Source organism: Alistipes sp., assembly GCF_048465635.1.
In the GTDB taxonomy this organism is placed as follows: domain Bacteria; phylum Bacteroidota; class Bacteroidia; order Bacteroidales; family Rikenellaceae; genus Alistipes.
The window spans coordinates 173015-225565 of record NZ_DBFWLF010000013.1 but is presented as its reverse complement, the minus strand read 5'-3'; the positions used below and the strand labels follow the sequence as shown (position 1 = coordinate 225565).

30 protein-coding genes are annotated in these 52551 nt (G+C 64.2%); 14 read left to right on the top strand and 16 right to left on the bottom strand.

Features of this window, described 5'->3' with window-relative positions; genetic code table 11:
* On the bottom strand, positions 1-737 hold a 737-nt coding region (locus ACMO9O_RS05740; RefSeq protein ID WP_418982765.1), incomplete at its 3' end, for a nucleotidyltransferase domain-containing protein.
* Between the two features lie 1219 nt (positions 738-1956).
* On the opposite strand from ACMO9O_RS05740, the gene ACMO9O_RS05735 reads away from it, so the two are divergent.
* On the top strand, positions 1957-2295 hold the full coding sequence (locus tag ACMO9O_RS05735) for a hypothetical protein (protein ID WP_418982763.1): 339 nt from the start codon (positions 1957-1959) through the stop codon (positions 2293-2295).
* 1146 nt (positions 2296-3441) lie between these two features.
* Positions 3442-4332 carry an SDR family oxidoreductase gene (locus ACMO9O_RS05730; RefSeq protein ID WP_418982762.1) on the top strand — a complete coding sequence of 297 codons (891 nt, stop codon included), beginning with the start codon at positions 3442-3444 and terminating at the stop codon, positions 4330-4332.
* 72 nt (positions 4333-4404) lie between these two features.
* On the opposite strand, the gene ACMO9O_RS05725 is transcribed toward ACMO9O_RS05730, so the two are convergent.
* From ACMO9O_RS05725 to ACMO9O_RS05655, 15 genes are all read right to left on the bottom strand, one after another.
* Positions 4405-5532 (bottom strand): glycoside hydrolase family 88 protein, encoded by a 1128-nt coding sequence (locus tag ACMO9O_RS05725; RefSeq protein ID WP_418982760.1) that lies wholly within the window; start codon positions 5530-5532, stop codon positions 4405-4407.
* Positions 5533-5536: 4 nt separating this feature from the next.
* Positions 5537-8341 (bottom strand): glycosyl hydrolase, encoded by a 2805-nt coding sequence (locus tag ACMO9O_RS05720; RefSeq protein ID WP_418982759.1) that lies wholly within the window; start codon positions 8339-8341, stop codon positions 5537-5539.
* A gap of 2 nt (positions 8342-8343) precedes the next feature.
* Positions 8344-11517 (bottom strand): DUF4450 domain-containing protein, encoded by a 3174-nt coding sequence (locus tag ACMO9O_RS05715; RefSeq protein WP_418982758.1) that lies wholly within the window; start codon positions 11515-11517, stop codon positions 8344-8346.
* 1 nt (position 11518) lies between these two features.
* Complete coding sequence (locus ACMO9O_RS05710) at positions 11519-13609, bottom strand: hypothetical protein (protein WP_418982757.1); 2091 nt, start codon at positions 13607-13609, stop codon at positions 11519-11521.
* Between the two features lie 104 nt (positions 13610-13713).
* Positions 13714-15645, bottom strand: a complete 1932-nt coding sequence (locus ACMO9O_RS05705; RefSeq protein ID WP_418982755.1) for a RagB/SusD family nutrient uptake outer membrane protein — start codon at positions 15643-15645, stop codon at positions 13714-13716.
* Between the two features lie 30 nt (positions 15646-15675).
* The gene (locus ACMO9O_RS05700; protein ID WP_418982753.1) at positions 15676-18936 is read right to left on the bottom strand and encodes a SusC/RagA family TonB-linked outer membrane protein; all 3261 of its coding nucleotides are present in this window, start codon (positions 18934-18936) and stop codon (positions 15676-15678) included.
* Between the two features lie 159 nt (positions 18937-19095).
* On the bottom strand, positions 19096-20010 hold the full coding sequence (locus ACMO9O_RS05695) for an AraC family transcriptional regulator (RefSeq protein WP_418982752.1): 915 nt from the start codon (positions 20008-20010) through the stop codon (positions 19096-19098).
* Between the two features lie 70 nt (positions 20011-20080).
* The gene (gene rhaD / locus ACMO9O_RS05690; protein ID WP_418982751.1) at positions 20081-20884 is read right to left on the bottom strand and encodes a rhamnulose-1-phosphate aldolase; all 804 of its coding nucleotides are present in this window, start codon (positions 20882-20884) and stop codon (positions 20081-20083) included.
* Between the two features lie 5 nt (positions 20885-20889).
* On the bottom strand, positions 20890-21909 hold the full coding sequence (rhaT, locus tag ACMO9O_RS05685; RefSeq protein WP_418982750.1) for an L-rhamnose/proton symporter RhaT: 1020 nt from the start codon (positions 21907-21909) through the stop codon (positions 20890-20892).
* A gap of 26 nt (positions 21910-21935) precedes the next feature.
* A complete protein-coding gene (locus ACMO9O_RS05680) occupies positions 21936-23192 on the bottom strand; it encodes an L-rhamnose isomerase (protein ID WP_418982748.1) in 1257 nt (418 codons plus the stop codon).
* 21 nt (positions 23193-23213) lie between these two features.
* Positions 23214-24692 (bottom strand): rhamnulokinase, encoded by a 1479-nt coding sequence (locus tag ACMO9O_RS05675; protein ID WP_418982747.1) that lies wholly within the window; start codon positions 24690-24692, stop codon positions 23214-23216.
* A gap of 10 nt (positions 24693-24702) precedes the next feature.
* Positions 24703-26142 carry a glycoside hydrolase family 28 protein gene (locus ACMO9O_RS05670; protein WP_418982745.1) on the bottom strand — a complete coding sequence of 480 codons (1440 nt, stop codon included), beginning with the start codon at positions 26140-26142 and terminating at the stop codon, positions 24703-24705.
* Between the two features lie 240 nt (positions 26143-26382).
* On the bottom strand, positions 26383-27978 hold the full coding sequence (locus ACMO9O_RS05665) for a glycoside hydrolase family 28 protein (protein ID WP_418982743.1): 1596 nt from the start codon (positions 27976-27978) through the stop codon (positions 26383-26385).
* Positions 27979-27980: 2 nt separating this feature from the next.
* Complete coding sequence (locus ACMO9O_RS05660) at positions 27981-29765, bottom strand: silent information regulator protein Sir2 (protein WP_418982742.1); 1785 nt, start codon at positions 29763-29765, stop codon at positions 27981-27983.
* Between the two features lie 16 nt (positions 29766-29781).
* Positions 29782-32301, bottom strand: coding sequence for a glycoside hydrolase family 88 protein (locus ACMO9O_RS05655; RefSeq protein ID WP_418982741.1), 2520 nt, complete (start codon positions 32299-32301; stop codon positions 29782-29784).
* Between the two features lie 330 nt (positions 32302-32631).
* Here ACMO9O_RS05655 and ACMO9O_RS05650 point away from each other — a divergent pair, with 330 nt between their 5' ends.
* From ACMO9O_RS05650 to ACMO9O_RS05595, 12 genes are all read left to right on the top strand, one after another.
* Positions 32632-33504 (top strand): enoyl-ACP reductase FabI, encoded by an 873-nt coding sequence (locus tag ACMO9O_RS05650; RefSeq protein ID WP_418982740.1) that lies wholly within the window; start codon positions 32632-32634, stop codon positions 33502-33504.
* A 527-nt stretch (positions 33505-34031) separates the two neighbouring features.
* On the top strand, positions 34032-37184 hold the full coding sequence (locus ACMO9O_RS05645; RefSeq protein WP_418982739.1) for a SusC/RagA family TonB-linked outer membrane protein: 3153 nt from the start codon (positions 34032-34034) through the stop codon (positions 37182-37184).
* Positions 37185-37195: 11 nt separating this feature from the next.
* Entirely contained in the window at positions 37196-38701 is a 1506-nt protein-coding gene (locus ACMO9O_RS05640) for a RagB/SusD family nutrient uptake outer membrane protein (protein ID WP_418982737.1), read from the top strand.
* 13 nt (positions 38702-38714) lie between these two features.
* Positions 38715-40415, top strand: a complete 1701-nt coding sequence (locus ACMO9O_RS05635) for an IPT/TIG domain-containing protein (protein ID WP_418982735.1) — start codon at positions 38715-38717, stop codon at positions 40413-40415.
* A gap of 14 nt (positions 40416-40429) precedes the next feature.
* Complete coding sequence (locus tag ACMO9O_RS05630; RefSeq protein ID WP_418982733.1) at positions 40430-42421, top strand: IPT/TIG domain-containing protein; 1992 nt, start codon at positions 40430-40432, stop codon at positions 42419-42421.
* Positions 42422-42514: 93 nt separating this feature from the next.
* Complete coding sequence (locus tag ACMO9O_RS05625) at positions 42515-43888, top strand: polysaccharide lyase 6 family protein (protein WP_418982732.1); 1374 nt, start codon at positions 42515-42517, stop codon at positions 43886-43888.
* 10 nt (positions 43889-43898) lie between these two features.
* Positions 43899-46169: a chondroitinase-B domain-containing protein gene (locus tag ACMO9O_RS05620; RefSeq protein WP_418982730.1), complete on the top strand. Its 2271-nt coding sequence runs from the start codon at positions 43899-43901 to the stop codon at positions 46167-46169.
* Positions 46166-48373, top strand: a complete 2208-nt coding sequence (locus ACMO9O_RS05615; protein ID WP_418982729.1) for an alginate lyase family protein — start codon at positions 46166-46168, stop codon at positions 48371-48373. The genes ACMO9O_RS05620 and ACMO9O_RS05615 overlap by 4 nt, the downstream gene beginning before the upstream one ends.
* A 28-nt stretch (positions 48374-48401) precedes the next feature.
* Entirely contained in the window at positions 48402-48746 is a 345-nt protein-coding gene (locus ACMO9O_RS05610; RefSeq protein ID WP_418982728.1) for a cupin domain-containing protein, read from the top strand.
* A 19-nt stretch (positions 48747-48765) separates the two neighbouring features.
* Positions 48766-50217, top strand: coding sequence for an MFS transporter (locus tag ACMO9O_RS05605; RefSeq protein ID WP_418982727.1), 1452 nt, complete (start codon positions 48766-48768; stop codon positions 50215-50217).
* Between the two features lie 203 nt (positions 50218-50420).
* On the top strand, positions 50421-51173 hold the full coding sequence (locus ACMO9O_RS05600) for an SDR family NAD(P)-dependent oxidoreductase (protein ID WP_418982726.1): 753 nt from the start codon (positions 50421-50423) through the stop codon (positions 51171-51173).
* A 72-nt stretch (positions 51174-51245) separates the two neighbouring features.
* A complete protein-coding gene (locus ACMO9O_RS05595) occupies positions 51246-52421 on the top strand; it encodes an alginate lyase family protein (RefSeq protein ID WP_418982725.1) in 1176 nt (391 codons plus the stop codon).
* Positions 52422-52551: the final 130 nt, after the last annotated feature.

Below are 52551 nucleotides of genomic sequence, written 5' to 3'. Positions count from 1 at the left end.
CGCGGCAGCGTGAAGATGTTTTCGATGTGGGTGTCGTCGAAAGCCAGCATCAGCTTCGTCGACAGCGTCCGCATCCGGTCGTGCATGATGACCGGGTCGTGGCTGTCGAACTCCAGCCCATGATAGACGTAATAAAGCGTGTGGTAGAAATAAACCATCGCCTGCGCCGAGAACTGGGCGGCCAGACGCATGTTGCGGTTCACACTGAAGGCTTCCTGCGCCTGTTCCAACAGTTCATTGCCCTGCGTGCGGAACGTGTCGAAATGAAACTTGGCGTCCGCATACGCCTTGGCGAAGTCGATCGGGTATTTCGGCCGTTGAAAATGATAGGTGTCTTTGCAATAAAGCAACTCACCCTCGGCATGGGCGAAGAAGAGGAACGGCGTCGCGTTCGATTCGACGAAGCTCAGCGTCATGATGTAGAGATTGATGTAGGTAATCTGCCGGCGGCTGTACGGGATTTTGTAACGCAGAATGCGTTTGGTCTGTATCCAATCGTATTCCGGGGTTTCCCGAACGACCATCAGCAGGTCATAAGCCATTGCGTCGCTATGCGGCGTCCCGCCGACCAACTTGCCGAAGAGCAGGATGTATTCCGGATCGAAGTAGCCGTCGGTCAGGCAGCGGACGATCCGGTCGGCTTCATCCGGGTCGTAAAGCCGTTCTGCGGGTTGTTCGAGTTCAGAAGCTATGCGCTGTGCAGGGTTTTCCTGCAAGGGGTTTTGATTCGTTTCCATTGGGTTGATTGTTAGAAATTTGACAAAGTGAGGGCTGTCCTTATCGTGCGCAAGGGCACAACAAAGAGAATAACGGTTTGGTTAGCAATTACTTGCTAATCCGGCGGATGAGAGTGGAAACGGATCGGGAGGTTGCAGGACGGGAACCGCCTGCGGCTGGCCTTGCGGCGCGCATCGCCGTAGCGAATGCCTTGTGTAGTGTTTGTCAAAATATAAAAAAAAGGTAGTGCAGGTGACAAACACTACACAGTTTCCCGCATACTATTTACCGTTCGCGGGTCGCTAAACCCCAACGGCGCTGCACTACCAAGCTCTATTATGCTTGTATGCGGAAATAAAATCGTATAGTGTTTGTCAACGGCAAAGATAATAAAATATCCGGCAATGCTGCTTTCGCGTCGCTTATTTTTTGAACGATGGATGGGAAACAGGGTCCTCGGCGCGGCCAGCTAAACGCTCTTTGTGCATTTGTGCCCGTAAAAAAATCTTATCCTACGGATGCCGCGATCGGACGATTAAATAAAATATTCGGTTCCGCCACAAGGGATTCTCGTGCGAGGTAAAACCCGAAATCACTCCATAGCAGTCTGAAACCCCTCAAGGCGCTGAAAAACAGGCATTAAACCGCGGAATGATCGGGCGCAATCATGCGGAAGCGATCTGGGGAAATTAAAAATAAAATATTATCTTTGTGGCCCGGCTTGCGCCGGAACGGTTTGCCGACCGCATTTCGGAGCCAACGGAGCAGACCGCTTTTGTAGAGGCTCTATACATATGCGTCGGGCATTATTTTTCGATCCATCCGACCCGCAGCTTCACACAGAAGCCGGCGCAGGGGCTTTCCCACGACGGATGTCGATGAAAGTTTCTGCGTTCTTTTTTGCCTGTCCGCTTTCGTCATCGGGACCGTTCCCATCTGTACTTATACCCTGCGTTTCGCCCCGTTTTTTTGCGCAGAAACCGATGCGTTGAGGTTTTTTGTGCCCGAGGTCTTGCACGGAAGTAAATTTAGCGCTACTTTTGGATTGCAGGATAGCAGGAAGCTGTTTATCTTCGTAAAAGCCACTACATAATCTAACTGTCTGATAGGCAGCCGAACGCGTTAAAAGCGCGGTCTTCGGCAGGAACAGTTATGTTATAAAGTGGCTTTTACGACCTGACGGCGCCGGAGAACCGCGCATTTTTTGGAACGAAACGGAATTCAAAATAGATGCCGCAAATGAAAAAAACTACTAATCCGGTTCCGGCCGACAACCCCGGTCCCGACCCCTTTTCAGGGGTTCATTTTACGATGGGTGAATTGTACCTCTTCCACCGCACTATTCCTGCCTGTCCGGCGGACAGCTCGCTGTGGGGCGTTTTCGACAAGCGCGCCGATGCAACGCTCTACCTCGAATCGAGTTCCACGGACCTGATCCACTTCACACGGTGGCATCCGCTGCCCGAAGGTTACCGTTACTGCCGCCGGGCCACGCGCTCGGAACTGCGCGATTACACGGGCAACCTGAGCTGGACGGAGTGCAGCCTCACGCTGGCCCGCACGGGCGGCGTCAGGTAGCGCGCCCCACCGGACCCGCTTACCGGACAAGACCCCATCGGGGCGGCAGTGACGCAACATTGCAAGAGGGAGGACCTGCAAAGGGCCTCCCTTTCCTGTTTATAGATTTCGATCTCGTTGAAACCCGATTGCGCGTAAACGCAAAAATATCCGCGGTTTTCGGAGCCGCCACGGGCTGCGATTAGCTCCGTTGGATTCCGACCGTATGGTCGGGCGGGCGCAATATGGTTTTCTTGCGGTTCGAAGAACCGACGGGCAGCAGTCCTTGTTTCGATCGTTAGGTCGGCGGGCCGCAGCCTCCGGCAGCGGAGGCCCAAAAAGATAGTTGCCCCGGATGGCCGTTGGTCGGATTGACATACGCACGCTTTTGAACCCCTAACCTCGCGGCGTGTCGCCGCGTCTGCAATTCTGACCCCACCCCGGCCCTCCCTCAGGGAGGGAGATGGCGTACGATCCGGACGGTTGCGATCCTTGAGCCGCACGGGCTGTCCGGTTTGTCTTGTTTCGACCGTTAGGTCGGCGGGTCGCAGCCTCCGGCAGCGGAGGTCCGCGTATCGCGTTCCTCGGCAGGCTTCTGCCAAATTTATCTCCGCGGCGCGTATGCGCCGCACCTGCACGCGCACTTCTGGAAACGGCGGGAATTGCGGTTGTCCGACGCCGAACGCCCGGAACGGGCGTGCGATATGCTTTAGCTTTCGTGCCCGTTCAGCGAGGAGGAGGACAGACGCCCGCCGTTTTCTGCGTGCGCGGTTCTTTCGCCCTTTCTTTGAAAGAAAGGGCAAGTCTGTCCATCATCGAAGCCGGGCGAGCGACACGCCCGTCAAATCACGCTCGATTGCCGAATCCTTGCGGCGTGCCGCCGCATTTACATATCTGACCCCACCCCGGCCCTCCCTCAGGGAGGGAGATGGCGTACGATCCGTACGGTTGCGATCCTTGAGCTGCACGTGCTGTCCGGTTTGTCTTGTTTCGACCTTTAGATCGGCGGCCCGCAGCCTCTCGGCGCGGAGGCCTGCATGCGCGTTCCTCCGCAGGCTGCGACCCACCTCTTTCCCTCCTTCATCCAGTCTTTCCCGCACTGCATATTCCCTTCCCTTCCTGGCCTGAAAGTTGCATTTTTCGTTCGAAAAATACTGTTTGACCCCCATGAAAAAGAACGATCAGACCACGCTGGAAAATCCGCGTGACATTCATTACAAGGACGATTTCCCCAAGCAGCGGCAGCCGGCTCCGGGCGTCGAGGAGCAGATGAACCCGCGTCCCGACACAGGCGAGGAGAGCTACCGGGGCCTGGGCCGTCTGAAAGGGCGCAAGGCGCTCATCACGGGCGGCGACTCGGGCATCGGGCGCGCCGTGGCCATCGCTTTCTCGCGCGAGGGGGCCGACGTTGCGATCAACTACCTCGCCTCCGAGCAGGAGGACGCCGACACCCTGTGCGCCGACATCGAGCAGCACGGCGGCAAACTCCACCTCTTTCCGGGCGATCTGAGCCACGAGGAGACCGGCCGCGAGGTAGTGCGCCAGGCGGCCCGCGCCCTGGGCGGACTGGACATTCTGGTGCTCAATGCAGGCCGACAGACCGCTGTGCGCGAGATCGCCGACCTGAAGACCGAGCAGTTGCGCAAGACCTTCGAAACCAACCTCTTTGCCATGTACTGGATGGCGCAGGAGGCGATCCCGCTTCTGCCCGAGGGGGCATCGATCATCACCACCTCGTCGATCGAGGCGTTCGAGCCGAATCCCCAGCTGCTCGACTACGCCGCCTCGAAGAGCGCCATCGTGGGCTTCACCCGCGCGCTCTCCAAACAGCTCGCCCCGAAGGGTATCCGGGTCAACTCCGTGGCTCCGGGTCCGGTCTGGACGGTGTTGCAGGTCACGGGCGGCCAACTCCCGGAGAAGATTCCCGAGTTCGGAAAGAGCACGCCTCTCGGCCGCGCCGGACAGCCCGTCGAGGTGGCGCCGGTCTACGTCTTTCTCGCCTCCGAGGAGGCCAGCTTCATCACCGGACAGGTGATCGGCGTCACGGGCGGCAAATAACCGCCCCTCATCGCACGAAAAAAGGCTTGCGGCCGATTCCGCAAGCCCTTTTCGCATCCGTTGCTCCGGACCTTATTGCAGTTTGTAAACTTCCGATCCGGCCAGCAGGAAGCACCCCGTGCCGTAGTCCTCGAAGTCGGGCATCGAATCGCAGGTGACGGGCTGGCCGTCTTTCGGCTCCTTGCCCGTTCCCTGCACGTAACCCAGAAAACCGTTCTCGTGCACCGCCTCGCCGACCAGCGCGTTCCACGCCTTGAGCACGACGGGCAGGTACTCGCGGCGGTCGAGCACGCCGCGGTTGATGCCCCACGCCATGCCGTAGACGAAGAGAGCCGTTCCGGTGGTCTCCTTGCCGCCGAAGTTGCCCGCGTCGTGCAGGCTTACGTTCCAGAAGCCGTCCTCGCGCTGGCACGCCTTGAGCGCCTTGCACATCGCCTGCAGGTCGGCGATATAGGCCGCCCGGTGCGGCTCGCTGGAGGGAAGCTCGTCCAGCACGCGCACCAGCGCGGCCACCACCCAGCCGTTGCCGCGCGACCAGTAGCAGTTCTTTCCGTTCGGCTCCTTGTAGGGCGGCACGAAATTCTTGTCGCGCCACCAAAGCCCCTCTTTGGGGTTGTAAAGCCCTCCGGCGAGCGTGTTGCGGCTCCACGAGTACATCTCCCACGCCTTCTCCCAGTAACGCGCGTCGCCTTTCAACGCGCCCAGCTTCGCCAGCACGGGCATGCCCATCTGGATGGCGTCGATCCACGTCCAGTCGTCGATCTGCGGGGTGTTGACGAGCATGTTCATCGAGGCGATGGTCTTGGTGAGCATCCGCGGCTCGGGTGTCAGGCGGTAGAGGTCGATGTAGGTCTGCGAGGCGCAGTAGTTGTCGGCGTTGCGCGAGGGGGTGTTGTCCTTGCGCATGCCCCACTTGTGCGCCTCGGCCCACGCATAGGCGTAGTCGTAGTAGCGGTTCTCGGGGTAGATGGCGTAGAGGGCCATCAACCCCTCGTAGTAGACGGCGCGCGTCCAGATATTCGCCTCGTAGACCTTCTTGCGGCTGTAATAGGGGATCACGGCCGCCGGGTCGGCGTACTTTTTCATGAAGTAGTCGTTGACCTTCACCATTTCGGCGAGCGTCTTCTTGCGCGCGGGAATCTCCTGCGCCGTGGCCGCAGCCACCGAGAGCATCAGAATTGCGATCAGCAGTTTTTTCATCGGTTTATCGGATTGTTTTGGATTGTACGGGAATCAGTTTCACCTCGCCGTTCAGACCTCCCGGTTCGGTGGGCCAGTCCGAGGTGTCGAGCGGCCGGTTGAGCGCGCTGACGATGTTCGCATCCTTGAAGATGCGCCACTCCAAGCCGCGGCGGTCCATGTCGGCGATGCGGTTGGCCGCAAGGTTCGTCACGTCGATCTCGATGCGGTTGTCGCCCGCATCGAGGTAGCGGCCGACCTCCAGCCGGAACGGCACGGACCACGCGATGCCGGCCTCGCGGCCGTTGACCCTTACGCGCGCCGATTCGTAGACGCGGCCCAGGTCGAGCACCCAGCTCGCGGCTGCCGCGGGGTCGGGAACCGCGAAGGTCGCCGTGTAGCGCCCCGTGCCGCAGAAGACCTGCAGCTCGGGCGAAAGTGTCGTCCACGAACACGGTTCGGCGAGCGATATGGCTGCCGTGTCGGGTTCTTCGGGGAACGAGAGCGTCCAGCCGCGGCCCTCGATCGCTGTCCCCTCCGCTCCGGCGTAGGGCCAGGCGACAAGATTCGCCTGCGCTTCGGCATAGGCTTCCATCAGCATTGATTGCCCCGGTTGCAGCTGGAGATAAACCTCCGTCGTGCCGTGCTGCGTAGGACGAATCGCTGCCGTACCGCTGCGGCCCGTCAGCGGGTCGGTCAGGACGACCTGCCGCGCCGTGGCGCCGATCTCCCGCCAGCCGTCGATGCCCTGGCTGGCGAGCAGCGAAAGGAAGTAGCGCCGTCCCCGCCCGTCCTTGCGCCGGATCAGCTGGCAGCCCGCCGCCTTGAGCGGTTCGCGCCGGCCGCCGGCAGCTGCCAGCAGCTCCCCGAGGTCGCCTCCGGTCAGGATGCACCCTCGGCCGAAACGGTGCTCGCCGAGCTGCCTAAAATCGGCTTCGGGCAGGCGGCGGGTAAGCCGTGCGAGCTGTTTGCGGCGCTCGCCGAGGCGGCCGAAGCCCGGCACGTCGTCGGGGTAGCGCTCCAGGAAGACGACCGTCGCGCCCTGCCGCGCCAGCGCGAGCATGCGTTCGAGCGTTTCGTGCGGAATCAGTCGGCAGGCGGGCACGACGAGCGCCCGGTAGCGCGTGCCCGCTTCGGTGACGAGCTCCCCGTCGCGCACCGTCGTGCCGCACAGGTAGCGGTCCGAGATGTAGTCGGCGTCGTAGCCGCCGCGCACCAGCGCATTCATCGTGCGTTTCAGCTCGGGCATCGTGCGCTCCATTTTGTGAATGTCGAACAGCAGCAGGTTCTTCCCCTGCCGGCGGTGGCTGATGTCCTCCATCGGGATGTAGAGCAGAAAGTCGTTGTCGGGCGCTCCGGCCTGCAGGAACTCCTGGCAGCGGGCCACGTACTCGAACAACCCCTCCGCGTCGCGCCACCAGGGAGCCGTGGGCGAGAGGTTGACCGAGGCGTAGAAGAGCCAGCCGGGGAACGCCGCGCCGCGGGGCGAGTAGGGGGCGCCGTGGAAGTAGACGTGGTTGACCCCCGAGGCGAGAATCTGGTCGATCTCGGGTTTGCACTGGGCCGGCGAGGTGCGGAAATGCTCGGTCAGCCACGTGAGCGTCTCGCACGAAGTGAGCGGCTTGCCCGTGACGTGCGCCGCCGACGAGGCGAATTTCAGCACCGCGGGGTCCGCGTCGCTGCGTTTTGCGTCCGCGTCGCGCCGCAGATCGGGCAGGTCGAACTCCGTGCGGCCGAACGATTCGCATTCGGGGATGTCGACCGCGGCGTAGAAGTCGAAGATGTTGCCCGGCGAGCCGTGCGCCTGGTTGCGGACGCGGCTGCCGCGGGCATGGGCCCAGTCGGCCCACGTCTGCGTGAAGTTGCGCAGCAGCATGCCCGCCAGCGTGCGGCGGTAGTCGCTCACGATGCGCGCCGAGCGGTCGTCCGCCCCCTCGGCTGCAAATTCGGGCAGGTACTCCTCCAGCCGGTAGCCGTTGTCCCGCTCGAACTGCGCGGGGAGCGTCTCGGTCCAGCTTGCGCCGTAGACCTCGAACGAGTCGTTGAAGAAGGTGTCGGGCCACGGCGCACCTGCGGCGTCGAACGCCTCGTCGAAGCGCTGGAGGTAGTGCTCCACGGCCTCGCGGTCGTAGTGGTCGAGCACCAGCCCCTCGCCGCCCGGTGCGGCGCGCTTGACCTTCTGGAACGTGCGGCCCGCCCAAAGCGCGTAGAGGGTCCAGCCGCCCTCGGGAGCCTGCCACGCCAGCTCACCCGCAGGGGTGATGCGGTCCGTCAGGTTGAGCCGCTCGCCGCGCTCGCTGACGGCCTGCACGACCTGCAGGCGCGCCACGGCCTGCTGCTTGGGGTCGGCGGGAAGAAGCGGTCCGTCGATCCGCTCGCCCGCTTTCAGGCAGCGGGTTTCGAGGATGTATTTCTGGGCGCTTTCGGCCGGTGTGATCCACGGACCGCCGAAAGGCCACCCCGTGCAGTTGCTCATGTCGACCTGCAAACCCAGCTCGGCGGCCCGGCGGACCGTATAGGTATAAGCCTCCATCCAGGCGGGCGACAGGTACTCCAGGTCGTTGCGCTCGTTTCCGCGCACGCCGTAGATGGGGGTGATTTCCACGCCGCCGATCCCCTTGCGGGCAAACTCCGATAGGTTGTAGTCCAGCCCCTCGCGGTCGACGGCGCTGCCGAGCCACCACCAGCGCACGTAGGGCTTGTGCTCGGGTCGGGGCCGCTCGGGGCCGCTCGGGACCTCTCCTGCCGCCGCAGGGGCGGCGGTTCCGGGGGCTGCCGCCGCGCTCGTCAGCGTGCAGGCAAGCAAAAGGGTGAGAATCGGTTTAAGCATCGTCATTCGCTTTGCAGGGTAACGGCCATCAGTCCGATCACCACGTCGTTCGAAAGGGTTTCCAGCTCCAGTGCTTCCAGTTCACGGTCGGGGTCGAGGCGCACGTCCAGCAGCATCCCCGCGCCGCCGTCGATCTGCCGGCCGTAGACGCCTCCGATGCCCAGCTCTTCGCCCAGACGGCGGCTGACGCGGCCCGACTGGAAGTGGATGCGGTAGGGCGGCTGCGTGCCCGCGGCGGGCCGGAACGCATAGCGGTCGTAATAGATGTCCTGCTCGATAGGAACCCAGCTCGTCGGGTTGACCAGCTCCGTAGTCGTCACTGTGCCGTCCTTGTAGCGGATGCGGACCACGCCGTTCGGAAGGTCATACTGCATGTGGTTGGTCGATCCGGCCAGCATCAGGTAGGCGTGGGCGGCGCGTCCGGAGAGCGGAACGGTCGCCGCGGCGGGGTAGTTGTCCCAGAGCGAGGTGAAGAGGATGTTCTCGCCTGCCGCCGGGGTGCGGAACGGAATCCCGAGCGGGGTATGGAGCAGTCCGTCGCCGTCGACCAGTGCCCGCAGACCACTGTCGTCGATCTCGGCGGTCTGCTTGGGGTGACACCACTCGCCGATGCCCTGTACGGGGATCTGAAGTGTCGTATACGGCGGTCGCGGCGAGAGGTAACGGTTGCGGAAAATATCCGTCACCGAAGCGTTGAACGCCATCTTTACGGGATGGCACTTCGTGCTGACGACCGCTTCGAAGCCCGGTTCGAACCGCGGCGGTTCCGCGGCGGGAAGCTCCTCGGTCGCCCACCAGCGCAGACCGTCGCCTTCAGCTTCGCGGAAGCGGGTGTGGCCCAGCTCTTTTTCGGCTCCCGTGAAGCGGGGGCGGGGCATCCTGCCCCAGATGATCTCGACCGCGGCGTGCGGGGCCGACCCTGCCTCGATGATGATCGCCGGAGCGCCGATCGCAGTCGCAACGGGCTGCCAGGTCGCTGGGCGGCCGTTGACGGTCACCCGCTCGACGCGGCCGCGGGCCTCGACTTCGAGGCGCAGGGCGAGCGGCCGTGCGAAGCGCTGTTCGATGGTGTAGGTGTCGCGCCGTCCGTCGCGGCGGAAGGTGTAGCAGAGGTCGCGCATCGTAAGATCGGCCTCGTTCCACGCCGCGGGGAAGCCCGGGCGGAGCGTCAGCCGGCCGTGCAGCGCATCGGGCCGGATGCCGTAAAGCCCCTCGACCAGCGCGCGCGACCAGACCCCGATCGGATCGCCGAAATCGCGGTAGCACTCCCCGCGCGCCGCGTCGAAGTGGCTGATCTGCCCGAAGTTGAGCGGCGAGGCGCCCAGGTACATGTTGTCCAGCGCCACGCTCTTCATCAGGCGGAACGCCTCCTCCGGCCGGCGGGCCTGCCAGTAGGCGAGCGCCGTGTGCATCACCTCGGCCACGGCCACGTTATTGATGCTCCACGAGTAGGGCTTCCAGTCGGTGGTCGAAAGGACCGCGTATCCCGGTTCGATGCCCTCGGCCTCGACGGGAATGTGGGGGATGTGCGTGTCGACGTAGCGCGTGGCAGCGTAGGCCTGGAACGGGTCGGCCGCCTCGGAGTCGATGGCGTGGTAGATGGTCCAGAGCGCCGCATCGGGGTGCAGCCGTCTGTGGCCCATCAGGTCCTTGTACTCGGCCCAGTGGCCGCGCTCGTCCATCCACAGTGTGCGGTTCATCGCCGCGAGGATCGCTTCGGCCTCCGCGCGGTAGGGTGCGGGATCGTAGCCCAACAGTTCGGCGATCCGGGCGGCGCAGCGGTTGTGGTAGTAGTTGTAGGCCGAGGAGTGGGTCACCGCGCCTCCCGAATAGTAGAGCGCGTCGCTGGCCCAGATGCAGCAGTAGGCGTCGTAGAGGTGGTCGCCGTCGGGGTCGAAGTTGCGCTTCTCCCACCGCAGATGCCGCTCGATCACGGGCCACATTCGGCGGGCGTAGGCCCGGTCGCCCGTCCAGGCGAGGTGGCGCAGCAGCTCGTCGATGTAGCAGAGGTTCATGTCGTAGTGCGACATCTCCTCCTTCTTGCCGGGCCGCCGGGCGATATAGCCATCGCTGTACATCTGTGTCCCCCACCGTTTTTCCGCCCGCGCCAGGTTGAGCGCCGAATCCTGCCGCGGATGGCCGCAGACGGGCGGCCTGTCGGTGATCTGGTTGGCGGCGTAAGTGTCGAAGTGGCGGCGGGCCCGCTCGTGCCAGCCCAGCGCGTCGCCCGCGTAGGCTCCGCGCCAGCCGCTGTACGGGGCGCGCCAGCCCACGGCGCCGTGCAGCCACACCTCGCCGCTCCAAAGGCCGTCGGCGGCCAGCGCGAGCGCCTCGCCCACGGGGTTGATCCACCGATCGGGCGTGCGGATGCGCAGCGCCCCGGCCAGTTCGGTCCGGCGGGCTTCCGCCTCGGCGAAACGCTCGGCCAGCGCTTCGGCCGAGAGGTCGGCGCGCGTGGTTTCGGGGTAGACCGCCAGGTAGCGCGTCTCGCCCGCACCGAGCGTCAGGCGGGCGCGCAGCGCAGGGGCGGCGGTGATCTCGATCCGGTCGGTAGGCAGCGTCAGACGGAGCGTCGTGCGCGTCTTGCGGCCGTACTCCACCGCGACCTGGCAGCCATCGACCGTGTAGACGTTGCCGGTGCAGTATTCGGGTTTGAAGGCGAAGCAGTCGGGCTTGTCCACGCCGATGTCCCCCTCGCGGTAGAACTTCACGTCGGCCACCCCGCCGAAGGCGATGCCCACCTCCATCGGTTCGCCGCCCGTGTTGGTCAACTGCCACAACGCCGCGTCCTGCGTGCGCATGACCTGCGCCTCGATGCGCAGCCGATCGTCGAGCCGGTAGCTCATCTTCCCGGCCTCATAGCGGGCCGTGCAGTGGTCGTAGGGCACGTCGAAACGCAGGTTGCCGCCCATGCGGGGCAGGTACAGCCCGAACTCGGGCATGTCGCTGCATTCGAGGCGGAAACCCGTGTAGGCTCCGTAGAGCGCGCGGATGAACTTCCGCTGCCCGTCGCGCAGCTCCACGCCGCTGCCCGCGGGGCGGTAGCGCAGCGTGCGGGGACCCTCCGCGGGTTCGTTCCACGAGTAGTCCTCGTTGACGGCCGCCGGTTTGGTGCTCTGCGCCGCAGCCGGGACGCAGAACAGAAGCAGGGCGGGGAGAAGCATTGCATGTTTCATCTTACGGTAGCGGTTTGAGACCCTCCCAGCGAACGTCCCAGTCGCCGTTCTTGGGGAATCCGGGGTTTTCCACCTCGCAGCCGTCCCAACCGGCGCACATCAGCGCCACGGTGGTCAGCAGACCGCCGTTGCCGGGCAGGTAGCAGCGCAGCCGGCCGTCCTGGTAGTTGTGGCCGTTGACCAGATAGGTATTCGTCCGCTTGTCCATCATCAGCGCGTTGACGGCCTTTTCGGGCTCGCCCAGCCGGGTGGCGTTCATCGCCGTCATCGGGTAGTCCCAGCCCCACGTGCGGCCCCAGTTCCAGTTGTCGTAGATCCAGTCGAAGGTGCGGTGCATGATGTCCTCGCGCACGAGCGGCGAGCGGGGCAGGATACCCAGCGCACCCAGTACGGCCATGTGGTCGGAGGTGAAACGCACGTCGAGGTAGGTGTCCTCGGCGGTCTCGGCCGCCAGATAAAGCCCGTCCTTGGCCGCCAGCGGGGAGAGCTTGTCGATAATCTCGTCCCACGCCAGGTTGCGCTTCTCGCCCATCCGCTCGCGCCACTTCTGTGCGGTCGAGAGGGCGAAATGCCAGTAGGAGAGTTCGAACGGCGGGTTGACGGTCTCCGAGGCGCGCAGGGTCTCCTGCGCCGGGATCGCGCCCCGCAAAATGTAGCGGTTGCCCATGCCGTCGTACTCGGCGAACGAGGCCATAAATTCTGCGGTCCGCTGCACCAGCCCGTAGTAGGTGCGCAGGAACTCCTCCGAGGGGTTCGCCCGGTAGACCAGTTCGGCAAGGTAGATCAGGTGGGGCTGCTGCCAGATGAGGAACGAACCCACCTTCGAGGGCGCTTCCGTGCCCGAGGGGTCGGTCATCTTCATCCAGCGCACCCCGTCGAAGCCCTGCCGCTGCGCGATGGCGCCGGCTGCCGGCTCCACCGTGGCGTACCAGCCGAGCGTGCGTTCCAGCAGCCGCTCGCGGCCCCAGAGCGCGAACTGCGCCTCGTGCCACCAGATCATCTCCAGGTGGAACTTGCCGTACCACGAATTATAGGTCAGGCCGGTCTCCTGCGGCGGGTACTCCCCGGCACACTGGATGCCCAGCAGGTATTGCGACAGCACCACGCGGCGCTCCAGCTCGCGGGCCCGCGGGTCCTTGCAGCGGCTGAAATCGACCGCCGCGCCCTCCGTCCAGTAACGGCGCCAGTAGTCGGCCGCGGCGGCGAGGGTCTCCGAGGTGTCGGGCAGCGGTTCTGCGGGCGTTTCGGGCAGGAACTCCGCCTCGACGGAGCAGCTGTCGGCCGTCGGGATGAGCGTGAAGCGGTTACGGCCCGTCTGCGCGAGCGTGGCTCCCGAGAAGCGCAGCGCCACGAAGTAGGTCGTGCCGTCGAGCGTACGGCGGATCAGCGCCCGGCCCTCACCCTGTTCGGTGAGGGTCGATGCGTGGCGGTCGTCCTGCGTCCAGTCGGTAGCGTCGTCGGAGTGGCCTCCCGTGGGGTAGGCGAAGCGGATAGTGAGGGGCAGCCGGGCCGCGGTGCGGATTTCGGCGGCCACCAGATCGCGGTCGGGGTGGCAAACGGTTACCACGTCGACTGCCTGTCCGTCGGCCGCGAAGTGCGATTCGATGCGTCCGCGCCACAGGTCGAGCCGCTGGCGGATGTCGGTCACGCGCTCCGGCGCAAGCCCTTCGAAGCCGATGTAGCCCAGGTGCAGGCGATGGGGATTCGCGCGGAAGTAGTTGGCGGCCCGCTGTTGTCGGCCCGGCTCGTTGAACTGCACGGCGTAGGGTTCGGTGCGTCCGCGGCCGAAGTCGTAGTCGCGCAGCGTCTCGGCGGGAGTGTAGCGCTCCTCGTTGGGGAATGCGTGCCAGCCCCACTCGCTCTGGGTTCCCAGGGGCACGCCCTGACGGTAGCGTTCGGGGAAAGTTTGCAGGCCGGTGGCGTCGACCGTGAAGGCGAAGCGGCCGTTGCCCACCGAGAGCGACGCGAGCGAGTCAAGCGTTTCCACCGTGGGGCTGTTGCGTCCGACGAGCGCTTCGCGGTCGATCTTCTGTTCGGTGGCGCAACTGCCCGCAAGGGCGGCGGCGCACAGGGCGGCGAGGTAGTAGTTCATAGCGGGTAAATTAGGCGTAAGATACGAAAAAATCGCGGGTCCGGGTAAAAACCCGCTGCCGTCGGAGGCCGGCGGCAGCGGGAGTGTATTCGATTGGGCCGCCGTTACAGGTAGCCGGGATGCTGCGAGATGTTGGGATTCTCGTTGGTGATCGAGGTGTTGGAGAAGGGCAGCGCTTCGGCGCGGTTCTCCTGGAAGCCGTAGAAGAGACCCTCCGACGGGCTGTTGATCCACGCGGGCACGGAACCTCCGTTCTCGGCCGCTCCGGTCGGGAAGCCCGGCATCGCCGAGTCGGTCTTGATCGCCGTTTTGGTCGCCAGACCGGCCTTCGTGCGGGCCGCGGTGTTGTAGTCGCTCTTGAAGGCCTGGAACATCGCCACGGGATACCAGACGTCCTTGTCGTTCTCCTTGAGCGCTTCCAGCTCGGCGTCGGTAGGCTCGTGGTCGAAATCCTTGTACTTCACCGCGAGGATGGGGTTCTTCCAGGCACAGGCGTCCTTGGTCACCTGGTAGGCGCGGTAGGTCGGCACGGAGGCGTAGGCGCCGCTCTTCTGCGAGAGGTCCACCATGGCCTGCTTGGTATTGGTCAGTTCGCGGCCCAGCAGGTTCCAGCGCGTCAGGTCGCTCTTAAACCAGAACTCGCCGGCCATCTCCCAGCGGCGCTCCCGGACGATCGCCTCGAAGAACTCCTCCTGCGAGGTCGGGGTGGTCCCGATCTTCGAGCGGTCGCCTCGGAAGGCGCGCAGACGCACCGTTTCGTAGGCGCTCTTGGCCGCGGCGGTCGGGCCGCCGTTGAGGTAGTTCTGCGCCTCGGCATACATCAGCAGCACGTCCGAGTAGCGCAGCAGCGGAATATTCAGGCTCTGACGCTTGCCCTGCTTGTCGGGGGCCTCGTTATACCACGGCGAGCGGAATTTGCCGATGAAGATGCCGTTCCAGGTCGTGCCGACGTTGTGCGACTGGGTCATCGTGTAGTTGGTGCAGGTCACGTCGCGGCGCGAATCCGCGGGGTCGTACGAGAGGTAGAAGGTCGGCAGCAGAAACTGCATAATCTTGGCCGAGCCGTAGGGCGCGGTGTCGGTTCCCGGCTGGTTGTAGGCGCCGAAGCGGCCGTTGGTCGAGGTCCCGGCCTGGGCGAACTCCCAAAGGATCTCCTCCGGGGTGTAGGAGCGCTCGCAGAGCGTGCGGAAGACGATCTCGAAACCGCTCTTGCCGTCCTTGGCCTGCACGAGTCCGTTTTCGCCCTTGCTGACCAGCGCCTCGCAGGCGTTGCTGGCGATCTGGTACAGTTCCCGCACGCGGCCTTCGTCGGCGCGGCGCGCCATGCGCAGCGAACCGGGATCGTTGGTCTCGAGGTTCCAGCGCAGCGAGTAGCCGCCGGCGTAGAGCGCCACGCGGGCCAGCAGACCGTAGACGGCGTTCTTCGAGATGCGCTCGGGGGTCGAAATCGCCCCCTCGGAGTACCAGGGCAGCAGGTTGGTGGCCTCCTGCAGGTCGCTGACGATCCGATCGTAGATCAGATCGCGCGAGGAGCGTTCGGGGTAGAACGTGGGCTGCTTGGCCAGCGGTTCGAAGATGGCCGGCACGTCGCCGTAGATGCGGATCATGTTGAGGTAGTAGTGTGCCCGCAGCGCCAGCGCCTCGCCGCGCAGCTGGTTGCGCTTGGCCGATTCGGGCAGGTTATCCAACCCTTCCAGCGCCATGTTGCAGTACTCGATGCCCATGTACGAGGCGGTGTAGATCGAGGTGAGGGTGACCGGGGCGTTGGGGTCGTAGGCGTAGTTGCTGACAAACATTTTCGAGTTGGCGCGCTCGTAAGACTGCACGGCCGTGTCGCCGCCGCCGAACTGATACCAAAGCTCTTCGCTCCAGGCCTGCTGGTAGCAGCCGAGGACGAACATTTCGGCCGAAAGCTCGTCTTTGAACACCGTTTCGCTGTCGGTGGCGGAGTAGGACGGCATGTCGAGCCAATCTTCGCAGGATGCGCAGCCGAGGCCGAGGACGGCCACTGCCAGATATTTTATAATCGTTTTCATAATCGTTTTCGGTTTGAAGTTTCGGTTCGTTTAGAAGGAGAGGTTCAGACCCACTACATAGCTTCTCGAACGGGGATAGGCGGCCTGATCCACACCCGGCGTGCAGATCGACTCGGTGGCCGAAACCTCGGGGTCGAAGCCCGAATAGCCGGTGAGCGTGGCCACGTTGTTGACCGTGAAGTAGAAGCGGGCGTTGGCGATGCGGACCTTCTGCAGGAGCTTTTTGGGCAGCGTGTAACCCAGCGTGATCTGGCCGATGCGCAGGTAGGAGCCGTCCTCCACGAAGTAGGAGGTGGCGTAGCTTACGGCGGTTTTGTTGTTGGTCTGGTCCAGCGACCACGTGCGGCCCGACTGGTCGGGGTTCAGGCGTGCGAGCGTGGCCAGGTCGGTGGCGCGGCGGCCCGTCGAGGGGTCGATCAGGCGGTAGAAGTTGGTTCCCATCTCGGCGGGGACGTTCTCGTTGGCCACGTAGGGGCTGTAACTCTGCTTGGTGGCGTTGAAGATGTCGTTGCCGTAGGAGAATTTCAGGAAGACCGAGACGTCGAAGCCGAAGAAGGTGACCGTGTTGGTGAAACCTCCGGTGAAGAGCGGCGCTCCGTCGCCGATCTTCACCTGCTTGGAGGAGAAGATGGGGCGTCCGTCGGCGTCCACGTCGTCCGCGGCGTACTTGATGTCGCCGGGCTGGGGCGTGCCGTTCTTGTAGCCGACCACGCCGTCGCGCAGCTGGAACTTGCCGTCGGGGGTCTCGATGAAGTCGTCCGTGGTGTAGATGCCGTCGTAGACGAAGCCGTACATGGCGCCGAGGCTCTCTCCCGGGACGGCACGGTAGTAGACCGTACCGTTGCGGCCCGAGTTGCCCACCGTGAAGGGCTTGTATTCGGTCTCTTCGTTCTCCAGACGGAGCACTTTCGACTTGTTGAACGAGAGGTTCAGGTCAGAGGTCCAGCGGACGTTCTTGGTCTGGATGTTGACCGAGTTGATGCCCAGCTCGAAGCCGCGGTTGCGCAGCTCGCCGACGTTCTGGAACTGGAATTTGTAACCCGTCGAGGTGGGGATGTTGCACTTCATCAGCAGGTCCTTCGACTCGTTGTTGTACCACTCGGCAGTGATGTTGAGGCGGTTGTTGAACATGGCCAGCTCCAGACCGACGTTGGTGGCGATCACCGTCTCCCACTTCAGATCGGGGTTGCCGAGCGTGTCGCCGGGGCTGTACGTGACGTTGGTGCTGCCGCCGATGGGGTAGTCGCCCTGCGAGATGTTGGTCGCGTAGCTGGCGTCCGAGATGTTGCAGTTACCCGTCGTACCGTAGCCGGCGCGCAGTTTGAGACCGTTGATGACGTTCGAGATCTTGCCGTCTTTCCAGAACTTCTCCTCCGAGATGCGCCATGCACCCGATACGGAGGGGAATACGCCCCACTTGTTGCCGGCGGCGAACTTCGACGAACCGTCGGCGCGCAGCGTGGCGGTCAGCAGGTAGCGCTCGTCGAACGAGTAGTTCACGCGGGCGAACGCCGAAACGATGCCGCTGTGCGCGTGCTCCGACTTCCAGGTGTCGGGCTGGGCCTTGGAGATGTCGTCCAGTCCGAAGTTGGGCAGCGGGAAGTTCTTGAGTTTGAGTTCCGACTTTTGCGATTCGGAGTGGGTGACCTCCTGACCCAGCAGTACGCCCAGCCGGTGTTTCCCGAAATCCTGGTTGTAACTGAGCGTATTGGTGATCTGGTAGCGGTAGGTGTCCTTGTTGCTGATGCCGCCGTTGATGTTCTGGTTGTTGATGTACTCCAGCGCACGCTCGTCGGAGAAGCTGCGGTCGTTGATCTGGCCCCAAGTGTAGCTGCCCGCGGTGCGGAAGGTGAAGTGCTTGAGGAAGTCGACCTCGATGCCGGCATTGACGTTGAACAGGCGCGAGCGCTTGGTCGACGTGGTGGCCAGATTCTGGATGTTCGGGTTGGCGATGTCCCAGGAGCCGGAACCGGACATGCCTTTGTATGCGTCGTAAAGCTCCGAGTTGATGAGCTGGTCGTCCGTATAGAGCACGCCGCCCGTGACGGGCTGCAGCAGGGCGTTCTTCATGCCCGAGTAGGCGCCGCCGCCCTGGGTCTTGTTGTTGGTGAAGCTGGCGTTGAAGTCGAGCCGGACGCCCTTGTAAAGCTCCGAATTGATCTTGGCGCGCACCGAGTTCTTGGTCACCGAGTGGTTGGGAACCAGACCGTCCTGATCGTTGAAGTTGTAGCTCAGCATCACTTGGGTCTTCTCCGTACCCGTCGAGATGTTGATGTTGTGGTTCTGCGTCATGGCGTAGCCGCCGAAGATCTCGTCCTGCCAGTCGATGGCGCGGGCGCCGCCGTAGAGCTGGGCGATGCGGGCATAGACCCCTTGGTAGAAGCCGGCGTCCTCGGTGCTGCGTCCGTCGTAGAGCAGCGCGTAGTTGGGGACGTTGTTGTTGAGGTTCTGGAACTCGTATTGATATTTTACGAAATCCTCCGCGTCGTCGATCATGTCGAGCTTCTTGGAGAGAGTGTCGAACGAGAAGTAGGTGTTGTACTGCACCATCGTCTTGCCCTTCTGCGCCCCTTTGGTGGTGATGATGATCACGCCGTTCGAACCCCGCGCACCGTAGATCGCCGACGAGGAGGCGTCCTTGATGACGTCGATGGTCTCGATGTCGTTGATGTTGATGTTGTCCAGCGCGTCCTCCATCTCGAAGCCGTCGACGATGTAGAGCGGCTTGGTCTCCTGCGTGATGGACGTACCGCCGCGGATCACCACGTTGGTCTTGGCGCCCGGAGCGCCGTTCTGGGTGACGATGTTCACGCCGGTGGCCTTACCCTGCAGGGCCTGGGCGGCGGTCATGACGGGAATCTGCGCGAGGTCCTTGCCCGACACGGAGACGGTCGAACCGGTGACGTCCTTGCGCTTGACTTTGGCGTAGCCGATGGCCACGACCTCCTCCATCATCACGGAGGAGTCTTTCAGCGCGAAGTCATAGACGGATTTCCCCCCCCCGAGGGCTACGGACTCGTTCTCGTAGCCGATGAACTGGGCGGTGAGCTGCGCGGCCCCGGCGGGGACGTTCAGGGAGAATTGACCGTTGGCGTCGGTGGTCGTGCCGGCCAGCGGAACGTTGGTCTTCTGGCCGTCCGTGGCGAATACCGTAGCACCCACGACCGGTAGGTTGTCGGGTCCCGTGACCGTGCCGGTGATGGTACGCGTCTGAGCCGACGCGGCTGTTGCCGCCACGCTGAACAATGCGGCCAAAGCCAGCATTGCGACACGTTGGAAAGATGCTCTCATAAAATCAGGTGTTAGATTAGTAATTGGGTTCAGTGTTGATTCTGCTTGTTGAAAAACAAGGGTCGGTTATCTGCCGATAAAATTATAATTAATTGTATGTATGATGGTTGATGAAAATGATAATCCGACTATGCAAAATGATTTATTCGCATTATGACACTACTCGCGGCCGTAATTCCGGTAGGCCGTGGGGGTGTATCCCGTGTGTTTTTTGAAGATGGAGAAGAAGTGTTCGGTGGACTTGTACCCCAGCGAGTAGGCGATCTCCTTAATCGAAAGCGTCGTGTCGGAGAGCAGCCGTTCGGCCCGCCGCAGCTTCAGCTGCTGGAAATACTTGGCCGGGGAGTGGCCCGTGTAGTCCTTGAACGTCTTGCGGAACCACGAGTAGCTCAGGTTCAGCTCCGACGCCAGCGCGTAGAGGTCGATCTCCTCGGTCACCCGCTCGTCCATGATGATCTTGGCCTTTTCGACCGCCTGCTCCAGCAGGTTGGTCGTCGAGTTGTTCTGGTTGCGGATCGTGTAGCAGATCAGCCCGATCATGTGGCAGACGATGCCGGTCAGCAGCGGCTGGGGCGCGATCTTGTTGTCGGAGGCGACCTCGAGGGCGCGCTGGTACAGCTGCGTCAGCTCGTTGTTGAAGCCGATCTCCCAGAGCTGTTCGCCCTTGTGGAGGCCCAGGAGGCGCAGCAGCTGGTCGAACGTGCGTCCCTCGAAGCCGATGTAGTACTCCATCCACCCGGTCGAGGCGAGCGGACAGTAGGAGTGCAGCTCGCCCGGCCGCAGCAGAATCAGCGTGCCCTTGTTGACGCGCACGCCCTCCGGCGGGGTGTTCACCGAGCGGAACGTACCCTTGCCCTGGGTGATGTAGAGCAGCTGGTACTCGTGCAGCACGCGGCCCTTCTCCGTGTCGAAGAAGTAGTCGGCCGGGTGCGCCTTGAGCGGGTATTCGTCGTGGGGGATGATGTCCTGCGAGCCGACGGTGTTGACCACGGCGTTGAGTTTGCGGTCGTTGTCGTTGGCGATCAGGTACTTGAATACGGCGCTCGATGGATGTCGGATCGTTTCGTCGTTCATGGCAGGTTCGGTTTGGGTCGGTAGTTGGTCGGTTGGTCGGTTGGTCGGTTGGTCGGTCTGCGGAAGCGGCTCAGAGGTTGAACGCCTCTTTCAGCTCGTCCATCTGCCGGCGGCTCATGCCCTCGGGTTCGAAACCCATCGAACGGGCCGTGAGGTAGATCTGCGCCGACTTGGAGAGCACGTCCACGAAGTCGAACGCCTCCATGATGTCGGGTCCCACGGCGCATACGCCGTGCTTCTCCCACATCACCACGTCGTAGTCGGCCAGCTCGCGGATGGTCGCCTGAGCCAGCTGGAGCGTGCTGGGCATCTCGTAGCGCACGATGCCCAGCCCCTTGGGGCAGAAGGCGCGCGTTTCGGGGATCATGCTCCACAGCAGGTTCGTCAATACGTCCTTTTCGAGGAACGCGGGGTTGTGCGACAGGGCCACCAGCTCGATCGGGTGGGTGTGCAGCGCCGCGGTGTAACCCTTGCCGTCGGCGATCATCTTGTCGTGCATCGACAGGTGCGCGGGCAGTTCGGAGGTCGGCGGCACGGGGTTGTCGGCGACGATCTCGTAGGAGGCGCAGTCGTCCAGAATACGGATCACCGCGCCGTTCTCCATCGGACGGCGTGCCAAGTCGCGCATGCGGCGGTTGGTTCCCTTGCAGAAGAAGTAGCACCCCTTCAGGTGGGGCAGTACGGTTCCGATGAGGCGCACCTCGCTGATGGCGGGCAGGGCGCGCACCGCATCGTCGATATGGGCGGTGACGTTGACCGTGATGTTGCCGCCGTTGCGTTCGGCCCACCCCTTCTGCCAGAGGTAGCCGGCCACTTCGGCCACTTCGGCCACCTGACGGGCCAGTTCGGGACGGTTCTCGAGGATCGATTTCATGTGCGTTAGAGGTTTGGATAGATTAGTGAAAAAATCAACAGCGCCAGTCCGGCGACGAGCACCGCGGCCGTGCGGCGCGTGACGCCCCGCCATTCGCGCAGCACGATGCCCCAGACGTTCGAGAAGATGACGTTCAGCGACATGAGGATGCTCCACGAGAAGGCCAGCAGCACGGGATTGCCCCCGAGGAAGCTCTTGCCCGTCTCCAGTCCGAAAAACTGCGTGTACCACAGGCCGCCCGCCAGGGCGCAGAAGAGGATGTTGCGCGCCAGCACCGCCGTTTTGGCGTAGTCGCCGAAGGTGCGGTTGCGGGCGTTCTGCCAGAGGCAGTAGGCGGCGTTTGTTGCAAAACCGCCCAGTGTGACGAGCAGGATGACCGGAAGCCCCGCGAAGAGGGGGTCCGTCCCGGCGTCGAGCGCCGCCTGCCGGATGGGTGCGCCGGCGTCGATGCCCAGCGCGAAGCAGGCGCTCATCACGCCGGCCAGCACGGCTACCAGCAACCCCTTGCCCAATGCGAAGTCGCGGATGGCGGCCCGCCGCTGTTCCTCGGAGAGGTTCCGCGCGCGCAGCGACCCGGCGTAGCCGATCACGGAGATGCCCGCCAGGGTGATCATAACGCCGATCAGCAGCGTCAGTCCGTCGCCCGAGAGCAGGTCCTCGCCGCCGAACAGGGCCGGCAGCAGCGTCCCTAGCCCCGCGCAGGTTCCCAGCGAGATCGACTGGCCGAGCGCCACGCCCAGGTAGCGCATCGAGAGACCGAACGTGAGGCCCCCGACGCCCCAAAGAGCGCCGTAGACCACCGTCGGCAGCGCACCGCCCGCACCGAGCAGCGTGCCGAGCGACACGCCTCCGCCCGGCAGCGCCAGCAAAGCGCCGCACAGCGGGAAGACCAGCCACGCGAAGAGGCCCTGGGTGAGCCAGAAACTCTCCCACGACCACGCGCGGACCTTGTTGATCGGCACGTAGGAACTGGACTGTCCGAACGAACCGACGGCGATAATCAGAAGACCGATCAGGATTTCCATAATGCGGCTTTTTCAGCGTCGTGCGGTCAGCCGCGTTTGGAGGTCACCTCCCGTTCGTAGCGCTGCACCCCGGCGATGAACTCCTCGCCCACGGGAACCCCCGCGCGGAGGCAGAACATGTCCCATACGGCGTTCCACGGCAGCGACTTGGCCTCCTCGAGCAGCGCCAGCCGTTCGAAATAGCGCCCTTCGGCCTCGTAGCGGCGCAGCTGCGCGAGCGGTTCGAGCAAGGCCTGCATCAGGCTCTTCTGCGCGGCGCGCGTGCCGACGACGTAGGCGCCGATGCGGTTGATCGAGGCGTCGAAGTAGTCCAGCCCGATGTGCACGCGCTCCAGCGCGTCGCAGCGGACGATCTCCTTCATCAGGTCGAGCGTCTCGTCGTTGAGGATGGTCACGTGGTCCGAGTCCCAGCGCACCGGGCGCGAGACGTGGAGCATCACCTCGGGGGTGTAGAGCAACAGCGAGGAGAGCTTGTCGGCCACCGATTCGGTGGGGTGGAAGTGGCCCGTGTCGAGCGTGATGATCTTGCCGCGGCTCGTGCCGTAGCCGATGTAGAAGTCGTTCGAACCGACCGTATAGCTCTCCAGCCCGATGCCGAAGACCTTCGATTCGACGCAGTCCTTCATGTGTTCGTACTCCTTCTCGAAGATGCGGTCGAGCGAATCCATCAGCAGCTCGCGGTAGTACATGCGGTTGACGGTGATGTCTTTCGAGCCGTCGTGCACCCAGACGTTCATGATCGAGGGGTCTCCCTGCGCGCGGCCCATCTCCTCGGCCACGGCGCGGCAGCGGCGCGTGTGTTCGATCCAAAATTCGCGGATGGCCGGATCGGGGTTCGCCAGCGACAGGTCGCCCGATTTGGGGTGCGAGAAGGAGGTGGAGTTGAAGTCGAGCTTCAGCCCGTGCTCTTTGGCCCAGGCGATCCAGCCGGCGAAGTGGCGCGGTTCGACCTGGTCGCGGTCGATCCGCTCGTCGCCGAACTCGCCGTAGATCTCGTGCAGGTTCAGGCGGTGCGAGCCGGGGATGTAGCGCAGCGCCTCGGCGATGTCGGCGCGCACCTCCTCGACGTTGCGGGCGCGGCCCGGGTAGTTGCCCGTGGTCTGAATGCCGCCCGTGAGGCTGCCGCCCCGGTTCTCGAAGCCGGCAACGTCGTCCGCCTGCCAGCAGTGGAGCGAGATCGCCACCCCGCGCAGCTGCTCCATGGCGGCATCGGTGTCGACGCCGATGGCGGCGTAACGCTCGCGGGCTATTTCGTAAGCCTTTTCGATAAATTCTGGTTTCATTTTTCGGATCGTGTTTAGGATTTATGCTTGTTGGGTGATTCGTTCGTAGGCGTCGTAAGCCGCCTGCCAGCGGGCGCTCTCTTCCGGCTCGAAGCGGCGGGTGGCGACCGATTCGGCGGCCAGCCGTCGCATATCTTTCAGGTCGGCGGCCAGCCCGAGCGCACGGGCCTGAACCAGCACGTTGCCCAGCGCGGTGGCCTCCGACGGGCCCGCGACGACCGGAACTCCGGTGGCTGAAGCGGTCATGCGGTTCAGCAGGTCGTTCTGCGCCCCGCCGCCGATGACGTGGAGCGTTTGGAGCGGGAACGGAGCCAGCCGCCGCAGCTTGTCGAGCACCTCGCGGTACTTGAGGGCGAGGCTCTCGAAGATGCAGCGCATGAGGGCCGCGTCGTCCGCCGGTTCGGTCTGTCCCGTTTCGCGGCAGTAGGCGCGGATGGCAGCCTCCATGTCGGTCGGGGCGGCGAAACGGGCGTCGTCGGGGTCGATCCACGCGGCGAACGGCTCGGCGGCGGAGGTCATGGCGACGATCTCGGGGTAGGAGTAGTCGCGTCCGCGGGCTTTCCATGCGGCGCGGCACTGCTCGAGCAGCCACATGCCCGTGATGTTTTTCAAGAGGCGCGTCGTCCCCTCCACGCCCCCTTCGTTGCTGAAATTCAGCCGAAAGCTCTCGTCGGTGATGACCGGCTCGCGGACTTCGATGCCCATGAGCGACCAGGTTCCCGACGAAAGGTAGGCGAAGCGCTCGTCGCTTGCCGGAACGGCCGCCACGGCCGAGGCTGTGTCGTGGCCCGCCACGGCGATGACCGGAACGGGGCCAAGCCCGGTCGCTTCGGCGATCTCGGCGCTCAGATGTCCGACGATCTCTCCCGGGAAGACGATCCCGGGGAACTGTTCGGGGCGGACGCCCGCCGCCGCGAGCAGCTTCGCGTCGAGCCGCTTGCCGCGCGGGTCCATCAGCTGCGAGGTGGAGAGGATCGTGTATTCGCAGACCATCCGTCCGGTGAGCAAGTAGGCCAGCGCATCGGGGATGAAGAGCAGCTTGTCGGCAGCCATGAGCGCGTCGCAGCGTTCGCGGCGCGCCGCGGCGAGCTGGTAGAGCGTGTTGAAGTTCATAATCTGGATGCCCGTGCGGTCGTAGACCTCGCGCCGCGGAACGGTGCGGAAGAACTCCTCGGGCGTGCCGTCCGTATAGGGGTCGCGGTAGGCGCGCGGAAGTCCCAGCAGCTGCCCGTCGCGCCCGACGAAAGCCATGTCGACGCCCCAGGTGTCGATGCCGATCGAGTCGATCGCAACGCCCTTGCGGGCGGCGTCGCGCAGTCCGTCGCAGATGTGGCCGAACAGCGCGTAGATGTCCCAATAGTAGCGGCCGAACAGGCGGATCATGCGCGTAGGGAAGCGGTTCAGCTCCTCCAGACCGATACGCTGTCCGTCGATCGTGGCCAGAATCACCCGGCCGCTGGTGGCCCCCAGGTCGATGGCGATAAGATGCTTCTGCGACATGATTTGCGGCTTAGTTGAGTTCGACGCCCGTGTTGTCGGCCGTTTCGAGCGGCTTGCCCGAGGCGCGGACGGTCAGCCCCGCGGTCTGCCAGTTCTCGGCCCGCCGGACCGATCCGGCGTCCTGCCCCTCGAGCGAGACGTTTTCGAAGGTGAAGCCCTCGATGGTAGAGTTCTCCAGACCGCCGACCTTCATGCAGGTGCGCGCTCCGGTAGCTTCGACGTTGCGGAAGTGGATGTTGCGGAACTTGGGCGTGCCCTCTTCGGGCGTAACCTCCGCGAGCATCTTCTGCCAGTGGGCGGGCAGCTCCCTGCCCTCGTATTCGGCCGGCAGACGCGAGGTGCTGTACGCCGGATGCCAGTTGAGATCGACCACGAACGGGTCCCGCACATTGCGCATCTCGATATTGCCCAGGTAGATGTCTTCGATCACGCCGCCCCGCTGGCAGGTCGACTTGAAGCGCAGACCGTATTTGGTTCCCAGCCCCTGCATGTTGTAGGCCGCGATGTGGCGGATCGACCCCGAGGTCTCGCTGCCGCAGGTGAACAGCCCGTCGCCGTGGCCGGCCACGCAGTTGCGGATGACCACGTACTCGCAGGGACGGTTGACGCGCAGCCCGTCGCTGTCGCGCCCCGCCTTGAGGCAGAAGTTGTCGTCGTTGCAGTTGATGTGGCTGTTCTGCACGAGAATGTGGTGCGAGGAGTCGATGTCCACACCGTCGGTCGACGGGCCGCGGCCCTCGATGTTGTTCGAGATGATGATATTGTCGACGGTCACGTGCTCGGAGTAGAGGATGTGCAGCGACCAGAAGCCCGGCTGATAGAGAACGATGTCCCGGACGGTCACGTCCTTGCAGTCGGAGATGAGGATGCCGCGCGGGCGCTCGCAGTCGTAGTCCACGATCCAGCGCAGCCCCTTGGGGTCGTACTCCTTGCGCATTTGGCGGTACTTGTCCCAGAACACCTTGCCGCGGCCGTTGATCGTGCCCTCGCCCGCGACGGCGCTGTTCGAGCAGTTCATCAGGTTAATCAGCGCTGCGGGCCACTCCATATCCACGCCCGCCACGCGGGTGGGGATGCGGCGGTAGTCGGCGATCGACTGGCTGCCGATGAGCGTCGTGCCGCGCGGCACTTCGAAGAGGATGTTGTCGCCGTCGATGAAGAGCGACCCGACTAGATAGATGCCCGGGTCGAAGGTCACCCGGCCGCCTCCGGCCGCCTTGCAGGCGTCGATGGCGGCCTGTACGGCTTGGGTGGCGTCGGTCACCGCGTCGCCTACCGCGCCGTAGGCATTGGCCGAGAAGACGGCTTCGGCGGCGGGGAGGGTGCGTGCGCCGACCTCGGCGATCCACGCCAGTTCAGGGAAAGGATTGTCCTGCGCGGGGCTTTGCGAGCAGGTTACTGCGGAAAATGACGCCGCGCAGAGGATGAGTATGCGCACGATGCAATTCATAAATTTTCGGTTAGTAGGCGGTTTGTTCGTAAAAGTTTCTCAAAAGTAGCGGGTTTTTTACCAAGCGTATGTGGAAAATTGATTTTGTGACTATGCGATTTGATAGTGATTTTTTTGAATAAATAGCTAAAAAATTTTAATATCCTGCGTCGTTTGCTCTTGCTAATATACTAAAAACGCCCCACATAGCGATTGTGAGGCGTTTACAGGCAGGAAAAACTGCTGTTTTTGACGGTCGGGTTACTTCGTATTTTGATAGACTACCTCTCCGTCGAATGATTCGACGTCGGTCTGCCGGCAGTCGGCGATCTTGAGGGCGGGGCCTTCGGCGGCCGAAATGCGGACATTGTGTAAAATGATCTGCTCAGCGTGACGGATTTCGCCGCCTATCTTCGACGAGATGAAGCTCTCTTCGATGCGGATGCCCGAGATCGGCATCTCGGGGATGCCGTTGAAGAAGAGCGCCCGGCGCGCTCCTTTGCAGTTGAGGCGGCGCACGTCGATGTTCCGGAACGCGGGCGTGGTCTCGTCGACGGGCGGCACGACGGACGCGGCCCGCTCCTCGGTTCCCGATTCGAGCACCTCGACGGCCGATTTGCCGCCGTAGAAGAGGTCGAACAGCAGCGGTTCGGTGGCGATGTCCGACATGGCAACGTCGCGCACGTAGATGTTCTCCACCACGCCGCCCCGGCCGCGGCGGCTCTTGAAGCGCAGCCCCACGTCGGTCGAGACGAAGTTGCAGTGCGAGACCGCGACGTTGCGCACGCCGCCCGACATTTCGCTGCCCACGACGAAGCCCCCGTGGCCGCGGAAGACCGTGCAGCCGTCGACCACGACATTCTCCGCGGGCACGCCCCGCCGCCGGCCGTCCTCGTCCTTGCCGCTCTTGATGCAGATGCCGTCGTCGCCCACGTCGAAGCGGCTGTCGACGACCAGCACGTTGCGGCACGATTCGATGTCCAGTCCGTCGCCGTTCTGGGCGTAGGAGGGGTTGCGGACGGTGATGTTCTCGATGATGACGTTGCGGCACAGCAGCGGATGGATGTTCCACGCCGGGGAGTTCTGGAAGACGACCCCCTCGAGCCAAACGTTCTCGCAGTCGATGAGGCTGACCATCACCGGACGCAGGAAGTCCTTGACCGAGGCCCACTCTTCGTCGGTGGTGAGCGTGCGCGGCACGTTCATGTCGGCGATGGCGTCGCCCCGGAGCGCCTGCTCGCTGGGGAACCAGTAGGTCGGCCGCTTGTAGCAGCCGCCTCGCGCGGTGACGCGCCGCCAGGTCGATTCGTTGACCTTCTCCCGTTTGAGCGGACGCCAGTATTCCCCGTTGCCGTCGATCACCCCATGGCCCGTGACGGCGATGTTGCGCGCACCCCGCGCCGAGATCGGCGACTGGCAGCGGCGCGTGTTGTCGTACCCCTCGAACGAGGTTTCGACGAGCGGATAGAGGCTTTTGTCCTCCGAGAAGAGCAGGATGGCGCCCCGCTCCAGATGGAGGCGGATGTTATCGCGCAGCACGATCGGGCCGGTGTACCATACTCCGGCCGGGACGCGCAGCGTGCCGCCGCCCGCTGCTGCGAGGTGGTCGATGGCCGCCGCGAAGGCGTCGGTGGAGAGCCGCTCGCCGCTGGCATCGCCCCCGAAGTCGGCGATGCTGACCGCCCGGTCGGGGAATTGCGGCACGGCGAGCCGCGGCATGTCGAAGGGCAGCTCCTTATATAAATAGTCGAAGCGGTCGGATGCGGGAGCCGGGTTTTCCGTGGGGGTTCCCGCCTGGGTTGTCTGCGCCAGCAGCGCCGCGAGGCTGCAAAGCAGGGTCGTGATCGGTCGGTTCATGGCTACTCTCCTAAGTAATAAGACGGTACGGGCGACTGGGGGTATCCCTGGCTGCGCTCCGCGACGTAGCTGCGGTAGACGGGGTCCTGCATCAGCGTCACGCGGCGGTCGGCGGCGGGCCGGTTCGTGGAGTAGATGCGCAGCTCCCCGTCGAGGGCCGTTACGATCTCCTCGCGCCAGTCGCCCCGGATGTCGCCGATCAGCTGGATCGCGCCTTCGATGCCGGCGGCCAGTTCCGTTGCGGGCCACTTCACGATCCGGTCGCCGACGACGGTTTCGCGCACCTTGTCGCCGTCCCACCAGACCCAGTTGCGGCAGCCCGGAATCTTTTCGGCAGGCAGCCTGCGCCCCTGTGCCGTGAGCAGGTAGCGCGTGTCCCTGCCCGCCTTGCGATCCTCGGCCGCAAAGCACTCCAGCCCCGGATGCGAGGGGTCGATGTCGGCCACCATGCCGTCGCCCACGTGGGTGGTCGGGTGGCCGATGTTCCAGACCGGACGGCCCGTGGCCGCGTCCACGCAGCAGACGCCGCGGCCGTCGTCGTGCCACACCTCGCCGCAGAGGAAGACCTCCATGCCCGGACGCGCCGGGTCGAGATCCGTCAGATAGGTTTTGTCGGGGTGGCCGATGCCCGCCGACCAGAGCAGCGTGCCGTTGTCGTCGAGCATGCAGCCGCCGAGCAGGATTTCGTCGCGGCCGTCGCCGTCCACGTCGCCCGCAACCATATTGTGTGCGCCCTGGCTGCGCACGACGGGGTTCTCCTCGTCGCCGTCCCAGCGCCAGAGGTGACGCAGCTTGCCCGCGTGCAGCTCCCACGCATCGCAGAGCATTGCCCGATAGGTCCCTCTTGCCGTAATGATCGCCGGGCTCTTTCCGTCGAGGTAGGCCATGCCGATCTGGTTGCGGTTCTGCCGGTTCAGGTCGCCCAGCCGCGCCGTCCGCCCCGGCCACGGGGCGCGGGCGATCTCGCGGCCCGTCATGCCGTCGAGCACCACCAGATACTCCGCGCCCGACGCCACGCGGTGACGCTCGTTGCGTTTGCCGTCGGGGCAGATGCGCATCGCCACCTCGGCCTTGCCGTCGCCGTCGAAGTCGTAGACGACCATCGGCGAGTACCAGATGCCCGGCTCGACGCCCTCGCCCAGCTCATAATCCCACAAGTTGGTCCCGTCGCTGAGGTAGGCCGAGACGGTGTACTCGGCGTCGAAGTGCCTACCCTGCACGCCGGGATCGACGTTGGTGTCGGGCGTGCGGACCACGAAATCGTACTCCCCGTCGCCGTTCAGATCGCCCACGCCCAGCTTGCCGATCCGGCCGCGAACGGGGATCGAGACGTAGGACGGAGCGGTTTTCAGCGTCCGGACATCGACCCGGACGGTGTTCGATGCGGGCAGTTTCCGGTCGTCGTAGCACGGTTCCACCCAGTATTCGGCCGCGGCATCGGCCACGGGTTCCGTGTCGACGAAGTCGCACGTTTTGGTCGCGGGACGGCGGTTGAGCACTTCGGTCGCCCCCTTCGCGCGGCGGTAGACGTTGAAGCCGATGCCTGGATGGTCCCCGGCGAGCAGCCGCCAGCTCAGGTAAACTCCCTTGCCGTCCTCGGACAGGCGTGCCGTGAGCGAGCGGCCCAGCTTTTCGGCGACGCGCTCGGTGGCATACCCCTCGACTGGCGCTTTGGCCGCGTGGCTCGGGGCGAGGATTTCGTAGTTGTAGGCTCTTTCGCGCGGGTCCTGGGCCGCAGCGGAGCCGGCGACGGCGAACAGCGCCGTCAGCAGAAGCAGTTTTTTCATGGTATTTTCAGGTCGGTTATTTGCCCAGTTCGAGACAGCCCATGATAAAGGGCCCGGTGGCTTTGGCGTCGTTGTCGCGCATGCGCTCGCCGATGTAGTATTCGAAGCTGCCGTCGCGGTAGGGGTGGCCTCCCAGCCCGCCCACGGCGCAGCAGCGCGTGAGGGTGAGCGTGCCGTCGGCATTTTCGCCCAGCAGCTTGCGGCGGATGCCCTCGAACGCCTTTTCGGCGTATTGGCGGTAGGAGGCGTCGAGATAGCCCTTGTTCACGGCTTTGGCGTAGGCGTACATGAGCTGCGCCGTGACGGAAGCCTCCGGGAAGTTGCCTTTGCGCGTCGGGCAGTCGAGGACCTGATACCACAGCCCGGCTTTGTCCTGATAACGGGGCAGCGCGTCGGCCAGCCCCTGCACGAGCGAGATTACGTAGGTCCGGTCGGGATGGTCTTCGGGGATGAAGTCGAGGTTGTCGACCAGCGCCATGAACCACCAGCCGATCGAACGGCCCCAGAAGTTGGGCGAATGCCCCGTCTCGGGGTCGGCCCAGCGCTGCGTGCGGCTCTCGTCCCAGGCGTGGTAATAAAGACCCGTGACGGGGTCGTAGGTGTGCTCGTGGCACAGCCTGATCTGCCGGACGGCTTCGTCGATCCACTCCGGCTGGCCGAACTCCGCGCCGTACTGCGCCAGGAAGGGCGAACACATGTAGAGACCGTCGAGCCAGATCTGGTGCTGGTAGATCAGCTTGTGCCAGTAGGCCCCGTCGCACGTGCGCGGATGGCGGCGCATCTGCCCCGCGAGGCGGTCCATCGCCTTGCGGTATTTCTCCTTGCCCGTTTGGCGGTAGCAGTCGAAGAGTACTTTGCCCGGGTTGATGAAGTCGAGGTTGTAGGAGGCGAGGTCATAGCGGTGGATCTCCCCCGCGTCGTCGATGATCGAATCGGCCCAGCGCTCCACGTAGTCGAAGTAGCGGCGGTCGCCCGTCGCTTTCCACATACGGAGCATGGCGCAGCAGCCCACGCCCTGCGCATAGCCGAAGAAGAGACGCTTGCCGTGGTCGAGCTGCCACGCCTCGGGGAAGCGGCGCATCTCCGAGTCGGCGAACCAGCGGGCGTAGCTCTCCGCAGCCCACGTATCGGTGCGGAAAGGCACGGCGGGAAGCCCCGCGCCGTTGGAAAGGTTCACGCGAATCCACTTGCCCCAGCCGTAACGCACGGCGACGGGTTCGGGGACCTGCTCGGCCGTGAGGCGCACCTCGTCGCCCGCGACGACGGCCCGTGCGGGGTAGAAGCGGCGGTCCGCGCCGGCAACGAGGAAGCCGATCACCGAATCCCCGTCCGCGGGGTGGAGGCTGTCCTCGGCGTTGGCAAACTTCACCACCAGAGCATTGCCCTCGCGGCGCGTGGAGAGCAGGTAGGGGCTTTCGCAGGGGATGTCGCGTCCGTAGTCACGGTTGAGCGCCCAGCGGGCAAGCCGCTCGCCGGGAATCTGCTTGTTGCGGGGGTGAATATCGGTCGAGTCGCCCGCATCGGTGATGACGGCCATGCCCGTATGGCGCACCGCGCGCCAGGTGCGGAACTGCGCGTCGCGGATGGCGGCGGGCTGCCCGTAGTGGGGTGCGATCTGCACGAAGTAGAAGGGCATGTCGGGCGCTCCGAACGCCTTGCGCCACGCCTCGATCAGGTTGGTGAAGACCTGCTGGTACTTCTCCGCGCGCACCGAGTTCGATTCGCCCTGATACCATACGCACCCCTTGACGGTGTAGGGGCAGATCGGACGGATCATGCCGTTCCAGAGCGTGGCGGGTATCTTGCACCAGTCCTTTTCGCGTTTGATCTTCGCGGGGGCGAACTCCGCGCGCACGTCGTCGTAGAGCGGGTTGCGGGCCATGACCGCCATCGGGGTCCACGATTCGGCGTGCGTGCCGCCCCAGGTGGCCTGGATAAGGCCGACGGGCTGTCGGAGCTGTTCGTGCAGTTCGCGGCCGAAGACGAAGCCCACGGCCGAGAACTCCCTGATATTATCGGGGGTGCAGACCACCCAGCGCCCCTCGCAGTCGTCCATTTCGCCGTCGGGGGCCAGCTGGTGCTCGACACGGAACAGGCGCAGGTTGTCGAACGCGGCGCGCCGCATCTGTTCGTCGTAATCGACCATGCCGGTCTTCCACTTGGTTTTGGGGTCGCGGGCCGTCGGGAACTCCATGTTCGACTGACCCGAGCAGAGCCACACTTCGCCGATCAGAATGTTGCGGATGACGACGGTGTCCTGCCCGCAAACGGTCAGCTGCTGCCCGGTCGATGCGGCGGGCGTTTGGAGCGTGAGCCGCCAGCGGCCGTCGCGGCCGGCGACGGTGCGGTAAATATGTCCGTCCCACGAGGGGACGACGGCGATTTTCTCTTTGGGATCGGCTTTGCCCCAGATGTTGATGCGGGTCTGCTGTTGCAGCACCAGATTGTCGGAGAATACCGCGGGCATCTTGACGGCGGCATCGGCCGGGGCCGTCGCTGCCAGCAGCAGCGCCAGGGCGGAAAGGAAGCGTTTCATAGGTAAGTAGTTCGGGTTTGGTTCTGCACAAAATTAGGAATCGCTCCCGAAGAATCATAACACTCAGCCTAACAACATCATTTGGAGCAGTATAAAATCAGAATGCGGACCGGGCCTCGTGTTCGGCGAAAGGCGCAAAACAGGGCTTTTTAGGGTATTATACGCCGGTTTGTAGACGATCGGAGAGGCGGTGACGCGGTGTCAAAACAGCGGGTTTTCGGTCTCCGACCGGCGTCATGTCCCGGGCCCGGTGTGGGGCGTCGGAACGGGGCTGGTAGGCGGTTTGAAAAATTTTTGTTACATTTGCCCGAATTTTTAATCCAAAATACGATGGCATACAACTTATTGAAAGGAAAGAAGGGCCTGATCTTCGGGGCGCTCAACGAACAGTCGATCGCTTGGAAAGTGGCCGAACGCGCCGTGGAAGAGGGCGCCGAGATCGTCCTGACGAATACTGCCGTATCGATCCGCATGGGAACCATCAGCAAGCTGGCTGAAAAATGCAATACGATCGTCATTCCGGCCGACGCCACCAGCGTGGCCGATCTGGAGAATCTGATCGACAAGACGATGGAACATTTCGGGGGCAAGTTCGATTTCATGCTCCACTCCATCGGCATGTCGCCCAATGTCCGCAAGGGGCGCACCTATGACGACCTGGATTACGACTACCTGCAGAAGACGCTCGACATCTCGGCCATCTCGTTCCACAAGGCGATCCAGGTGGCCCGCCGCCGCGACGCCATCAACGACTGGGGTTCGATCGTGGCCCTGTCGTACATCGCCGCGCAGCGCACGCTTTACGGCTACAACGACATGGCCGACGCCAAGGCGCTGCTCGAATCGATCGCCCGCAGCTTTGGCTACATCTACGGCCGCGAGAAGCACGTGCGCATCAACACCGTCTCGCAGTCGCCGACCCCGACCACGGCGGGCAGCGGCGTGCTGGGCATGGGCGATCTGATGTCGTTCGCCGAGAACATGTCCCCGCTGGGCAACGCTTCGGCGACGGACTGCGCCGACTACGTGCTGACGCTCTTCTCCGACCTGACGCGCAAGGTGACCATGCAGAACCTCTACCACGACGGCGGCTTCTCGTCGATGGGTATGTCGCGCCGCGCCATGCGCACCTACGAGAAGGGGATGCGCTTCGAGGACGTGCACGCGAACCAGTTCCCGTTCGGAGCACCGGAGGAGCAGTAATTTTTGGTTTGACGGGCTGATTAAGGGCGGAAGCGTTGTGCTTCCGCTTTTTTTGTGGCTCTATTGCGTCGCCCGTTTACCGACCTCACCGTTTGCTCGCTGTTCCCTCACCGTTCCAAGTCCGGCGTCTGCGCCGCAGATGTTGAATAAGAGAAATTCGGGCGGCAGCCTGCGGAGGAACGCTAATGCGGGCCTCCGCTGCCTAAGGCTGCGGCCCGCCGGCTAAAGCCGCAAAACACCGCGATCGGAATCGGGATAATGCGAACGCAAACCCAAAGACCGATCGGGCGACCTCTGCCGAAAATCCGGCAATTCCCGCTTCCGGCATCCGGTGAAAATATTCGTCCGCGCGATGAAAAAAACAGTCCGGAAATTTGTTTTTGTCCGGAACTTTTCGTTACCTTTGTCCGAGTTCTGAAATTGGTTAACCACTTTGGTAAACCAGATTGGTTTACCAAAAAACCGGTTTCAGCCGTGGCCAACCGCCACACAACCAACTGACTAAACCTAATAACTTAAAACTGCTTATGGCTAAGAATTACCTTCTTAAGTCGTTGCTGACCCTATCGGCCCTGCTGATCTGCGCAGCGACAGCCTTCGCGCAGAAACACACCGTCAAAGGTGTCGTTTCCGACGATCAGGGACCGCTGGTAGGCGTTACCGTCGTTACGAAGGACCCCCCCCCGACCGGTACGGCCACGGGTATCGACGGCTCCTATTCGATCTCCGTGCCGGAGGGTAACACGGTGCTTGTCTTTACCTACGTCGGTTACCGCAAAGTCGAAGTTCCCGTCGGTCAGCAGACCGTCATCGACGTGAAGATGGAGCCGGAGGCTTCGACCCTCGACGAGGTGGTCGTGGTGGGTTACGGCACGCAGATGAAGTCGCACCTGACGGGTTCAATCTCGAAGATCGGCGGCGACGTTTTGGCCGACCGTCCCGTTTCGGACATCACCACCGCCCTGCAAGGGCAGATTTCGGGTCTGAACATCAACAACGTCACCTCTGAGGTCGGCGTGGCCCCGACGATCCGCGTGCGCGGTACGGGCTCGATCTCGGCCGACAGCGCCCCGCTGGTCATCGTCGACGGATTTCCCGTGCCCGACGGCTTGCAGGACCTGAACCCCTCCGACGTCAAATCGATCGAAATTCTGAAGGACGCCGCCTCGGCGGCCATCTACGGTTCGCGCGCGGCCAACGGCGTGATCATGGTCACCACCAAGAGCGGCACGGCCGACAAGGCGAAATACTCCGTGAAGTTCTCGCAGGGTCTCAAGTGGGCCTACGAGCTGCATGACCTGCTGACCACCACCGAGCACCTGCACCTGTTGGAGTGGCAGGAGTCGGTGGGCGCGATGGGTTCGAACTTCGTGCCGGCGGCCAACTACCGCGCCGCTTCGTGGATCGAGCAGAACATCGGCTCGACCGACTGGCAGAAGGAGGCGCTGCGCGACCTGGCGGGCATCACCAACGTCCAGTTCTCGCTCACGGGCGGCAAGAAGTCGTTCCGCTACTACGCCTCGGGAGCCTACACGAAGGATCAGGGCATCATGCTCCAGAACGAGGTGCAGAAGGTCAACTTCCGCACGAAGATGGACGTCGACCTGTCGAAAGCGGTGAAGTTCGGCGTGAATTTGGCCGGAACCTACCAGAAGGCGTCGCGTCCCAAGAACAACTTCATCGACTTCTACCGCACGCCCTCGTTCCTGCCCGTCTACCACAACGACTGGACCTCGGCGCTGACGGGCTACACGGGATTCGCCCGCGGCAGCCACTTCAACGACATCTCCACGCCGACGCGTCCTACCGACGGGGTGAACCCCGAGTGGGAGACGGCCAAACCCTTCCAGTCGGCCAACAACAACCCCCGCAGCGTCATGTCGAACACCAAGCGCTGGAACGAGTCCTTCTCGGGGCAGGGGAACATCTACCTCACGGCGGACCTTGCGAAGGGGTTGCAGTTCAAGACTTCGAACGGCTTCAACGTCCGCTACTCGCCGCAGTACTACTTCGCCCGGCAGAACGCCACCAAGGACGGCGAGGCCAGCAACGCGACCTTCTTCAGCACGCTGTACGTCGATCTGCTGACGGAAAACACGCTCGACTGGCATCGCACCTTCGGCCGCCACGACATCGAGGCGCTGGTCGGCTACACGGCCGAGACGACCCGCGTGCAGCGCGTGGCGCTGACCGGTACGGGCTTCCCGACCGACGACATCGAGACGCTGAACGCCGCCACGGTCTTCAACCTCGCCTCGTCGAACAACGGCAACGGCGCCGGAACGGGTACGTTCCGCTACCCGGACGTGGTGTTGCAGTCGTTCCTGGCGCGCGTGAACTACGCCTTCGACAACCGCTACCTGCTTTCGGCCTCGATTCGTCTGGACTCCTCGTCGCTCTTCGCCGGCGGCCACCGCAACGCGTGGTTCCCCTCGGTGGCGGTGGGCTGGCGCATCTCCGAGGAGGAGTTCCTCAAGGGGAAACACGGTCTTTCGAACCTCAAGCTGCGCGCCTCGTACGGCGTGACGGGTAACAACCGTATCGACTACAACGCCGCGCTGGAGGTCTACGAGAGCCAGAACTACGTGCTGGGCGACGGAACCGGAACGCTCCAGCCGGGCGTGGCTCCGGCCGCCGTGCTGGCCAACCGCGACATCACGTGGGAGCAGACCGACGAGTTCAACTTCGGTCTCGACGCGGGATTCGTCGACAACCGCATCAACCTCACGCTGGACGCCTACTACTCCGAGACGCGCGCCCTATTGTTCGCGCAGCCCATGCAGTCGTTCACCGGCTACACGAAGCACTGGAACAACATCGGCCGCGTGCGCAACGCGGGCGTCGAACTCCAGCTGGACACCTACAACTTCCGCTCGAAGCGTTTCAGCTGGGAGACCTCGGTCAACTTCTCGCTTTCGCGCAACAAGCTGCTCGAGATCGGCGGCGAGAAGCAGGTCATCACGCAGGGCGAACGCTCGGAGAGCTACCTGGCGCGCGTGGGTGATCCGCTTATCCAGTACTACGGCTTCAAGGCCATCGGCGTCTGGAACTCTTTGGAGGAGATCGAGGCCAATCCCCACTTCTCGACCGACGTGCCGGGCGGTCTGCGCATCCTCGACTACGACGGCAACGGGGTGCTGAACGACGACGACCGCATGCCGCTGGGCAATCCCTATCCGTCGTTCACCTACGGCATGACCAACACGTTCAAGATCGGAGACTTCGACCTTTCGTTCCTCATCCAGGGCGTGCAGGGCGTGACGGTCTTCAACGGCGACATCTACTACAACGAGACCATGCGCTACAACAAGGCCTACATCAAGGACCGCTGGCTCTCGGCCGACAACCCGGGCAGCGGGAAGACCCCCTACGAGAAACTGGGAACCGACATGATGCTCACCGACTACGGCCTGCAGGACGCTTCGTACGTCTGTCTGCGCAACCTGACCGTGGGCTACACCTTCCCCAAGCGCATCGCCAACAAGCTGCACCTGAGCGGGCTGCGCATCTACGCTTCGGGCAACAACCTCTTCTACATCTGGAGCGACGACTACAAGGGCATCAACCCCGAGTCGCGCATGACTTCGGGCAGCTACGCCAACCCGATGGTGGCCGGATACCAGCGCGGCGGCTTCCCCCTCACCTCGACCGTGACCTTCGGTATCGATCTTAACTTCTAAAACGCGACGCCATGAAACTGCTGAAATACCTTCTTCCGATCGTTGCGGCCGCCGGGCTCGTCGCCTGCGAGATGGACCGCGAAGTCTACTCCGAGCCGGGGGTCGACGGCTACGTCAAGGACGCCGCCGGCGTCAACAGCCTGCTGATGGGCGCTTACGGCTCGATGCACGACGTGCTCTACTACGAGTGGGCGATGACCGAGCTGCGTTCGGACAATACGCGCATGCGCATCAACAACTCCTCCTCGTCGGAGACCAAGCTCATCGAGCAGCTCGACCAGAATACCGTGCTGAGCGCCCATGCGTGGGTCGACCGCTACTGGACGGCGGCCTACCACGCGATCGCCTGCACCAACGACGTGATCGCCGGGGTCGGCGTGGTCGACGATCCGACGCTCCGGGCGCAGTACGAGGGCGAGGCGCGCTTCCTCAGGGCGCTCAACTACTTCAACCTGGTGCGTCTGTGGGGCCCGGTCTTCAAGGTCACCCGCAAGCTCTCCCCCGAAGAGTCGCGCGTGATGCAGCGCACCTCGTCCGACGAGATCTACGCCCTGATCGAGGAGGACCTGACGGGGATCGTCGACGGGCAGATGCTTCCCGAGAGTTACCCCGCGGCCGACCGGGGCCGGGCGACCCTGCTGGCCGCCAAGGCGCTGCTGGCTAAAGTCTACATGACCTATTACGCCCCCGGTGAGGCGCCCTACGCCGCCGCGAAGCAGCTGCTTGCGGAGGTGATCGCCGCGGCGGGCAATCCGCAGAGCGGTCAGGACCTCGTCCCCTACGAAGAGGTCTTCTCGATCCGCAACGAGATGAACCCCGAAATCCTCTTCGCCGTGCGCTATACGGCGGGCAACAAGGGGCTGGGTTCGCCGTTCGGCGGCCTGTTCGGCCCGCTCAACAACGGCGGCAACGTCATCATCGGCTCGCCCAAGCACTACAACTACCCCTCGGACGACCTGGTGTCGGTCTTCAAGAAGAATCCCGACGACAAGCGCATCGCGGTCAGCTTCTCGGAGCGCTACTGGAACGAAACGACCGACAAGTGGGTCATGGCCCGCTACGTGACCAAGTACCTCTCGCCCGTGCTCACGGAGTACGACGGGGAGAACGACTGGCCGGTCATCCGGCTGGGCGACGTGCTGCTGCTCTACGCCGAGGCCGTGGCCGAGAGCGAGGGTACGCCCACGCCCGAGGCGGTCAGATACCTCAACATGACGCGCGAGCGGGCCGGCATCCCGGCTTATGCGCCGACGGACTTCGGGTCGATGACCCAGTTCCGCGCGGCCCTGCGCGAGGAGCGCCGCCTGGAGCTGGCGTTCGAGAACCAGCGCTTCTTCGATCTCAAACGCTGGGGCATCGCCACCGAGACCATCAACACGTACCTGCTCGAAAAAGAGAGCACGTTCTACTCGGCCTACGGCTATGTGAAGGCGATCCAGGAGTGGCAGACCGCGCTGCCCATCCCGCTTTCGGTCATCAACATCAACCCCGACGTGGCACAGAACGTCGGTTACTAATCGATTCCGCCTTATGAAAAGTCTGAAAAACCATATCCGGGGCCTTGCCGCCGCCTGCCTCGTGGCAGCCGGTGCGGGCTGCGCCGACACCTACGTCGAGGAGTACGTGCCCCAGGCCCCCGTGATCGAGTCGTTCACTCCCACCGAGGCCCTCTCGGGCAACGATACGCCCATCGTCATCACGGGACAGCACCTGCAGGCCGTCTCCGCCGCCACGATCGGCGGCCGCGAGGTGACCATCCTCGAACGCGTCTCCAACACGCGCATGACCATCGTGGCGACCAAAGAGGCGCGCACGGGTAAGATCGTGCTGACCAACTCGGTCGGCCGCACCGAATCGGCGGGGACGCTGACCGTCAATTTCCCCGTGCCGAAAATCCGCGTCGAAGAGCTGCCGGAGAAGACCGACATGTTCGGCTCCCTGACGCTCAAGGGCGAATACATGGCCGTCATCCGCACGGTGATCTTGACGCCCGAGGGCGCTTCGGAGGGGCGCGAGGCGGAGATTCTGAGCCAGGACGCCGCCGAGGTGGTCGTCCGCGTGCCCTATGTCGAGACCGAGCGCGCGAAGATTACGCTGCGCTACATGGAGGCCGACGACGAGGTGGAGACCCCGCTGGCCGAGGCTCCCGAGATCGGGATCGTGCGGCTGGTTCCCACGCCCGACGCGCTGGCGTTCGACCGCCTGATCGTGGGCCGCATCACCACGCTCACGGGCACAAACCTCGACCAGATCACCGCCGTCAAGGTGGGCGGCGTCGAGGCCAACATCGCCCGTCAGAGCGCTGCGGAGCTGCGGTTCACCGTACCGATGGTCGACGGCTTCGTCGAGGGCGAGCAGAACGCCACGAGCCTTGCGATCGACTACTTCGACGACTTCGAATCGAAGACCCTGCGCGAGACGATCCCCGCCACGGTGCTGCGGATGAAGATCTGGGAGGGGATCACCACCTTCTGCCAGAACTACGGCTGTCAGCGGCTGGAGAGCTTCTTCTCGCCCGAGACCGGCGTGGTCTACCACAACAACCGCTGGCGCACGGAGGTCGATCCCGTCTCCTACGCCAAGCTGGGCGCCACCTGCTCGAAGAACAACATCCCGAGCGTGACGGAGGCCGAATACAACTCGGTCAACCCCTACTTCTTCTTCAACGGCAACACCGGAACGCAGGGCACGGCCAACTACTGCACCCTGCAGATCAACTCGCCGGCAGGCTCGAGCGGTCAGCTCAAGAACTTCTCGTTCGAGAATAACTCCAACAGCGCCTACCGCCTGCTGCCCGGCAACGGCTACGGCACGCCCGCGCTGACGTTCCGCTACCTCGATCCGGCGGCTCCCAACGAGCAGGCGCTGGCCGACCGCGTGCGGCGGCTCGATTTCGAGGTGATCGACGAAACGACTTTCCCGATCGACCTGGAGCAGAAGACCGTGGCGGGCATCAACCTGAAGACCCCGACCGGCAGCTCGAACAGCAGCGTGTGGGCGCCGAACGCCTTCACACCCGGCGTCGAGTCGCTCGACACGCCCGTCGATGCCGTCCTGCTGGTGCTCTACTACAACCACAAGGGGATGACCGAGGACGCGCTCTCGAACGTTAAGCGGATCGGCTTCGTGCACATCGTCTCGGCCAACTACCGCCCGCTGAACGGCGTGGCCCCGGCCCTGAGCGACGTTACGTACAACGTCTACTGGCAGAAAGAGGACTACAAATACTAAAAACCGCAAACGCAATGAACCTCAAGATAAAAAGATTTCCGATTCTCGCGGCGCTGGCCGTCGGTGCGGCGCTTCTGGCGGGCGGCTGCGACGACCGCGGCGGATTCATCGATGCGTCGGACGCCCGGCATATTCCCGCCGTCAACCCCGCGACCCTCTCGCCGCTGTCGAACGAGAGCGGCTCGGTGAAGGCCTACGTCGGAACCGAAGTGACGGCCGAGGGCTTCAACCTCGACCGGGTAGGCGCCGTTACGATGGACGATCAGCCGACCGAGCTCACCGGGCAGACTATCAAGCAGATCAAGTTCCGGATTCCGGCGCTCGACTATGCGCAGAACGACCTGCCCTATGCCGTCAAGCTGAAGGTATTCGATCTGGACGGAGCCGTGATCTTCGATTACGACTACTTCGTGACCATTCCGGTAACCGATGCGCTCATCTCGGGTTACGAACCCAAAGAGGGGTGCGTGGGCGACGAGGTGACCCTGACGGGCCGCAACCTCGAGCAGATCACGCGCGTGCATTTCGGGACGCAGACCGTCGAGGCGGCCGACTTTACGGAGCACGCCGCGGCGACGGTGAAGTTCCTCGTTCCGGCGGGCGACTACACCCCGGGCGACAATGCGGTGGCCATCGCCGCGGAGTGGGGCACGAACCGGATCGACGTGACGGGCGACGAACCCTTCACGCTGCACATTCCGCGCTTCGATGCCCTCCAAGCGCAGACGCAGCCCGCCGTGCTGGGCGATGAACTGACGCTCACGGGTGCGAACCTCGACCGCATCACGGCGGTGCTGTGGGGCGAAGAGGAACTGAGCATCGTGGCGCAGAGCGCCGAAGCGATGACCGTCCGTTTCCCCGCGACCATCGAGGAGGCGACGCCTGCCGTGCAGACCCGGGCGCTGACGGCCCGCTACGGCGAGCCTGCGCAAAGCGTGACCCTCGCGGCGGCCTGGCAGCTCGATACGACCCACTCGCAGGAGGTGCTCATTCCGGCGGCCACGTCGATGACGGCCGAGGACGGCGGTGCGGACAACAGGTTCTATCTGGCCAAGACCGTGACCGTGGCAGGTGAGAACCTGACGGCGGTCGAGGCGATCGAACTGCGTTACAACGACGGCGAGGAGCGCCGCGTGGCGGCCGCGCTCGCCGGGGATGCGTCGGATGCGCAGCTGCGCTTCGTCGTACCCGACGGGGTGACGTTCTCCGAGGCGACCGTCGTGAACGTCGCGGCCATCTACAACGGCGGCGACGCGGCCGACTTCGGCACGGCGAAAGTCTATCCGTTCTATTGCTACAAGGACCTTCGGATCGGGTTGGGATCGAACTCGAAGAGCACCTATCCCGACTTCAACCGCGAGCACGCCTTCTTCCTGCCCGACGACGGCGAGGTCATTTCGGCCGATGCGTGGTACGAGAACGGGATCGATCCCTACGCCAAGAGCGGTTCGAACTCGCTGATCGCGGGTGCGCAAAAGCTCGCGGCGGGGACCGATGCGGCCTCCTACTACGGGGTGAAGCCCTACCTGTTCTTCTCCGCGTCGTCGAGCAACAAGCTGGCGCTGAACTCCCCGGCCAACTCCTCCTCGCAGCTCAAGAACCACTTCTACGGCGATTCGAAGACGGCCCTGCCGTCGGCCTACGGCACGCCGATCTTCTACTTCCGCGTGATGACCGACGACGACGCCCTGAAAGCCGCCATCGCGGACGGCTCCGTGGAGAGCGTTACCGGATACGGCAAGCCGGGCGGTTCGGCCGCACCGGCGATGGCCGCTGCGGAATCGTCGAGCGCCTGGATCGCGGGCAGCGTGATCGTGGTGCAGTATATCAACCATGCGCACGGGCTGGCGGGCGGAAAACCCGCCTCCGCGGAGGATGTCCGCCGTCAGGGCTTCCTCTACGTGCGGGAGGTCACCTGCGCCGATCCGGCGACCGGACAGGCCGTGGCCGACCGCTCGGGCCATATCCGCTTCGACTTCTACTGGTCGAAGACGATCAACGAATAACTGACGGTTTTAAGTTAGTAATTGGGGACGCCGAAGGAACGCTGCCGCCCGTGCGGGCGGCGGCGCTTCCCGAAGCGTAAAAAACGAAACACGATGCGAAAAATCCTGTTGGCCGCGCTGCTGCTGGTCCAGACCGTAGGGTGCTCGGGGAGCGACTTCACGATTCCCGATCCCGTGACGCCTCCCGCGCCCGAGAAGCCCGAGGAGCCCGAGAAGCCGGTCGTGCAGCCGGTGAAATACGTGGCTTCGGCCGCCGAACTGAAAGCGCTCGGAACGCTTGCGGCAGGCACGGTGGTCGTCTGGCGCGACGGAAGCTACGCCGACGTGCAGGCCGAGCTGCGCGGTGCGGGCACGGCGGAGAATCCCGTTCAGTTGCGCGCCGAGACGCCGGGCGGCGTCCGTTTTACGGGTAAGTCGCGCCTGAACCTGGCGGGCGAACACCTCGTCGTGAGCGGCCTTTGGTGGCGCGACCCCGTGCCGGTCGGCGGCAAGGCGGTGGTGACCTTTGCCAAAGGGTCGGCGGCGTGCGTGCTGCGCGACTGCGCCATCACGGGCGACAACACCCCGGAGGATGCAGCGACCGACACGAAATGGGTGTCGCTCTACGGCTCGGAAAACTCGGTCGTGGAGTGCACCTTCCGCGACAAGCGCAACATCGGCTGCCTCTTGGTCGTCTGGCTCGAAACGGGTACGACGCCCCGCCACCGGATCGCGGGCAACAGCTTCTCGCGCCCGGTGAGCCTCTACGGGAGCGACGGCAAGGCCATCAACGGGCAGGAGACGATCCGCATCGGTACGAGCGACTTTTCGATGCAGCAGGCCGCCTGCACCGTCGAGGAGAACTACTTCTACCACTGCCACGGCGAGCAGGCCGAGATCGTCTCGAACAAGTCGTGCGGCAACCTCTACCGCCGCAACCTCTTCGTCGAGTGCCGCGGAACGCTCACCATGCGCCACGGCAACGGCTGCACCGTAACGGGCAACTACTTCTTCGGCAACGGCATGGACGGCACGGGCGGCGTACGGCTGATCGGCGAGGATCATACGGTCGAATACAACTACTTCGAGGGGCTGGCCGGCACCGGCTACCGCACGGCGATTTGCCTGGTGCGGGGCCAGCAGTCGCCCGCGCTGAGCGGCTATTTCCAGGTGAAGAACGCGCAGGTGCGCAACAACACGATCTTCGACTGCAAGTACGCCTTCAACGTCAACTACGCCTCCTCCGGCAGCGATCAGGTGATGCCCGTCGTGGGGACGACTATCGCCGACAACACCGTCGTCTCCTCGATGGTGGCGTGCGCGGCGACGCCCGCGCCTCAGATCGCGTGGCGCGACAACGTGCTTTACGACTGCAAACAGAGCGGCCTCACGCTCCCCGCCGCAACGTCCGCTCCTGCCAAACCCGACGTGGCGGCGGCCGTCGAGGCGATCCGCAGCGGGGCGGGCTGCGCGTGGAAAACCGAATAACCTTAGAACCATGAGAAACCTGAAACTGATATTGGGAGCCGCTGCGGCGCTGTTGCTGACCATGCCGGCTGCGGCCCGCGAATACCGCGTAACGCTTGGGGCGGTGGCCGAAACGCTTCGCACGGCGCAGCCGGGCGACCGGATTGTCGTCGAGGACGGTACCTATACCGATATGGAGCTGCGCTGGTCGGGCGCGGGCGCCGAAGAACGCCCCGTCGTGATCGAGGCGGCAACGCCGGGCGGCGTGGTGATCGGCGGCGCTTCGACGCTCCGCTTCGCGGGCAAGTGGATCGAGATCCGCGGCCTGCACTTCCGCGACGGATACGCCCCGTCGGGCGCGGTGATCGAATTCCGCAACGGCCGGGAGGTGGCCGAGGACTGCCGCCTGACGGAGTGCGCGGTGGATAACTACAACCCCGCGCGGCGCGATGCGGCGTACAGCTACGTGCTGCTCTACGGCCGCCGCAACCGCGTGGACCATTGCACGCTGACAGGCAAGCTAAATCTGGGCGTCACGCTGATCGTGATGCTCAACGAGGAACGTTCGCAGCGGAATCATCACCGCATCGACCACAACTGGTTCGGACCGCGGCCCGTCTACGGCTCGAACGGGGCGGAGACCATCCGCGTCGGAACCTCGCAGCAGGCCTACACCTCCTCGAACACGCTGATCGAAGAGAACCTCTTCGACCGCTGCGACGGCGAGGTGGAGGTGGTGTCGATCAAATCGAGCGACAACGTGATCCGCCGCAATGTCTTCTTCGAATCGCAGGGCGTGCTGGCGCTGCGCCACGGCGACCGGAACCGGGTGGAGGGGAACCTCTTCATCGGCAACGGCATCCGCAACACGGGCGGCATCCGCATCGTCAACGCCGGGCATACCGTCGTGGGCAACACGCTCGTCGGGCTGGCCGGCACACGCTTCTTCTCGGCGCTGGCGGTGATGAACGCCGTGCCCAATTCGCTGCCCAACCGCTACTGTCTGGTCGAGGACGTCGCCATCACGGACAATACCTTCATCGACTGTTCCAACATCGAGTTCGGCACGGGCCGCGATCTGGAGCGCACGCTGGCGCCCGAACGGGTCCTATTCGCCCGCAATACGATCGTCAACCGGAAGCTCGAAGCCCCCTACATCGCCGTGGACCGCACCGACGGCTTCACCTTCCGCGACAACCGGGTCCGCCTGGCGGGCGACTATGCTTCCGAGGGCTTCGAGACCGTGACCCCGCAGCTGCCCGTGCTGCCGGCCGAGGCGCGGTTGCGCGCCGGAAAGGGCGCGTCGTGGTATGCGCCGCGCAGCGAGGTGCGCAACCCGGTCGAGCGGATTTACACGGTCCGCTCCGGGGAGGACCTGCCTGCCGTGGTCGACCGGGCCGAACCGGGTTCGGTGATCGAGCTGACGGATGCGGGCGGCGACTATCCGATTGCGCGGGCGATGGTGGTGCGCGTGCCGCTCACCATCCGTGCCGTCGGGAACGGTGCGCGCCCCGTGGTGCGTTTCAACGGCCGCAAGGGCGACAACATGGTGACCATCGCCAACGGCGGCGAACTGCATATCGCGGGCATCGCCTTCTCGGGCGTGCTGGAGGACGGCAAGGCGCTGGCCAAGGCGGGTATTTCGACGGCGCAGGAGATGATCCGGCCCTACAGCCTCTCGATCGACAACTGCGAGTTCGCGGACTTCGGCGAGGGCGGCTTCTTCGCCGTCAAGGGGACGCAGGCGACCTTCGCCGGGCGGGTCGAGATCCGCAATTCGCTGTTCCGCAACCTCTCGGGCGATGCGATCAACTACGCCGCCGAGCGCGAGGACAAGGGGCGTTACAATGCCGACGATATGGTGATCGAAAACTGTGCGTTCTACCGTATTCTGGGCCTTCCGATCAACATCTACCGCGGCGGCAGCGACGAATCGACCGCCGGACCCTACGTCGCCGTGCGCCGCTGCAACTTCGAGGACTGCTGCAACAAGGAGCGCGGTTCGGTGGTGCGGCTGATCGGGCCGCAGGTGCTCGAAATCTCGGACTGCAACTTCTCGAACAGCGGCCGCGGCGGCTGCTCGGTGCGGCTCGACGAGGCCACCTGGGAGAAGGTCTCCATCGCCGACTGCAACTTCCACAACGCCGGGCGCATCCTCTCGATGACGGGCCGTGCCGTGCAGGGGGCGCTCTACGACCTCGAACCCGATTACGCGGACGCCGCGGCGCTCGACTTCACGCAGCGTCCCGGCAGCCGGCTGGCCGAGTTGGGAATCGGAACCGCGAAAAACGACCTGCGATGAAACGACTCCTGCTGACCCTGACCCTTTCGCTGGCGCTGCTTACGGCAGCGGCCGGCGAGCACCCCTCGCTGATGCTCACGCGCAGCGGGGTGGCGCAGATGCGTGCCGACCGGGGCAAGGTCCCGGCGTTCGACGCCTCGATCGACCGCACGATCGCGGGGGCCGATGCGGCGCTGCGCGAACGGATTGAAGTCCCCGTGCCCCGCGACGGGGGCGGCGGCTATACGCACGAGCGCCACAAGCTCAACTACTACCGGATGGTCGACTGCGGCATCGCGTGGCAGCTCACGGGCGAGGAGCGTTACGCCCGCCGCGTGGCCGACCTGCTGGCGGCCTACGCCGAACTCTACCCGACGCTGGGGTTCCACCCCGTCACGCTGTCGAAAAGTCCGGGCCGCCTCTTCTGGCAGACGCTCAACGAGAGCGTGTGGCTGGTCCATACGGCGATGGCCTACGACTGCGTGTACGACTACATGACCCCCTCGGAGCGGGAGCGGGTCGAGCGGAACCTGTTTCGTCCGATGGCCGACTTTCTGATGAACGGCATGGAGGGCAACCGCGAAAACAACAAGATATTCAACAAGATGCACAACCATGCCACCTGGGCCACCTCGGCCGTGGGCATGATCGGCATGGTCATGGGCGACGATGCGCTGGTCGACTGCGCGTTGTACGGCTCGGACCGCACGGGCCGCAAGGGCGGCTTCATCCGGCAGCTCGACTACCTCTTCTCGCCCGACGGCTACTTCACCGAAGGGGCCTATTACCAGCGCTACGCCATCTGGCCCTTTATGGTCTTCGCCCAGTGCATCGCGCATAACCGGCCGCAGTTGGATATCTTCGCCTACCGCGACCACATCCTGCAAAAGGCGGTCTCGACGCTGCTGCAGCTCGCCTACGAGGGACGCTTTATGCGCTTCAACGACGCGCTGGAGAAGGGGTACGACGCGCAGGAGCTGGTCTATGCGGTCAACATCGCCTACAACGCCGATCCGACGGACAAGATGCTGCTCGACGTGGCGGCCCGCTATCAGGGCTGGGTGCTCCCGTCCGATGCGGGTTACCGCGTGGCGCGCGACATCGCCCGGGGCGAGGCGCAGCCGCTGCGCTTCGTGAGCCGCCTCTACCGCGACGGCCGCGAGGGCGATGCGGGCGGGGTAGCGGTGATCCGCTCGACCGACCCGGCGCTCAACAGCGCCCTCACGCTCAAGGCCACCTCGCACGGGCTGAGCCACGGCCACTTCGACAAGCTGACGCTGGCCTACTACGACAACGGCAACGAAGTGCTCTGCGACTACGGCGCGGCGCGCTGGCTGAATATCGAGGCCAAGTACAAGGGGCACTACACGCACGAGAACAAGTCGTTCGCCATGCAGACCGTGGCGCACAACACGCTCGTCGTGGACGAGGCGTCGCACTTCGGGGGCGTCTACGCCGAGTCGATGAAGCATCATTCGGACATCCTTTACGCCGATTTTTCGCGCAAGGACATGCAGATCGTCTCGGCCCGCGAGACGAACGCCTGCGAGGGCGTTGCGATGCAGCGCACGGTGGCCTATGTGACCACGCCGTTCCTGCAATACCCGCTCATTCTGGACGTGCTGCGCGCCGAGAGCGACGCGGAGCACCGCTACGACTACCCGATGTGGTACGACGGCCATCTGGTCAGCCTCAATTTCCCCTACGAACGGGCGCTGACGGCGATGACGACCCTCGGATCGGCCAACGGCTACCAGCATCTCTGGCGTCAGGCCGCGGGGCGCAACACGGAGAGCGGTACGAGCTGCTTCACCTGGATCAAGGGCGACCGCTTTTACAGCCTTTCGACCGCTACCACCCCGGCGAGCGAGCTGGTGCTGGCGGTCACCGGGGCCAACGATCCCGACTTCAACCTGCGCCATGCCCGGACGTTCATGGTCCGTGAACGGGGGCGGCGCGACCACACCTTCTTTTCGTCGCTCGAGAGCCACGGAACCTACGATTTGCAGGTCGAGCAGTCGGACAACCTGACCGCTTCGTGCCGCGCCGTGCGGCTCGTATGCGACACGCGCGACTACACGGTGGCCGTGGCCGAATACGCGGGCGGACACCGCGTGGTGCTCTGTCTGGCCAATGCTACGGCCGATCCCGCGGCGCGTCACCGCGTCGAAACCCCGGAGGGGACCTTCACCTGGACGGGACCCTACGACTTGAGCATGAACTGAATGTATAACCGATAAAATTCCGAAAAAAATGAAGACACGCAGTGCGACTTTCCAGTTCGAGAAAGAGCTTCCGTGGGAGAATCCCGCTCCCGGCATCACCCGCCAGATCATGGGATACGACGGCCAGCTGATGGTGGTCAAGGTCAAATTCGAGACGGGCGCGGTCGCTTCGACGCACGAACATTTCCACAGCCAGGTCTCCTACGTGGTCAGCGGCCGCTACGAGCTGACCATCGGCGGCGAGAAGCAGATTCTGGGTCCCGGCGACGGCTTCTACATCGAGCCCGACGTGGTGCACGGCTGCCGCTGCATCGAGGGCGGCATCCTGATCGACACGTTCTCGCCCCACCGCGCCGACTTCCTGCAAAAGTAACCCGAACCGACCGACCCGAATGAAAATCAAAGGACTTCGCTGGATCGTCCTGGCGCTCATCGCGCTGGTGACCATCATCAACTACCTCGACCGCGGCACGCTCAACTATATGTGGGTGGCCAATACGAAGGTCGTCTGCCCGGCGGGCGACTACACCTACGACGAGGCGGCCGGGCGTTACGAAGTGACCGCCGACGGCGAGCGGACGACGCTTGCCGCCGATCGGGTGACGGCGCTGCCCGACGGTGCGATCGAGTACGTGCGCCACGGCGGCATCGCCAAGGACCTCGGACTGATCGACACCGCGGCCCCCGCCGAGGAGCAGCAGCGGCAGGCCAAGAACCTGCTGGCCGTCATCACCATGTTCTTCATGGTGGCCTACGGTGTGAGCCAGCTCCTTTCGGGCCGCATCTACGACCGGATCGGAACCCGCCGCGGCTTCACCCTCTCGGCGCTGTTGTGGGGCGGTGCGGACGCGCTGGCTTCGCTCTCGACGGGCTTAAAGTCGCTCACTTTTTTCCGCGTGATGCTCGGACTGGGCGAGGCGGGTCCGTGGCCGGGCACGACCAAGTCCAACGCCGAGTGGTTTCCGCAGAAGGAGCGCGCGTTCGCGCAGGGCATCTTCGGCGCGGCGGCTTCGGTAGGCTCGGTCATCGCGCCGGTGCTCATTCCCGTGCTCTTTCTGGCCTTCGGCTGGCGCACGACCTTCGTCGTGGTCGGCTCGCTGGGTGTCTTGTGGGTGATTCCGTGGCTTTTGATCAACAAGAAAGGACCCAAGGAGCACCCCTGGATCACCGAGAAGGAGCGTGAATACATTCTCACGGGGCAGCCCGAATGCCGTGTATCGTGCGACACGGCCAAGTCGTGGGGACAGCTGCTCTCCGAGCGGAAGAACTATGCGGTCATTCTGGGCCGCTTCTTCCTCGACCCAATCTGGTGGATGTTCGTCACGTGGCTGCCGATCTACCTGATCGAGGTATTCGGACTGGATATCAAGCAGATCGCCATGTCGGCCTGGGTTCCTTACGTGGGCGCTGCGATCGGCTCGGTGGCCGGCGGCTGGTTCTCCGGGCTGCTGATGGCGCGCGGAAAGAGCGTCAATTTCGCCCGCAAGACGGCGATGATCGTCGGCGGCTGCATCATCATTCCCGGAATGGCGCTGGCCGCGGTGGCTTCGTCGCCGATGATGGCCGTGGTGATGATGGCTTTCATCCTGGGCGGCTACCAGTTCGTGATGACCAACATTCAGACCCTGGCGAGCGACCTGCAGACGGGCAAGGCCGTCGGATCGCTGGCCGGACTGGGCGGCGCGTCGGCGGTGCTGGGTACGATCGTCTCGATCCTGCTGGTTCCCTACCTCACGCAAAGCGGCATCTGGACGCAGTTCTTCGTGCTGGGTGCGGCGCTGGTTCCGGCAAGTCTCGTGTGCGTATTTTTGTTCGGCGGACGGATCGAACAGCAGAACAGGTAATGACGCATGGCAAATTATGAATCGGGTCCCGGATGTCGGATGCCGTATTCGCGGCCGCTGGCTGCGTTTACGAGCCTGACCGACCTCCAAACCCCCGCCTCAGGCAGGGTCTTGCGTGCCGCTTCGCGGCAAAACGGTGCATTTGAAGGCGGAACCCGAGCAACGGATAAATGTTTTTAACCTTTTAAATAAAAGATCAAGTAATGAAACTGACTGGAAAAGTCGCCGTCGTAACGGGCGGTGCGCGCGACCTGGGTCGTGCGATTTCGGTGAAACTGGCGCTCGAGGGCGCGAAAGTTTGCCTCAACTATTTCGACAATCCCGACGATGCGGCGCAGACGCTCGGGATGATCAAGGCCGACGGCGGCGAGGCGATCGCCGTGCAGGGCGACATGACCAAGGCCGACGACGTGAAGAAGCTCTTCGCGGAGGCCGGCAAGGCGTTCGGCGGTAAGGTGGACATTCTGGTGAACGTCGTGGGCGGCATCGTGGGCCGCAAGCAGATCACCGAGCAGGACGAGAAGTGGTACGACTTCCTGATGGACGTCAACATGCGTTCGGTCTTCCTCTGCACGCGCGAGGTGGTTCCGATGATGCCCGAGGGCGGTTCGATCGTCAACTTCTCGTCGCAGGCCGCACGCGACGGGGGCGGTCCGGGCGCTTCGATGTACGCCGCGGCGAAGGCTGCCGTGATGTGCCACACGCGCGCCATGGCCAAGGAACTCGGCCCCAAGGGTATCCGCGTGAACGCGCTGGCTCCGGGCATGATCAACACTTCGTTCCACGACCGCTTCACCAAGCCCGAAGCGCGCGAGAATCTCCACAACACCGCGCCGCTGCGCCGCGAGGGCGAGGCTTCGGAGGTCGCCGATCTGGTCTGCTACCTGGCCAGCAGCGAGTCGAGCTACCTCACGGGAACCAATATCGACATCAACGGCGGTACGCTCTTCTCGTAAGGCGTCCGGCAACGTTCAACCCGAGGGCGGAGGCCGCGTGATGCGTGCGCTCCGCCCTTTTTTACCCGAATCATGAAACGAATACTGATTCTGTTTTTGTCCGCGTCGTTGACGGCTCCGGCTGCGGCGCAATATCTTTTCGATGCCGCGCAGGCGGATCGGCTCACGGCGGCGTGGCGGGCGGGCGACGAGCGGGCCGTCGAGGCCGTCGCTCAGGCGCAGACGCAGGCTGAAGAGCTGCTGGCGATGACCCCGGCGACCGTGGCGGACAAGACGGTGCTGCCGCCCAGCGGCGATGCACGCGACTACATGACCCTCTCGCCCTACTGGTGGCCCGATCCGTCGACGGCCGACGGTCTGCCCTACGCCCGGCGCGACGGGGAGCGCAACCCCGAGGTGTACGACTGTCCCGAGCGGGAGAGTGCCGACCGGCTGGGCAAGGCGGCCCGCACGCTCGGGCTGTTGTACCGAGTGACGGGCGAGGAGCGCTACGCCGCGAAGTGCGCCGAGCTGCTGCGCGCGTGGTTCCTCGACCCGGAGCGGGGGATGAATCCCAACCTGACCTATGCGCAGCTGATTCGGGGGCGGAAGAGCATCCGCGGTACGGGCATCATCGACGGCCGGCGGCTGGGATACGCCCTCTGCTCGGCGCGGCTGATCGAAGCCTCGCCGGCGTGGCGGGCGGAGGACCGTGCGGAGCTGAAAGCGTGGGCCGGGGCGTTCCTCTACTGGCTGGAGCACAGCGTCAACGGTCGCAAGGAGTTCGCCGCGGCCAACAACCACGGCTTGTGGTACGACGCCATCCGCATCATGGCCGCTTCGGCGGCGGGAGAGCGGGAGCGCGTCCGGGAGATCGCCGAGCGGTCGCTTGCGCCCCGATTCGCGCGGCAGGTCGCCGCGGACGGTTCGCTGCCCGAGGAGCTGGCGCGGACCCTCTCGCTGCACTACACGACTTTTGCGCTCGAAGCCCTCTCCGTGGCGCGCAACGTCGCGCTGGAGAGCGGTTACGACCTGTGGACCCTTCCCGAAGTGCAGCGGGCGCTGGCGTTCGTTGCACCCTATTACGAGCACCCGGACGCTTGGCCGCACCGGCAGATCAAGCCTTTCGAGCGGGGCCGCGGGGCGGCGCTGCTCTACGAGGCCGGACAGGCGTCGGGCCGCACGGAGTGGGTCGAGGCGGCCCGACGGATCGGCTGCCGCGACGGCGTGCCGCAGGATGTGAGGATGATCTGCTTCTTAGTGAATTAATGCGATGCTCCCCGCTCGGTTAGGGCGGGGAGCGTTGTAAAGTAGGAGTAGGCCGTTTGGGCAGCCCTTCCCCAGAATCCTCTTTTCGGAGGGGAATACAGCTTCGCCGGAATCTCTGCTCCGGAGCCGT

Coding starts and splice junctions, on each gene's coding strand:
- ACMO9O_RS05735 (WP_418982763.1), top strand. CDS start 1,957: ATGAAAAAAACTACTAATCCGGTTCCGGCCGACAACCCCGGTCCCGAC.
- ACMO9O_RS05730 (WP_418982762.1), top strand. CDS start 3,442: ATGAAAAAGAACGATCAGACCACGCTGGAAAATCCGCGTGACATTCAT.
- ACMO9O_RS05725 (WP_418982760.1), bottom strand. CDS start 5,532: ATGAAAAAACTGCTGATCGCAATTCTGATGCTCTCGGTGGCTGCGGCC.
- ACMO9O_RS05720 (WP_418982759.1), bottom strand. CDS start 8,341: ATGCTTAAACCGATTCTCACCCTTTTGCTTGCCTGCACGCTGACGAGC.
- ACMO9O_RS05715 (WP_418982758.1), bottom strand. CDS start 11,517: ATGAAACATGCAATGCTTCTCCCCGCCCTGCTTCTGTTCTGCGTCCCG.
- ACMO9O_RS05710 (WP_418982757.1), bottom strand. CDS start 13,609: ATGAACTACTACCTCGCCGCCCTGTGCGCCGCCGCCCTTGCGGGCAGT.
- ACMO9O_RS05705 (WP_418982755.1), bottom strand. CDS start 15,645: ATGAAAACGATTATAAAATATCTGGCAGTGGCCGTCCTCGGCCTCGGC.
- ACMO9O_RS05700 (WP_418982753.1), bottom strand. CDS start 18,936: ATGAGAGCATCTTTCCAACGTGTCGCAATGCTGGCTTTGGCCGCATTG.
- ACMO9O_RS05695 (WP_418982752.1), bottom strand. CDS start 20,010: ATGAACGACGAAACGATCCGACATCCATCGAGCGCCGTATTCAAGTAC.
- rhaD (WP_418982751.1), bottom strand. CDS start 20,884: ATGAAATCGATCCTCGAGAACCGTCCCGAACTGGCCCGTCAGGTGGCC.
- rhaT (WP_418982750.1), bottom strand. CDS start 21,909: ATGGAAATCCTGATCGGTCTTCTGATTATCGCCGTCGGTTCGTTCGGA.
- ACMO9O_RS05680 (WP_418982748.1), bottom strand. CDS start 23,192: ATGAAACCAGAATTTATCGAAAAGGCTTACGAAATAGCCCGCGAGCGT.
- ACMO9O_RS05675 (WP_418982747.1), bottom strand. CDS start 24,692: ATGTCGCAGAAGCATCTTATCGCCATCGACCTGGGGGCCACCAGCGGC.
- ACMO9O_RS05670 (WP_418982745.1), bottom strand. CDS start 26,142: ATGAATTGCATCGTGCGCATACTCATCCTCTGCGCGGCGTCATTTTCC.
- ACMO9O_RS05665 (WP_418982743.1), bottom strand. CDS start 27,978: ATGAACCGACCGATCACGACCCTGCTTTGCAGCCTCGCGGCGCTGCTG.
- ACMO9O_RS05660 (WP_418982742.1), bottom strand. CDS start 29,765: ATGAAAAAACTGCTTCTGCTGACGGCGCTGTTCGCCGTCGCCGGCTCC.
- ACMO9O_RS05655 (WP_418982741.1), bottom strand. CDS start 32,301: ATGAAACGCTTCCTTTCCGCCCTGGCGCTGCTGCTGGCAGCGACGGCC.
- ACMO9O_RS05650 (WP_418982740.1), top strand. CDS start 32,632: ATGGCATACAACTTATTGAAAGGAAAGAAGGGCCTGATCTTCGGGGCG.
- ACMO9O_RS05645 (WP_418982739.1), top strand. CDS start 34,032: ATGGCTAAGAATTACCTTCTTAAGTCGTTGCTGACCCTATCGGCCCTG.
- ACMO9O_RS05640 (WP_418982737.1), top strand. CDS start 37,196: ATGAAACTGCTGAAATACCTTCTTCCGATCGTTGCGGCCGCCGGGCTC.
- ACMO9O_RS05635 (WP_418982735.1), top strand. CDS start 38,715: ATGAAAAGTCTGAAAAACCATATCCGGGGCCTTGCCGCCGCCTGCCTC.
- ACMO9O_RS05630 (WP_418982733.1), top strand. CDS start 40,430: ATGAACCTCAAGATAAAAAGATTTCCGATTCTCGCGGCGCTGGCCGTC.
- ACMO9O_RS05625 (WP_418982732.1), top strand. CDS start 42,515: ATGCGAAAAATCCTGTTGGCCGCGCTGCTGCTGGTCCAGACCGTAGGG.
- ACMO9O_RS05620 (WP_418982730.1), top strand. CDS start 43,899: ATGAGAAACCTGAAACTGATATTGGGAGCCGCTGCGGCGCTGTTGCTG.
- ACMO9O_RS05615 (WP_418982729.1), top strand. CDS start 46,166: ATGAAACGACTCCTGCTGACCCTGACCCTTTCGCTGGCGCTGCTTACG.
- ACMO9O_RS05610 (WP_418982728.1), top strand. CDS start 48,402: ATGAAGACACGCAGTGCGACTTTCCAGTTCGAGAAAGAGCTTCCGTGG.
- ACMO9O_RS05605 (WP_418982727.1), top strand. CDS start 48,766: ATGAAAATCAAAGGACTTCGCTGGATCGTCCTGGCGCTCATCGCGCTG.
- ACMO9O_RS05600 (WP_418982726.1), top strand. CDS start 50,421: ATGAAACTGACTGGAAAAGTCGCCGTCGTAACGGGCGGTGCGCGCGAC.
- ACMO9O_RS05595 (WP_418982725.1), top strand. CDS start 51,246: ATGAAACGAATACTGATTCTGTTTTTGTCCGCGTCGTTGACGGCTCCG.